Genomic DNA, 57,671 nt, shown 5'->3' on the forward strand with positions numbered 1-57,671 from the left:
GATATACTCTCGTTTTCAGTGGGGCAAAGATAACAACTTTATTCAAAGCAAAACAAACTTATTTAACATAAATTTCATCTTAAATTAATATTCAATCCTAAACAACTGGTTTAAAGGGAGAAAAATATTAAACATCTGTTTGAGGGAGAGCTGTGGGAGGAATTAAAGAATATGAGAATGGAAGGTGGGAACGTTTTATATATAATATGGATGTGATGGTGTTCAAATAAGTGATGAAGGATACTATTATATATAGAAGATTTTTGAATGGTTTTAAGTTTGGGCTAAAGCCTATGAGGTGTGATTTTTTGTAAATGGGCTAAAGACCGTTTCTAGTGAATATCTTGTGGATGGGCTTATGGGCGGTGCATATTTTATTTAACCACATAGCCATTGATTACGCAGATTAGGATAGCAAGAACATTCATATTATACATAGGTATTATAATAGGAATGGAAAAATATGGATGTGGAAGAATGAAAGACGTCAGTATAATGATTCATAATGAACCAAAATAGATCATCTTATATAGCTCTACTTATATATAGATAAGTGAAATTAGAAATAAATACTGAGAGCTCTACGGGAAGACAAAGATTAAAGGATGCATACATTGAAATTGACCTCAAATTATTAATTATTACTTGTCCGATTTATCTATTCAACTATAGCAATAGATGTAATAGTGACGAAAAGCATAAAGCATGTTTTTTCGATTGCTTACATTTGTATTACATTCTGAATCGACAAGAATGAAATGAACCACTATATGACAGACATAAAATATAAAGAAACGATTCACACAGATATAAATCAATACGAATATACTACGGTAAATCACGATGAAAATAAAGTAAGAATCTATACACTGAAGAATGGCCTAAAGGTTTTCCTTGCTCAAAACTTCGATGCTCCGAGAATTCAAACATTCATTCCTGTAAGAACCGGTAGTAATAATGATCCTTCTGACAATACCGGGCTTGCTCACTATCTGGAGCACATGATGTTCAAAGGAACGTCTAAATTAGGTACTCAAAACTGGGAAAAAGAGAAAAAACTTCTTGACCAGATCTCAGCATTATACGAAGAACATAAAGCAGAACAGGATTCTGAAAAGAAAAAAGAAATCTATAAAAAGATCGATGAAGTTTCTCAGGAAGCCAGTCAATATGCTATTTCCAATGAGTATGACAAAGCTATTTCTTCATTAGGAGCTAGTGGAACGAATGCCCACACCTGGTTTGATGAAACAGTTTACAAAAACAATATTCCTAATAATGAACTGGAAAAATGGCTAAAGATCGAGAAGGAAAGATTCTCTGAAATTGTTCTGCGCCTTTTCCATACAGAATTAGAATCTGTATATGAGGAATTCAACAGAGCACAGGATAATGACACAAGACTTGTAAACTATGAGCTGATGTCAGCCCTCTTCCCTACTCATCCCAATGGACAACAGACAACTCTTGGGAAACCGGAACATCTGAAAAACCCTTCCATGAAAGCTATTCATAAGTATTTTGATGAATATTATGTTCCTAATAATTACGCAATGGTATTGGTGGGTGATCTTGATTTTGAGGCAACGATTCAATTGGTTGATCAATATTTTGGAACTATTCCGTACAGAGAGCTTCCGAAAAAAACACCTATTATTGAACAACCGATAACCGAAATTGTTGAGAGAACAGTAAAAAGCCCCACTACTCCACGGGTGCAACTGGCGTGGAGAACAGACAGCTATGGTACACGTGAAGCCATGCTTGCAGATATTGTTGTAAATATCCTTAGCAACAGAGGGGAAGCCGGACTATTGGATCTTCACATTAATCAAACTCAAAAAATGCTATGGGCACAGGCTTTCTCTGTAGGCTTGAAGCGATATGGATATTTTTCAATTGTAGCAGTTCCAAAGGAAACTCAAACGTTGAAAGATGCTACAAAAATGGTTTTAGATGAAATAGAGCTTATCAAAAAGGGAGATTTCCCAGACTGGATGCTTCCCGCTATCATCAATGATTTCAAACTTCAAAGAATGAAAGGGCTTGAAACAGCAGAAGGGCTTGCCACCACTTTATATGATATTTATATAAAAGGTAGAAGCTGGGAACAGGAATTGAATGAAATGAACGAATACGCAAGTTTCACTAAAGAAGATGTGATCAGTTTTGCCAATACCTTCTTCAAAGACAATTATGTAGTTGTCAATAAAGAAAAAGGAGTAAATGATAAATTGGTAAGAGTTGAAAACCCGGGAATTACTCCTGTGAAGATCAACCGTGAGGCACAATCAGAGTTTTTACAGGAAATCTTATCTGAAAAAACAGAAGACATCAAACCTGAATTCATTGATTATAGGAAAGAAATCGCAACTGATCATATTAAAGGTAAAAAATTAAGCTTTGTAAAAAATAAATACAACGATATTGCTCAGGTACATTTCATTTTTCCTTTTGGAAGTGATCATGACAGAGATCTGGGAATTTCAACACAGTTTTTACAATATTTAGGAACCGAAGATTTTTCTCCTGAGGATCTAAAGAAGGAATTCTTTAAAATCGGAGTGAGTAATGATTTTAAAACAACAAATAATCAACTGCTGATTTCCCTTAGCGGACTGGAAGAGAATATTGAAAAAGGAATTTTACTTCTACAGCACTGGATGACTCATGTACAGCCCGATCAGGAAATTTATAATCAGTTTGTAGGGACTGTTTTAGAGAACCGCCAGGCGATAAAAAAGGATAAAAGCCGCATCATGACTGCTTTAGTAAATTATGCAAAGCTTGGAAATACTTCCCGTTTTACAGACGTTATTTCCAAAGAAGAGTTGGAAAGCAGTAAAGCAGAAACATTCACAGACCGAATGAAACAGCTTTTCAAATATCCTTATCAGGTTTTCTTTTACGGAAAGGATTTTGATGGATTTAAGCAACACATCGGTCAATACATTGAGAATGAAAGCCTTCAAGCTCCTGAACCTAAGAAATATCCTGAACCAGAGACCGGAGGAAACGTTTATTTTGTGAACTATGACATGGTACAGATGGAAATGAGCAAAGCCGGAAGAGGAAACCTTGTTAATCCATCAAACTTCGGAAAGATCAATGTTTTTAACGAATATTTCGGAAGAGGATTGTCATCTATCGTTTTCCAGGAAATTCGTGAGAGTAAAAGTTTAGCATATTCTGCTTATGTTTCCTACTCTGCTAATGCAGAAATAAATCATCCTGATTATGTGGTTACTTATATCGGAACACAACCTGACAAGCTGATGATTGCTGTTGATACCATGAATGAGCTGATGAATGAGCTTCCTGAAGTTCCTATTCAGTTTGAAAATGCAAAAAATGCGGCGTTAAAACAGATTGCATCAACCAGAGTTACCAGAAATAATATATTCTTTAATACCTTAAGATTAAAGAAACTGAATATTGAACATGATTTCAGAAAAGATATTTATGAGCAGATTCAGGGGTTGCAATTTGAAGATATCAAACAATTTTACCAAACAGACATTCAATCTGTGAATTTCAATACTGCCATTATCGGTAAAAAAGAAAATCTGGATATGGAAGCTGTAAGTAAAATGGGAACCTTTACAGAAGTAAGTCTGAAAGATATTTTCGGACATTAAAAGCAAAAGCCACTCAATTGAGTGGCTTTTTATTTATGTTTTGTTCTTATGTCATTAAGCAATCTCCGTCTCCATCCTGAAGTTCAGGATTAAAATCTTTGGGAAGTTCTTGTAATAATTCATGGCGAAAAAGATAATCACGCTTAAAGTCTTTTTCGTAAATATTTGGAAAGATATTAAATTCCTTGATTTTCTTATTCAGAGCTACATTGTAATTCGTCATCATTTTCACTTTGTTTTCAATGATAAAATAGCTCAGAAAATGAATCAATCGGGTCAGATTTTCGTCTGTCTTTGAAAAAATATAAGGAATTTTAAGATGTCCGTCCCTTAAAAGCAACAGTGAACAGGTTTCAAGATTACCTTTGAGATCATATATTTTAACCCAGATATATTTAAAAACCTCAGCATAGCTTGAAAAGAAGTAATGGTTATCTTTTTTCCTTCCCTTCATCACCCAAGGATTTTCTACGAAATAATTGATCTCGGAAATACTTCTTTTACCCGGAAATGTATTCACAAAGTCTAAAATTTCAGCGTCAGCATGCTTCAATGTTTCAAAACGGAAATCTGTTTTTTTAATTTTACTGTTTTTTAAACCAACCAAAGAATTTGTAATACCATCTGCAATCTGCAACAAAGGGCTTAATGTTTTTGTCCAGGGCATTTTTCCAATAATCATCTCTGTAGCATCTACTTTAAAATAGTATCGTTTTCCACTTTTCGGGAAAATATTCTCAACATTTCCCATATGGTTAAAGAAAACTTCGGCTTCTTTAGTGAACTCAGCCATTATCACTCGGTTTTCGTATGCCTCTAAGGCTTTCATCAAAAGTGCTTTTGCAATCTTTTTTCCTCTGAATTCTTCACTTACATATAGTGTACTTAGCCACGCAAAACTAATCTTCTTATCCTCAACTGAGAAATAATCAGGAAGACATCCCATATATCCGGCGAGTTTACCTTCGTAAAAAGCAAGAATAAGAAGGGTCTGCTCATCCGTTGTTTTTGGATTATTGATGTGAGACTTGGCACGATGCTCCGTGATAGGAAGAAAATCATACTGCAGATAATCACCAGAAGTTATAAAGTCTTTCAACTCTTTTTTGTTCAATGTTTTCAGCTGCATCATTTTCTTACAATAGTATTTTTATTCATCAGTTTTTTAATTCTGAAATAAGCTGTTTCTTTTTTCAGAATCTTTTCTGCACCCTCCCCCATTTCCATTGGAATTCTCTGAAAATTCTTCTTTTCACTGTCCAGCTTTACTCCTGCTGCTCCAAAACTACAATAGATATCTTCATTCTTAAAAAGTTCATCAAAGAAGTTCTTTTTTACCCCAAAATCGGTAAAAGGAAAAGCAAAACTCTCATATAAGAAACCGTTTACCTTTAAGTATTCAAATGTTTTATTCGTTGTAATCATTTGCTGCTCAAGGGATAAATCTCCGTATTTAGGGTGATCCCAACTGTGAGAAGATATTCCAAAGCCTTTTTCTGTAAGCTTTTTCAGCTCATCAGTACTCAGATAAGGTTTATGTTCTTTTAAATAAGATTGAAAATCTACTTCAAGTCTTTCTGCAAGATTATCGAGAACATCTTTTTTCTGATAATTAATTGTTAGAAGATGTCTTTGCAGCATTTCTAAAGTTGTATTTTTTTCAAGGGATAAAACATTATATACTTCAGTATCAACAACTTTTACTTTACTAATTTTATCAATAATAAGGCTCGATTTACATCTGAACATCAATTCTTTATTATCTATAAAAGCAGGATTGATAAAATTACATGCATAGATTCCTTTCCGTTCCAAAATGGGAGCTACAAGATCATAAAATTCTCTGAAACCATCGTCAAATGTAAGTAAAGCAATCTTTTTCCCAGTTTTTGAATCACTTGAAGTAAATTTTTTAAATTCATCCCAATCGACAAACCTGAACTGTTTTGAAATATAATCCAGATCTTGCTCAAACTGTCTTGTATTCTTATACTTGATAACATGTTTAATATGAGGCAAATCCTCATCGGAAACACAGTGATAAACAGGCAAACAGTAATCCAACGGAAATGATTTCCCGATATTATCAGATTCAAGAGCAGCAAACAGATTAATGATTTTATCCTTCATCCTAAAAATAAAAAGAATCTATTCGAAATAAATTCAAATAGATTCTTTAAAGGTATAACTTTTTAAAATTATTTAATGATCTTCATTTCATCAACAAGCCATTTTGCATCTGCAAATTTCTCAACGACGAAAAGTATATATTTGGTGTCCACCATGATGTTTCTGCTGAAACGTGGATCATAGTTGATGTCACTCATTGTTCCCTCCCACTGTCTGTCGAAGTTAAGACCTACTAAATTCCCGTTAGCATCAAGAGCAGGGCTTCCTGAGTTTCCTCCTGTTGTATGGTTGGTAGCAGTAAATCCTACAGGTACATCACCTGTTTTATCTTTATAAATACCGAAATCTTTCTTGTTGTAAAGCTCGATCAGTTTCTTTGGAACATCAAATTCATAATCTCCAGGAACATATTTTTCCATTACTCCGGCAAGGTGAGTCTGGTAACCGTAAGACACAGCATCTCTTGGAGCTGATCCTTTAATTTTACCATACGTTACACGAAGCGTTGAATTCGCATCTGGGAAGAATTTTCTGTCTTTATCGGTCTCCATCTGCTGTGCCATGAATTTCTTCTGCAAAGCATCAATTTTTGCCTGAAGAGCAGTATATTGAGGATCAGCTGTCTTTGTATACGTTTCTTTCATAGAAAGATACAATTGATAGATAGGATCTTTCTTTAAAGTTTTGATTAACTTGTCCTGACTAGAAAATGCTTTATCGATATCTGCCGTTAAAATTCCTCCGTTTACAGCTGTTCTTCCTGTAATGATAGAGTTTTTAGACATATCTTCCAATATAGGAATGTTTGCATTTTCGTCTTTATATTTACTGAAACCTGCCGGTAAAAACTGTGGAGCTGTTTTATTCACATATAATGCCAATAACTTCGCTGTTACTTTAGCATCAAGTTCTGCGCTGTAGTCCTTGTAGAAAGATGTTACTTTTGTTTTAAACTTTGCAAGCTCTTTTTCATCCATTCTTCCTGCTTCAACAGAAGTGATGAAATCATTATAATCTCCAGCAAGCTTCAATGTTTCAGCATTTCTTACTACTTCTGTATAATAAGCATTATTCAAAGCGTAAGGAGCCTGATCGTTATAAAGTTTGTTCAATTGATCTAAAGTGGTCTTAATCTCTGGATTTTTAGCAACTAAAGAACCTTCATACATTACTTTTTTCTCAACAGCATTAGATTTTTTCAAACCTTCTACTTCACCGATCCATTTTTTCCAGTAATTAGCTACTGAAGCATATTTTGAAGCATATTTAATACGTGTTTCATTGTCTACACGCATTTTTTCATCTAATGTTTTTAAAGCTACATCACGAACAGCAATTCTTGCAGGATCGATATCTTTCATGATCTTCTCTACTGCTACTGCCGGAAGGTATTCTGTAGTTCTTCCAGGGAATCCGAATACAAAAGTAAAATCGTTTTCGTTTTTATCTTTTATAGAAACTGGTAAATAGTGTTTTGGAACGTAAGGAACGTTGTCTTTAGAGAATTCCGCAGGCTTATTGTTTTTGTCTGCATAAATTCTGAACATAGAGAAGTCTCCTGTATGTCTAGGCCAAACCCAGTTATCTGTATCACTTCCGAATTTTCCAATGCTTTGAGGTGGTGCCCCTACAAGACGAATATCTTTATAAGTCTCGATAGTATAAGCATAGTACTTGTTTCCATAGTACATTGGCTTAATCATAATAGATTGATAAGATTCTATTTTTTGAGAATTCTTATAAACCTCAATATTATTGTTGATTTTTTTAGTATACTCAGGCTCAGTAAGTTTATCAGTACCTTCTAAAATCTGGTAAGTAACCTCTTTAATATCGACAATAAAGTCTACTTTCACTCCCGGATTAGGAAGTTCGCCATTCATGTTTTTAGCCCAGAATCCGTTTGAAAGAAGGTCGTTCTGAACCGTAGAATGTGCCTGAATTTGACCAAATCCACAGTGGTGATTGGTTAATAGCAATCCCTTAGGAGAAATGATTTCCGCAGTACATCCGCCGTTAAACTGCACCACAGCATCTTTTATGCTCGGTTTCTGAGGATTAAAAATATCTTTTGCAGAAATTTTCATTCCCAGGTCCTTCATTTCCTTTTCATTCAGTTCCGTAGGAATCCACATTCCTCCATATTGTTGTGCAAATGCCATTGCAGCCGGCAAAAGAAATACGGATAAAAGTATCTTTTTTGTCATAATCAAAATTTTGCCCGAATTTACGAAGAAAAATAAGAACAGTCCCCATAAAAGGGCTGTAAAAGTTGATATTAATGCTTTTTAAAGCAATATATTAATCTTAAATATGAGTTTAGCTTCGCAGATGAAAGGTCAATCATTATATTTATAAAAAATTGACAAATAAAACAGATTGATTATTCACCATTGAATTATACTGTAAAATCAACTTACGTCTATCTTTCAATGGCTCGATTTTTGTTCACAACAAGTCAGTTTAATAAAAACATTTTTAATTAATTTTTACGATGAAAAATAAAATATTCATTCTTGGAATAGGAGCAGCTTTGTTCCTTGCTTCATGTTCTAAAAAAGAAGCTACTGAAACTTCAGGTTCAACTACAGATTCTGCAACTGCTCTGCCGTCTACTCTTTCTGACAGTATTGTTAAGGCTACTCCATCAGCTGCCGGTGACACTTCTGAAAATGCATTAGATTGGAATGGTACCTACGAAGCGGTAGTTCCTTGTGCAGACTGCTCTGGTATCAAAACTTCATTGACGCTGAATGATGATAAAACGTTTAACATTACTGAAGAATATCTGGACAGAAACTCAAAGAACAATGATAAAGGTACTTTCAGTTGGGATTCTACAGGAAGTATTATTACTTTAAAAGGAAAAACAGCAAACTATAAATATAAAGTAGGTGAAAATATATTAATCCAATTGGATATGGACGGAAAAGAAATTGACGGTCCAAACAAGGATCTTTATGTTTTCAAGAAAAAATAAAAATAAAGGCTTCGGCCTTTATTTTTTTGCTTTATCCTAAAATTGATAGGATACAATTTTACGATCTTTCATCATATGTTGGATAACCGCTTCATGATTACTGCTTTTTCCTACAAGCCTCCATGTAACGGATAAATTCCCCTGAGTGTATTGCTGCTTGAGCATCATATATTTCAAGTGATGTTCTTTGAAAAACTTTTCACAATATTGCAAATCTTCTGGCTCTGACAAGGCTATTTTATATTCTCTTACTTTATTATAATTATCTATAAAAGATTGAAGATACGTCAAAGCACTCAGAATGATAAGCACCAGTGCTGTTCCCAACAGTGAAAAATATACATATCCTGAACCCACCGCCATTCCTATGGAAGCAGTAGCCCAAATAGTGGTAGCCGTTGTAATTCCTTCAATTTTATTTTCACCTTTAAATATGACTCCTGCTCCTAAAAAACCAATTCCTGTTATAATATTGGCTGCAAGACGATCAGGATTAGCTACTCCAATTTTAATGGAAAGAATAGTAAACAGACAAGCTCCAAAGCAGACGAGAATAAAGGTTCTCAATCCTGCAGATTTGTTACGGTACTCACGTTCAGCACCGATTAACAACCCTAATATTACAGAAATAAAGATGAGTAAAAGTTCGTTTTTGACCGTATAATGGTCCTGAAGAAATTCCATTTTTAAAATTTTAACCTTAGAATAAAATTACGATAAAAAAATTTACGAAACTATTTTTGATCTTCCGACTTTCATGGGTTATCAAACGTTGATTTCACGGAAAACTTTTGTAATATTACATTTTAAAAATTAAGACAACAAAAAATAGATTATGGACAAGGAAATTTCACACTTCTGGTTGGGATATTTTAATAATGAGGAAGAATTTTATGCTTTTGTGGAAGAGAATGAAGATTATTATCTGGAGGAGGAATCTGAAGATCAATATGTTTCAAAGTTCGCAGAATCTCAGAATATCAAGTGGTTTGATGATGATTTTATAGAATATGGATTTGAGGATGAGAGACTAGGGCTTTATGACAAATTCGCGGAATATTCTTATGCAGATCAATGGCTTCCTATTCTTGAGAACAAGCTTAATGAACTTAGTCTGGATACGCCTGTAAATTCAATCATTTTTGCCAGCAGATTTGTTATTCCTAATCCTGTTTCTGTGGATGGTGAGGAAAACAAACTGTATTATCTTGGTGAGATTGAGTTTGATGTATAATATAAGAAAATGGATATCTCAAAACGGATATCCATTTTTTTATCTATAAAACGATAAGAAAATAAACACTCACCATTTTAATAAAAATATTTTGAAAACTGCTGAACCAATTAAGGCACGTCGCTTTTTACCTTTTTTAAAAAGATTTTCCATCAGTGTTGTCATTATTTTCTTGATTACAATACTACAGATTTATTGGGCTATGGGAATATTGGCTGATCAGACGTCAAGCAGCTGTATGAGTTGTAGTTTTCTTGATGATACTGTTCTCATGTCTTTTCTTATGGGAATTTTTCTGTCTGCGGTATTTATTTTATTCAACTCTGTTCAAAAGTTTTTTATAAAATTTGTTGTTGAATTTTTATTATTGATCAACGTTTGGATATTCTGGAATTACTCGATTTTTGTAGATAGAGAATCATCCTGGAGCACTTATGATTTTAAGGCAGAAATGTATACTACATTATCACAATCTTTTTTTCCTGTTGTGATTCTGGGATGTATTTGTATTTTGCTTTTACATTTTAAAGAGATAAAAGGTAAATTCACCTCTTTTAGAAAATGATATTATAAAAATTCCGGATCTATAAAGACAAAACTTCCGCCCGGTGAGCAGAAGTTTATTATATATTTCAAGGATAAGTACAATTCTTTTATTAATGAGCTTCCAGCCAATTGTCTCCAACACCGATTTCCACTAATAATGGAACCTGTGTTTTCAAAGCATTTTCCATTTCTGTTTTGATCAGTTTTGAAGCGGCTTCAATTTCATTTGTCGGAGCTTCGAATACCAATTCATCATGTACCTGAAGTAACATTTTTGTTTTTAAATTCTGTTCTCCCAGCTCTCTGTCTATTTTGATCATTGCTATTTTTACAATATCAGCTGCACTTCCCTGTACAGGAGCGTTTACCGCATTTCTCTCAGCATGACCTCTCACCACAAAGTTATTGGAGTTAATATCTTTTAAATGACGTTTTCTACCTAAAATAGTTTCTACATACCCTGTCTGGCGTGCTTTATTTACCTGCTCAGCCATATATTCCTTCAATTTGGGATAGGTTTCAAAGTAAGCCTCGATCATTTGCTTGGCTTCTGTACGGGATAATCCGGTTTGTTCTGCTAAAGCAAAAGCTCCCTGCCCGTAAATAATTCCGAAGTTTACGGTTTTTGCCTGGCTTCTTTGGGTTTTGGAAACTTCCTCCAAAGGAATTTTAAACAGTTTTGCAGCTGTGGATGCGTGAATGTCTTCTCCGTCCTGGAACGCTTTAATCATATTATCTTCTCCTGAAATCTCAGCGATAAGACGAAGTTCAATCTGTGAGTAATCGGCTGAAATGATCTTTTTGCCTTCTCCTGAAACAAAAGCTCCACGAATTTGCTGCCCTCTCACTGTACGGATTGGAATATTCTGAAGGTTCGGATTTACACTTGCCAAACGACCTGTTGCCGCGGTGGTTTGAGAGAAATTTGTATGAACGCGATTATCTAATTTTTCAATCTGAGATGGCAATGCATCTACATAAGTTGATTTTAATTTCTGGTAGGTTCTGTATTCCAGAATATGTTTGATGATCTCATGTTTTGAACTTAGTTTTTGAAGAACATCTTCTGAAGTTGCATATTGTCCTGTTTTTGTCTTTTTAGCCTTTGGATCCAGCTGCATTTTTTCAAAAAGGATCTCACCTAATTGCTTTGGCGAGTTCATATTGAACTCTTCTTCTGAAAGTTCAAAGATTTTAACTTCAAGTTGCTTCAGGTCGTTTTCAAGATCAATACTTTCCTGAGCCAGCCATTTTTCGTCCAGAGAAATACCGGCAAGTTCCATTTTCGCCAATACTTCCATCAGAGGCATTTCTATATTGTAGAAAAGCTCTTCCAGGTTTTCTTTTTTCAATTGAGGGGCGAACAGCTCGTATAACTGGAATGTTACGTCTGCATCTTCTGCTGCGTAATCTGTCTGAGTTCTAAGATCTGCATCCCTGAAGTTTCCTTGTTTTTTACCTTTCTTTCCGATAATGGTTTCAATAGAAACCGGTTTATAGTTAAGATATACTTCTGAAAGATAATCCATCCCGTGTCTTCCGTCCGGATTTAACAGGTAATGAGCAATCATTGTATCGAACATTGCGCCTTTTACGGTAATGTCGTACTGTTTTAAAACTTTGTAATCGTACTTAAGATTGTGAGCAATTTTCAACAAATCTTCCTTTTCAAAAAACGGTCTGAAGATTTCCAACGTCTGTAAAACTTCATTTCTGTCTTCAGATAATGGAATATAGTAAGCAAGTCCTTTTTTATAAGAGAAGCTCATTCCTACCAATTCGGCTTCCAACTCATTTAATGAGGTTGTTTCTGTATCAAAACAAACTTCTTTTTGCTTCAATAGATTTTCCACCAACTTTTTCTGAGCTTTCGGATTATCGATAAACTGATAAAGATGGTCATTATGTTCAATGGAAGACTTTGTAGAAGTTGCCTGATCTAGTTCTTCAAAATTAGCAAAAAGATCAAGCTGCATTGCCTGTCCTTTTGCCTCATTAGCTGTCGGAGCTTGTTTTACTTCAACTTCACTTACTACTACAGTTTCTGTAGCTGCTGGTGCAAATGCTCTGTAAAGGTTTTCATACAATCTTCTGAATTCTATTTCTTCGAAAACTTCTCTTACTTTTTCGAAATCCGGAGTTTCAAGATCATATTGTTCCTGATGAAATTCTATAGGAGCATCACAGATAATGGTTGCCAGCTTTTTTGACATGATTCCACGTTCTGCAGAAGCTTCCACTTTTTCTTTAAGTTTCCCTTTCAGCTTATCGGTATTTGCCAATAAGTTTTCGATGCTTCCGAATTCTTTCAGGAACTTCATTGCCGTCTTTTCTCCTACTCCTTCTAGACCTGGTATATTATCTACGGCATCCCCCATCATGGCAAGATAGTCGATTACCTGTTTAGGGTCTTCGATTTCATATTTCGCCTTTACTTCTTCTACGCCTAGAATTTCTATATCGCCACCTTTTAATCCTGGCTTATAAATTTTAATTTTATCGGTTACCAGCTGTGCAAAGTCTTTATCCGGTGTAACCATGAATGTGCAATACCCTTCTTTTTCTGCTTTACAGGCAATGGTACCAATCACATCATCTGCTTCATAACCTTCTACTCCAAGATTTGGGATATGCATTGCTTCCAAAATCTTATGAATATATGGAACCGCAATTTTGATTGCTTCAGGAGTTTCGCTTCTATTGGCTTTATAATCTGCAAAATCATCAGTTCTTACACTTGCTCTTCCTACATCAAACACTACAGCCAAGTGAGTAGGTTTCTCTCTTCTGATCAATTCGATCAAAGAGTTTGTAAAACCAAAGATGGCAGAGGTATCCAGTCCTTTACTGGTTATCCTTGGATTCCTGATCAATGCGTAATATCCTCTGAAAATCATCGCATAAGCATCGATGAGAAACAGCCTTTTATCTTGTGTTGCGTCCATATTATCTATAATGAACAAATATAAGAAAATAGGAAGATAAATTGCTAGTTTTAGGGGATGGTTGTGAGAGTGGGATGCAGATTAGCAATCATGGTTTTCGTAGCTTACTTTTTCCATTTTTTCCTCATAGCCTTCCATTTCTTTTTTGCTGATGGATACTTTTTTCAATTGTACAGGAAGCTGTTTTTTATGGTCTGGGCTGATCCAGATCCCGTTCATGGTTTCTCCTTCTTTTTTCAGGATCATTAAACCTGTAAATCCTTCTTCTACCATTGCAAATTGTTGTTTTACTCCTTCTGTAACATTAAGTTCCAGCCAATTGCTTACTTTTTCATAACGATACATTGCATTATAAAAAGGATCTCCGCCACATCCATTTTCTACAGATTGCAGAAATAATGTTACCGGCATTTTCCCATCAACCGTGCCTTTGTATAAAGCAGAACTGTTTTGGGCTTTTAAAGAAATAAAGGATGTAATAAAAGTAAGAATGAGTATAGCCTGTTTAATCATCGTTATTTAATTTTTAATCATATTATTAATAAAAGCAAAACAGCATACTCCATGAGTATACTGTTCTGTTTCAATTTTTTTATTAAGTGTTTCAGCTTATTTACCGTCTGAAGGCCAAAGTCCTTCGTAAGCAGAAGTACCGTAATCAATTGTTTCAGCACTTACTACAAAGCTGATTAGCATACTGTTAGTATCCACTGCGTCGAAGTCTACTTCGTGTTGAATTACATATCCGTTGTTCCACTTTAAAGTAATCAATGTTCCTTCTTCGTGAGATTTGTTGAATACGATCTCTCCTACTGTCGGCTTATATTTTCCGTTTAGTAAGCTCTCAAGGATGTCAGATTTTTCAGTAGCTTCTACTGTTACCTTGATTAATGCGTTAGAAGGGTCTGATGCTACACGTCCAGATACATCTGTAGATCTTGCTACGCTGTAGTTCATCTTTAATAATTTCTGACCTTCTCCGTTGTTGAATTTTAAGATTCCTCTCGAATTTCTTTCTGCCATGATTTGTAAATTTTAATCGTTAATAATATTTTGTTATTCAATATTTATATGACAAAGATAGAACCCCTTATGATGAAAAAAAAGCTTTTGAATGGAAATCTGAAAAATTGTAGTAGTTCTACGATTTTGTGTCGTAATTCTACGACAATAGATTTAAACTGATTCATAATTCATTATTAATAAATATTTTAACCATATTTTAAAATAAGTAATAAAACATCAACTATTACACAATAAAGGGAAATATTACATTAAAAAATCAACTTTATCATAGTTTAAAAATCATCCGAACCTCATCTTTTTTTGTTCAATTTTAAGGGTTGGAAAACGTTTATTTAAATTAAATTTTGTACTAAAAATGAATCTACTGAGATCCTGTCTGTAACATCTCCTCATCAGTCTGGTTTTGCATAGGTTAAATTTAATGAGCAGAATACCAGTATATGCTTTGAAAATTATTTTTCTATTGGTATAAAGCGGGATAGGTACTATTCAATGAATATAGAATTAGTTTTCAGAAATCTTATTTATGATTTTCTACTTGTTCTAAAGAATCTAAAATATATAAATTCCTTTTGCCATTTGGGTTTCCCAATTTATCTGTTTCTTCAAGATAAGACCTAGCATCTTTGAAATTCTTTAATTCAATATTACAAACACCTAACATATTAGTTAACATTTTTCTTTCATCATTATTTTTAAACAAATTTTTATCGTAAGAAATTTTCAAATATTTTTCTGCATTCTTATAATCTTGCATTTCAAAATAACTATCTCCTAGAGCCATTGAAATTTTAGGATATTCATTGATATTTAAAGTCGATAAGGTGCCAATTGATTTTTGAAACTCTCCATTTTGATATTCTGTCCAGCCTTTGTCATACAGACTGTCATTAGGGCTTGTAAAAATTTTATTTTTTGCAATGGCTACAATTCCTAATAATCCTATAACTCCTAATATAATACTAATATAATTTTTCATTAGACAATAAAATTAATTAACAAACACAATACAAACATGATATATATATAATTTACCATTTTACTTTTAGTATCAAAGTCTTCCAACTTAAATTCTTTATTACCTGTAAGTTTTAAATAAAGAAAAACAAAAAGCAGAGGACAGAATAAAACACTAAAGGCAATAATCTTCGAATAATTAAATTTCCATATATCAATCCAAAGAAAAAAATGATTAGCCGGAGAGTCTATCTTTCTCAAAGTAAAATAAGGAATAGAAACTGGCTTACTGCCGTTCTTATCAGATGTATTATAATCTTTCTCTTTTACAAAAAAATTAATATCTGCAATTTTTTTATTTTTATCTATACCTGATAGATAAATATTAAGACCTTGTCCAAAGAATCCATATTCACGTTTAATTATAATATTATCTTTTTGATAAGCTCTTGTAATAATAGTAGCTTTATATCCTTTATATATTGAACTTATATTTTTAGCTTCAACCCAATTTATTTGTTTCATTTTCCCTAGATCAGAAAAAGATATTGTAATTGTATACAATAGATATAAAAACCATAATATTGAGAAAAAAGAAACTAATCTATACGTTAATTTTTCCATATTAAACTTAATCATTCCCAGCCACGACTGTTATACTTGCTCGTGCCTCCATTTCTTCTTTTTTTAATGCTTCCAAAACATCCTTAGCCTGACCTTCAAGCAAAAAATTACCTATTGCTTTTCCAGCATCTTGAACAAACCCTAAAAGAAGTCCACCACCATTTGCTCCATCTTTGTCGAACTTTGGCTTACCCCATTGATCTTTTCCATAATTAATTATACTTCCTGCACCAGTTTTAAATGCATCTTTAGGTCTTATTGGATCATACTGGGTATTTGTTGTTGTAGAACTTCTTTCATATTCTTGATATCTTCCACCATAATCCTGATTTACGATTCTAGTGCCTGAAGTATTGACAGGATTTCTTCCTTCATAAGCGCCTGCAACTCGACCATTTTCGGTCCGAGTGGTTGCGCCATGCTCTTCTATATCATCTAAACGTACAGAAGTACTTCTCTCTGTTATACTATAATTAGATGATCTATCTCCAACAGTTTTTATTGCCCCGATATCTGCGGCTGAACCCGAATCATTAATTACTTCTTGAATAGGTTTATCAGCTGAAGAATCAGCTTTTGAAAGTCCCACTTCTTTTAACTTTGTTACATCTGTTTCAAATCCATTCACATAATCTCCATAAGTTCTTTCTGTACCAGGAAGCGGAGTATTTTCGTAAGCAAATTCTTTAATGGCACTCACTCCTTCATTTGCTCCATATACAAGCAAACTAGAACCACCCACTCCTAAAGCATAGCTGCCCATTGCAGAAGTCCATAAACCATGAGATTTTATTAATGCTAATCCTGTTTTACCGACCAGACCAAATGCTTTCAGTGCCGGTCCCATAAGGTATGAAAAAGCAATTGTCCCAACTACCCCTATAGCTGTATCGCCAATAATGACATCAGTCATTTCATCAGCTGCTTTTTCTGAGTAAAGTATGATCACTTTTCCACCTAAAAGACAATCTATAGTTGAGTTTTCTAATAACGGATGTTTTCCTGAAGTAAGAACGTTTTTATCATATGGAGTCCAATTATACAATGCAGCACCACATATTGAAGGAATTAAAGAAATTAAACCTCCTGTAGCGGCACCACCGGCAGCGGCAGCCGCCATCAATGCTCCAGCACCAACAGCCAATGTTCCTCCACTAGCAATTGTTCCAACAATAAACACAGCTGCAAGAGCTGCTCCAGCAACAGCTCCAATTAACATCATTTTACCACAAATAAAATTGCCTCCCGGTCTATCATCAACCGTGGCCTTTAAATGTCCACCTGCAATGGTTACAGTACTTTGACTTGTAACCTTTATCTGTTGTTTTTTCATTCCATTAGAACATACCAACCATGCTCCGTCTGGCACATATAATTTGCTCATTCTTATTCAATTTTTAGATCAACATTATTTTGTGTTCCATCAAATGACTATAATTACTGCTAGCCTGCTCTTTAATTTTAGAATGGCATACAATCATTTTCCCTTTCTCAATATCAATATGATATTCTATAAGCCATGTCAACGAATATGAATAATTCTCTTTTAAGAAGTCTTTTAGTTTCGCATTATAAATATGTCTTAGGTGTTCATTATTATGGGGATCAGCCTCAGCATAAAATTTTATTTTTGCTATTCCATTTTCCTTTTCTATTCTACGTTTTACATTCAGAAAAACTTTTTCATTTCCAAAAATTTGTGAAGTGCATTCCTGCTTATCAATTTCAACAAATTGGTTCAACTCTGAATATTCATGATATAGATCTTTTAGGAACAATTGATGAAGAATATTATTTTTTATAAGCGGAAGTGTTTTACTAAAGTCTTCATCACCTCCTTTAATCATATTCTGTTCTTCAATAGTATTCCCCATCTCTGATTCTAATTCAGCCTTTAAAACATCCCATGTTTCCTTAATTTCACCTTGATTAACAATAGATTTTACAGCTCCATTAGAAAAAAGTTCTACCTCAAGATGTTCCAGAGGTCTATTAAACTTCAGCATATATTCAGCAAGCTGACGATAGATAGATTTAATATATTTTACTTGATGTGATTTTTGCTGAATATCAATATAAAAACTATCTTCTTTTTTATTCTTACTGCATTCCCATATGATTTCAGTTTCAGAGTCTATCATACTATTCCCGGAAACTTGTAAATCTATTATTTGCAAAATCGTATATTGACTTCTATCAAATAGCTTTTGCTTAAGAATAATTTTTTTAGGAGATATTAATTCTTCTTGTCTTTTTTTAAGTGCCTCCACAGAATCAGGAATAATAATATATTCTGACCAAAGAGATAAAGTATTATCATCTTTAATCCATTCATGTGGCCTAGAGTTTTTATTATGAAATTCTTTCAGTTCAGAAGTGCTCAGCCCAAGCTCTTGTGCAATAGAAGATAAAGTATCTGTTTTTTTTATATAAAATTTATGTATGTCCAATGTTTATTCTTAGTTTTCTATAATTGTACTTCCAGAAATTGTTGTACTTCCTTTAAATATTGCTTTTGAGGTCCCACTTCCTTTTATCTCAACCTCGTCGCTTGTAACCGTAATCTTTGTTTTTGTAATTTCAATTTTACTACTTCCTACTTTAAGAGTTATTGTATCTAATCCCGTTAAATTAATTACGCCTTTATTATCCATAGTAAATACACTATTTTTACCTCCTACAGCAACTTTATGAGTATTTCCAACATCTGCAATATGATCACAGCCAACTTCTATTTTCTTATTATTACCAATTTTATCGGTTTTATCATTACCAACGGTTTTAGTACTGTCATTATTGGCATTGTGGACTACATTTCCAGACCCATCAAAGAACATATGAGCTCCGCCCTGATCTTTAAGATTCATAGATCCAGCTCCATTGTCATACATTAATTCTGCGCCGCTTCTTCCACTGAAGCTCATGATATTATTACCTGTTCCACCTCCGCCTCCAACGCCACCATGGAACATTCCTCCCATTACAAACGGGCGGTCAGGATGCTGGTGTACAAAATTGATGATTACCTGGTCTCCCACTTCCGGAATAGACATGAAACCACGGTTTTTACTTACTTTATCACTGCTTCCTGCATCAGGAGACATTACACGGATAAATTCTGTAATATCTTGCCCGCTTTGCCAGTCAAACTGTACCTGAACTCTACCCTGATTTTGAGGGTCTGTGTTGGATATTACTTTGGCAAACTGTGCTTCTGCTCTTGGGGTTTCAAATTCTGGGCGTGGGATAAATCCTGTATCAGCTGCGATGGCTTCGAAATGTCCTTCGTAATATCCTCTGGCATCCACTTCGTGTACTACCTCCACGATCATTAATTTTGTAAAATAAGCAGTATCGCTCGTATCTGTCTTACGCATTTCAATATCTGCAATACATCCAGGATAAAGAAACGGAACAGTTGTGGTTCCTGAGGTAATAAACACTTCTGAAGCCTTACTTCCGGCAGTTCCTTTTTGAGAAGCATCAATATCCATGAAAGAGGAAGCTTTTATGGGAGCGACTCTTAGAGAGGGTGTAGTAAATGTTTTCTCTGATATTTCGTAGGCACGTCTTGCAATATCCGAAGTATGGTTAATCTTTGAGCTTCCACCTATCATTTTTTCATTTTTGCTGCTGTTGTAACCATAGAAAGATGGGTTTACGTGCTGGGCTTTCATTTTGATGGCAATATCGCTTACACTGCTTCCATAGGTAAGTTTCACTGGCTTTTCCTGAGGGGGAAGTTTTCCGAAATGCAACACTTCTCCGTCATAGTAAAACTGTTCACCATAAGCTTCTGCCATTCTAGCCAGATAATTGTAGTGAGTTTCTTCGTATTGTGAACTGTAGGAAACATTTCCGTGCTGAGCATCTACTCTGAAGTCAAATTTATTATGCTCAAGTCCTTCACTGATTACATGATAGGCAATACTATTCAAACTGATGGGCTGACTTCCTCCAAAACTTTGAATATGTGGTGCTGCATCCAACAATATAGTTGGGCTGCATCCTTTAAGAACAATATTTCCAAGACTTCCTTTTTCCTGGCTGAAACCTACTTCAGTGACTACTCCCACAAAGTTACGTTCTGCTCCCTGTATAATATCTTTATATTTGAAAACAACTGTAATCCTTTTTCCTAAGAAACTCTGTGCTTTCTGAAGATTATGATTTTCTACGCTACCTAGTGTATCATGAGCCAGTGTAAGACTAAATTCGTGATGCTTGGCTGCACTCTGTACCAATTTAAAATGTTTAAAATGCTTGATAATCTGCCCTTCAATAACTACATCAAGTTTCACCACACGGTTAATCCCGGCAATAATACTTTGAGGAATAGCTTCAGCATTATGTATTTTTGAGGTAGGCTGTCCAGCCCACACTTTATTTTCAACGATATAAGAATTGTTCGGAACAAAAGTCTGATTCATGAACATATTAGCTCCTTGTATAGTATTCATGCCTTGTTGACCAGTTTCCACAGTTTTCTTCATTTTACTGCCAGTTTTACTCAACTTTTCTTCTGCTTTCCTAGCAACATTTTCTTTTACATTTTTCAACTGCTCTTTGCTGCCTTTCATATCAGTTTTTAGGCTATCTACTTTAATTGTTTTGTCATCCTGAAACATAGTGCTTGTGTTTAAAATTAAATAAACTGCAGATCATGCAGCAATAGAATCAAAAAATATAAGGCTAGATTCGTACTCCCTTTGGAGTAAAAGCTAATTTCTAAAATCTGTCCTTATTAAAAAAAACAGAACAGCATACTCTTACGAGCTCGCTGTTCTGTACCAATTTTATTTTTACTAAGATGATGAATAGGCTTAATTACCTGGCCACAGTCCAGCGTACTGAGAAATACCATAATCAATGGTTTCAGCACTTACTACGAAGCTGATTAGCATACTGTTTGTATCTACTGCATCGAAGTCTACTTCGTGTTGGATTACATATCCGTTGTTCCACTTTAAAGTGATCAATGTTCCTTCTTCGTGAGATTTATTGAATACGATTTCACCTACTGTAGGCTTATATTTTCCGTTCAATAAACTTTCAAGGATATCTGATTTTTCTGTAGCTTCTACTGTAATCTTGATTAATGCGTTAGAGGGATCTGATGCTACACGTCCTGAAACGTCTGTAGATCTTGATACGCTATAGTTCAGCTTTAATAATTTTTGTCCTTCTCCGTTGTTGAATTTTAGAATTCCTCTCGAATTTCTTTCCGCCATGATTTGTAAATTTTAATCGTTAATAATATTTTGTGATTCAGTGATTGTGGGACAAATATATAGGCTCTTCTTTTCTAAAAAAAACTTTTAACTATAAATCTGAGAAATTGTAGTAGTTCTACGACTTTTTGTAGTAATTCTACGACATTAGAAATAATAATTCTACTTAAACAGCCTAAAACAAACACTTTAAAAAATTTGTAAAACGTTGAAAAAAAGACACTTTTCCCACACCTCCGAGAAATATTAAGATCTCTTTATGATAATTTAGCATGTGTTAACAAATCATGAAAAGACGTAAAAAAAAGCCGCCCATATAGACGACTTCACTTATTTTTTTAGGGAAAATTCAATTTATTGCTGAACTCCACTTCCTTCTTTTATCGATCTTGAAAGAATTTTAGTTTTTCTTAAAAGAAAATCGGGCATTAAATCGGTAGGAAGATAAAATGTACTTTCTCCTTTTTGCTGTAATTCCTGTACAATTCCCGGATTCCAGGCAAGGATTTTATCTACTTCTACATTCAGTTCATCGGCAATCACTTTAAGGCTGAATCCTGCATTAATTTCAGTTTCTGAAAGAGAAGCATTCATTACTTTTCTATTTCCATCTTCAAAGAAAACTTTATTAAGCCTTGAAGAATTATAGTTACTCAATACACTTTCAAGCTCTCCTGTTGCATAGCATGCGTTCAGATATTTCTTTACGTGATTAATTGTTTCTCCCGGAAGATATTTAGAAAACTCGTGATAGTGTGAAGATCCGGCTGTCTGCATTGCTTTTGCGATATTACCTTCTCCACAATTGTAGGCTGCCACAACGGTTACCCAGTTATTATACTTTTTATAAAGGTTAGCCAGTGAAATAACTGCTGTCTTTGTACTTTTATAAATATCGGTCCGGTTTTGTTCTGAAAGTCCATACTGATTTGCATGAGCAGTCATCAGCTGCCAGATACCCACTGCTCCGGCATTTGAAGTAATGTTTCTGTTAAAGTGAGATTCAATCAGAGCCAGGTTTCTCAAATGTTTCGGAAGTCCTTTCTGTAAGAGTAGCTGCTCAATAAATTCAACAAGATCTTTATTTGAATTAATGATCCCCTGATATTTTTTCACGCTATTTTCTGAAGTATCGGAAGCAGCAAGAAACTGACCGTTTACAAAAACAGTAGTTCCTAACAACATAACACCTGTAAATATATTCCTGATTATCGTTTTCATCTTAAATGTATTTATAAAGCAGAAAGACAAATTTGTCTTTCTGCTATTCTATTTCTCAATTAATCTACTTTCCAGCTTAATTTTTCTTCTTCTTTGTTCCAATCTACATGTACGGTCTGTCCGGATTTTACTTCTTCTCTTACGATCATTTTGGAAATTGGTCTCGCAAGCTGTGCACGTATAACACCAGAGATCTGTCTGGCTCCATACTTGCTGCTGAATCCACCCAATGCAAGACTTCTTACTGCATCATCAGTTATTTTTAAAGCAATTCCTAATCTTGTCAATGAAGTGTGAAGTGACTTTAACTGGATATTAAAGATTCTTTCTGCAATGGATTCCGTGATTGGTGCAAAAGGAATAATTTCTGTAATTCTTGCCAGAAATTCAGGTCTGAATCTTCCTGAGTTTGACATAATCTGCATTAATGAAGATGATTCCGGCACTTTTCCTTCTTCGAACTGCTTTACGATTTCTTCACTTCCAATATTGGATGTAAACAGGATCAAAGCATTACTGAAGTCTCCTTCTTTTCCAAGTTTATCATGTACTTTACCTTCGTCCATAATCTGAAGGAATACATCAAAAACGGAATGGTGAGCTTTTTCAATTTCGTCAAATAAAACAACAGTATAAGGTTGTTGTCTGATTTTATTCACCAACATCCCTCCTTCTTCGTACCCTACATATCCCGGAGGCGCACCATATAATAATGCAGCTGAATGCTCTTCTTTAAATTCTGACATATCGAAACGAACCATTGCTTTCTCATCATTGAAGAGCAATTCTGCCATTGATTTTGCAAGCTCTGTTTTTCCGGTTCCGGTAGGTCCTAAAAGGAAGAATGATCCGATTGGCTGTCCTGGTTTGTTCAATCCGCTTCGATTTTCAACAATAGCATCGGAAAGTATTTTCAATGCGTGGTCCTGACCTACAACTCTGTTCAATAGAAGAGATTCCATATTCAGGAGTTTTTCTTTTTCCTGAGCCTGAATTTTCCCAATCGGAATATTGGTTTTGGCAGCCATTACTGCAGCCAGCTCCAGACGGTCTACTTTTTCTCTTTTTTTCGCAGCATGCTGTAAAAGTTCAGCATAGGTATCTTCAATGATCTGTTGTATCTGATCTACCGGCATTGAATTATCAATTGCAGGCTGCTCACTTAGTGAACCCCATAAAATAGGGCTTATTTTATCTCTCAATAAATTGTACGTCCAAATCAGTTCATCTGCTTTGTCTTTGTTATCAAGATATTCTTCTTTTAAGATTTCATCATAGCTTGTTTTCCAGCTTTCCAGTTCTTTTTCGGAAAGTTCGTCAAGCATTTTGATTGCTGCCATTGTTCTATCTAACAAATCGATTGCTGCATCTGGCAATTTTTTACCTTTTGCATATCTTTTCGCTAAACGAACGCACTCTGGAAGAGCTGTTTTTTCCACTTCAATACCGTGGTGTTTTTTGTAACCTTCTAAAAGAACGTCAATCATTTTTACACAGGTCTTTTCATCCGGTTCATTTACAGTTAAAACCTCAAAACGACGATTGAAAGCCTGTTCCGGTTCAATGATTTTTCTGTATTCTTCCTGTGTAGTTGCACCAATTACTGTAATTTCGCCTCTTGCCAATTCCGGTTTTAAAAGGTTGGCAACGTTTCCAATACTTCCTTTTGGGTCTAAAAGAGTGTGAATTTCATCAATGAAAAGAATTGCTTTCTCGATTTTCTTACATTCATTGATTACTTTTTTCAGACGGTCTTCAATTTCTCCTTTGTAAGAGGTTCCCGCCAGTAAAGCTCCGGTATCCAGTTCTAAAAGGGTACCATTTTTAAGCATATCAGGAACGTTTCCTTTTGTAATTTCAATGGCAAACCCTTCTACTAAAGCTGTTTTTCCAACTCCAGGTTCTCCAATAATAATTACATTCGGTTTGCTTCTACGACAAAGGATTTCGACTAGCATTCTCAGTTCTTTGTCTCTACCGATAATATTTTCAAGGTTTCCGTTTCTTGCCTGTGCTGTTCTGTCTACACAATAGCTTTTAATGGAAGGAAGAGATGAATCTGAAAATTCTGATCCATTGGAAAATAAAGAGGCAAAGTCTCCGTTTTCTGATACGGTGAAGGGAGTGTCTTTTCTGTATAAATTAAAAATATCGTGTTCTCTTAATGGAAGAGATTTTAATTGTTGAAGTGAAAATACAACCTGAGGTTTTACAATGGCTGTAAGGATACAGATGGGAGTGATCTCATCCAATCCCAATTTTAAACGGATATCGTCTGCTTCTTCTATAAGAGTATCTACGGCTTCATCCTGTCCTACCTCATCGGGAAGATGACTTGTTTTTGGATATTCTTCAATACGAACATCTGCCCATTCGTAGAAATAACCGGGATCTTTATCTATACTTTTTAAAAACTCATTAAGTCCAATATCTTTGTGCATTAATGCCTGTAAAATATGTGGTCCACCATATGTTCCGTTATAGTTTTCCCTCGCTATCGACTGAGCAATATGAAATAGCTGTTTTACTGTTTCGTTGGTTACTAGTACTCCCATTTATAATTTTTCTTATATTAATATATTTGCGTTCTGTTTTTACTTTTTCTTTCAGATCAACTGATTGAAATGTACTTTCCTCCTTTGGTGTTCAAGGAGTCAAAAGTTGTTTTTTATTTTGCTAAAATTAAATATTTTATTCTAAACGTGATAAAGATAGTTAATTCTTCAATTAGAGAAGTAATAACGGTCTTTTTTTATTGATATATACCGTTGCTGAAATGGGTAAAATCTCCAAAATATTACAGTAAGAACTCTTTTATCTCAGATATTCAAAAAATACATTAAAATAAGACTTAGCCATTGAAGTCCGATATAGATATAAAATAACATTGCTGAAGGTTCTGCTAATTCATTCAGTTTCTCAATAAGTGTTGTTTTAATAACGTCATCAAAGTTGGTATTTTCATCTCCCAGATTCAATTCATCAAATTTCACTTTGTTTAAGGCATAGCTTAGAATACGTTTCAGTATTTTATTTTCTGAATTGTTTTTAAACTCATTGAGTAATCGGGTTTTTGCTAAAGCATAATCTGCACTATTCTTTACAACCACAGGCTGATTATTTTTAAATTTTTCTACAGCTTTATCGATAAAGGGAATTAATATCGTTTTTGAATGATCCTGTACCAATCTGCTGATAATCCTCGACATTCCATATTTGGTGGAAAATATTGCAATACAAAATGGTGCATCGATCATCAAAAGATAAAAAAGTCCGGCTGACAAAGGTTTTGCCATTACTGTAGCAATCAGAAATGCTAATGCTCCACTATGTCCTAATGAAGCTCCCAAGCTCTCTGCCAGGATATAAATTCCCAGCGTAAAAGTGATAACTGTTGAAAGAATTCCTATTGCATAAATCTTCAACAGGCTAAAAATAAATACTCCTGAAAGTTTCGAAAAATATTTTAGATGAGTCGTGATGGTGTTCATTGGTGTTCAGGTTATTGTTTTAAGCTTTTCAAGATAAGAAAATTATAGAAAAGTTATTTAAATACTATAAATACTTAATTCACTTCTTTAATATTTTTCTAAGTCTGAAAAACTTAAGTTCTGAATTTTTGGCAATATATCCATTTTAATTTTTCTGACTCTTTTATTTAGAATTTTATCTGAACCCAGTTCCTGATCAAACTCTACTTTAGTTTTTGTTAAAAGATCAATTTCCGTTTCAGAGGTGGTATTTTTTCCATCCCAGATTACCCTTGAGATTTTTATTAGTTCAAAATTATTCTGTTTATACCTGAATTCATATCTGCTTTTCCGGCTTTTAATATCAGTCAGCATTTTTAAATTACCGTCTTCAATAATAAAATCCGGAATGGTATTTCCGTTATGTTGCCCATTTTTATCTTTAGGATATTCACTTTCAATTAACTTTGTTGAAGAAACAACCAGCTTTTGTTTATGATCAGGCTGTGTGAGGAATATCTGTACTGTTAACGGTCTGGTTTCGTCTTTCAGATCCATTGTTAAGACAACTTTATCATCACGTTTATCTTTATTTAAGTCTCCTTCTTCTGTTTGTACCAGGAATGTATAGTTATCTTTCTGAACCGGTTTTTGTGAATATAAACCTGTTTCCATTAAAAGAAAAAATATAATAAAGTACGGGGATGTTTTTTTCATGGCTATTTTATTACAATTTTAATTGGAATATTTAAAGTGACCGTATCTGATGGTTTATAATTAGGAGATAAACTTAAGGATATTTTTACCTGTGGGAATCTGGTCAATACTGAGTTGTTTAGTCGTTGTACCACAAGAATAAAATATAATCACCAGACTTAATACAATAAATGAAATTTTCATAATCATGACCTTGATTCTTAATAAAATTAGATAATGATATATAATAATGTACCAAGCTAATTAAAGAACAGCACCGCAACTAAAACAGCATCAATTTCGGTGCTGTTTTTTCATTTTTGTTATATTCTGATATTCCTAAATTTTAAAGTTATTTTTTAGAATTTGATAATATGAATTCTTATTATTAATTTACTTAAAGCCACTTCGATTTTAATAAAACAAGTTCTACTATTTACATCAAAAATTATTTCACCATAAAAAGTTAAATAATAATAAAATTTGCTTTATTAACATAAATTAACTAAATATAAATAAACCATTTAATGTTATTCATTTTAATTATAATTAACAATATTCTTGCTGAATAATTTAAAATTGCAACTCGCTAAAAACCAATAAGAACCAGTTGATTTCCAACTGGTTCTTTACTTTAAAAAACGTCTGTTCTAGGTTTTGATTAGTGGTTAGATTTTTTAATAAAATTTTAATCACATGTGTAAAAAATCTAAAAAGTCTTCTTCTGCAAAAAGAAGCATTCACCCTAAAAAACAAAATATTTTAAAAAATGAAAATCACAAAAAATCAAATGGATTATTAATTATTGTTAAAAATGAGTTTGTAGCCTCGATTTTATCAACATTAATAATTAATCCACTCTATTCATTCATAACAAATCATTTTCATGATTCATTTGATTGGATAATTAATTTCTTGTTTAATTAAACAACTTTCGATTTACAACTAGCTGAAATTCATGCAGTAAAACTTTCTAAAAATAAGTTTTACTGCATTGTTCAGCCTCACCAAATTTTTATAATTTTAATAAAACAAAGATGTTAAGTTATTCAAAATCAGAATTTAACAATACAGATTTCAATTCTCTAATTAAAATGATAGAGGTTCTAGATACCGAACATAAATGCAGAGAATATCTTGAAGAGTTACGTTGGAATGGAGAACCAGTTTGCCCTCATTGTGGAAGTGTCAGAGAAAACCATTACAAATTAAAACAAGCAGGGAAATTTAAAGGTCTTTATAAATGCAAGGATTGCCGAGAACGTTTTACTGTTAGGGTTGGAACTATGTTTGAAGATTCAAATATTAAGTTCAAAAAATGGTTTTTAGCTATCTATATATTTGCTTCCCACAAAAAAGGAATTAGTAGTCATCAATTGGCTAAAGATATTGATGTGACACAGAAAACCGCTTGGTTTATGCTATCAAGAATAAGAAATGCCTTTAAAGCTGATAAATTGGGGAAATTTGATGGTATTACCCAAGTCGATGAAACATTCGTTGGAGGAAAAAATCAAAAGAAGTCAAAGAAAAATAGAACTGAAAATACTCAAGGTCGTAGTACTAAAACAAAAACCGTTGTATTTGGTCTTTTAAGTAATGGAATCGTAACCACAGAAATTGTTCCCAATACAAAAGGTAAAACCTTAATTAATGTTATCAAAAACATGGTTGAAGAAGGCTCAATCGTTGTTAGTGATGGTTGGGTTGGATATTCAAAACTTTATAAAAATTTCATTCATAAAAAGATTCCCCATAATGAGGGATTATATGTAAAAGATAACTTCCATACGAATAGTATTGAGGGATTCTGGAGTTTGTTAAAAAGAGGTATTTTAGGTATCTATCATTCTGTTAGCCCTAAACATTTACAGAAATATTGTGATGAGTTTGCTTTCAGATACAACACCAAAAATTACAAAGAGGGAGATAGGTTTAACCTTGCTTTGCTTACTGCTACTGAAAGGCTTACTTACGAAGAGCTGATTGGATAAATAAAATACAACTTATAAACTTTTAGGAATAATAAATTTAGGTATATCTAAAGTATGACTCAAAGACATTGAATTTAATATTATATCAAATTCTTCTTTTGTCAAATTTCCTTTAGGGCTTAATTTGCCATTTTTTGCCTTTTCTTCTAACTCAGATACCGTAATTACGTAGCTTTGATTGCAGTCAAAAAATGAAGATTCTGTCAGGCCATTAGTGTTATTGGGTAAAATATTTGCTATTGTGTCTAAATTTGCCTTCCCATTGTAGTGATTATATTTTGTCATAATTTTAGTTGTACTGAGTAGCATAAAATTATCATCATCATGTTTAGCAACAACTAAAAAATAGTGAGGTACAGAAGTTTCTATTCTTTCAGGTGCAGACATTTTATATATACAACCAACTTTTAGAGTTGTTGAGATCACATACTTTGGAGGGATTTCCATATTTACTCTTAATTATTTAAAAACTCTTGGAAAGAGGAATGTTCATTATATTGTATTTGAGAATGTTTGATTTCTTCTACCGTTAATACATCAATAAACTCTTCAAGATCAGGAAATTCGAAAAAGTCTTGCATATTAATAGGATACGATTTTGAATATGATCCATTTTCTAATTGTGTTTTAAACCTTAACCATTCAGGAAACTTGTGAGAATAATCACTAAATCTAATACTTCCCATTTTATTAAATTTTAGCCAAGTGTATTCCATTATTTCTAAGTCAGATTTTGAAAAAAAATCAGAGTTAAATTCTGTAAGAGCCAAAACATTAAAATTGTTAATTTTGAAAGAATCTGAGGAATGTTTAGATAAATCAAATATACGTGACGGAACGGGACCATAAGGTAATGCAAAATAATTAGCTTTGGATATTGTCCGACCATATTTATTTAAATGTAATCGATCACTCATCCAAATAAGTTTCATCAGTTCAAGCCTTTCAATCTGTCCACCATTTTTCTTAAGGAAAAAAGTAATTAAATTTTTTTGCTTTTCTTCAGTTAAATTCATTTTGACATTTTCGTTTGTACAAAGATACATAAATTTCTTTACGAAGATATTGAATAATATATTTTTTAATTTGTGTAACATGTTGTTTTGTTGTTTATTAACAAAAGTAATTATGTCAAGCGTCATAGTATGTCGTATTATAAATTATTTATAATACGACATAAAGATTTAACTATTAGAAGCTAAAACAAGAATTTTATTATTAAAAATTAAAATCCCAAAATTCCAATAGAAGTTCCCAGATAATTATCAAAATCATTAGAATTTTTCATGTAGCTCTTATCTAAAATTTCATAATTAACACTCCATAACCTATCATTTAATGCCACGAATTGTTTATTTAAAGCTATTGCTGATTTAGTTAAGGTTGTCCAGGCTGAAATATCAGCTTTTGACATTCGGTTTCTTTGTAACCTATATATTCTGATATAATTATCAAACTTGGGGTTATATGACAATGCTTGTTTTCTTAATCCTCGCATTTGCTCAAACCATGTATCTATTTTCTTTAGGTATTCCTTATCCTTTTTCAAGGTATTGTATAAAATAGCATCACATGGAACTTTATAATGTTTTGTGATAATGTACTTATGACCATTTTGCTCGTAAGTTTTATAACCCATCGAGGTTAATAACTTCTCAACGTTTCCAGTATCATTTATTACAAGGATATTTTGAAATGTATCATAAAGTACCAAATAGAATTTACCTGTATCAATATTCTGCATCAAAGTATTTGATTTACCTGATGGATACCCTAAGTAACTACGTAAATCATCCGACAATTCATTCTTTAAAAATCGGTTTTCAACATCATCTGCTGAAATAAGCATAGTGCTTGATATTTCTTTATAGTTACCTTTCAATTCTTCAAGGTCCTCCAAAGGTTTTTCCATATCAATCATATATGCATTTCTTTTTGCTACAATATTTGATTTTACAAGCCCATCAGTATATTTTTCTTCTTCTGAAAATGACTTTTCCTCTTCAAGCATTTTAGGGTATTCTGTAACAAAAGCAGGTGTATAAGAGTTTGATTTATTAGGAGATTTCATATAGTCGTTATATTCTTGTTCAAAATACTTCTTTGACTGAAGAAATATCTCATACTGAGAAGTAGGAACTTTACCTTTAACAAAAGGGTAAAATTCTACTTCTCTTGTTGTAATAGGGTAAACCATGCTTTGTTCAGCTTTTAGTTTACTGATAACCTCTGAATTGATAGCAAAAGTTGTTTGTGCTGATAGGTTTGCAAACATCAATATTGAACATGATGTTATTGCTTTGAATGTAGATAATTCAAATTTCATTGTGTGGTAATTTAAGGTTTAACATAAAAATATTCCTAAATAGGAATGAAAAATAAAGCGTGGACATTGTACCACGCAACCTTAGGATTACCACACCCTAAAAAACAATGATACAAAGCCACGCCAATACAGGCGTACCTTATATACATTATTTGTCTTTTCTATGGTGAAGTTAAAAACTTCGTTGTGGTAATTTTAGGTTGACAATAATGCAATTAAGCACGATTTATTTTTACATTCCTTTACAGAATGATTTTATTTTTAATAATACAAATATATAAAAAAGATTTGAGGCTGAAAAACACAAAACCCTCTATTTTAGAGGGTTTTATAATGTATGCAATTAGAAGATTATTTATGTAGTGAGAAGATTATATCACCATTTGTTTTTAGTAATAATGAATACAATGTTTCTATTTGAATTTTAGCTGAGTTTGAAAATTTTACCTTTCCGCTAGTAGGAGTTGAATTATAATCATTAGTTCCTGTAGTGAACATATGTAATTGCCTATTTATTGGTTGTAACTTTTCTGATATATTAAATCTTTCAAAGTTTTGCTTATCTATGGAATCAAAACGAATACTAAACATTTTAAATTTATTGGCAATATCTCTTCTATTATAATTTCCTTTTAATGAATCTTCAATAAAGTTTTTATAATCCGAAAAAATATCATCAAGCAGTTTTACATGGTAGGTCTTTAAATTTGTATTTTTAAGAAATTTATTTTGCAATCTATCAGCTATATATATTGGTACACCAATACTTGAAAGAAGAGCTAAGGTTGCTATAATATCACTAAAAGAAAATTCCATAGAAAAAATGAAATTTAAATGTGTATGATTTATTAAAAACTTTAAAAAATCTTGAATCATATTTCCTTACGTGGTAATCCTTTTTCTTTTTTCTCTTTCCATATATAAATTATATCGTCTAAAATTAATTTGATCCAATCAGGTTCTTGATTAGAAATAATTTGTAATCTCAATTTTATAATATCAAAGCTAAAATCGTAAACTAAATTTCCAAAAGCTTCATCTAAAAATGAAGAGGCATAACCAGCTGTGTCATCCAAATCTACAACAAGCTGTTTATTTTCATTAATAGCTCTCTCGAAATTAGGTTTTACGTAATTATAATAAAACTCTTCTCCAGAAGATGAATCGTGTTCAATATATCTGGCATCTGGGTATTCTGTAAAATCTTTAACTTTTACAATTATTTTATCCATTGATTAAAATTTTCTGCTTCTAACTCTAAATAATAAAAGGTTCCTGTAAAATCATCATCTAAAATTATATACTTATCAGTAGTTAAATCTAAATATACATTATTTGTAATACAAATAAGATTTTTAATCTGATTTTTTATATTTTTATCTTTTATAGTTGGCAACCCTCTATTTCTATTAATTTGACTTTTAAATCTAGAATTATAGACTTTGTCAAAAACTTTTTGTAATAATATTCCATTATTAAAAACATCTGGGGTTTTTAATAGTGCGAAATCTGAAATAAATTCTTTTACTCTAGTCGATCTCTTTAAATTTAATTGTTGTATAATTCCTAATCCATTATCAGTGAAAGTAACAAACACTTTTTTACTTTTTTCATCAAAATTTATACCTAAAACCCAATGTTTTTTATCATCATTATAGGCATGTTCAAAAGCATTAGCATTCATCTCCATAAGAATTGTATATAAAGGTTGATAATGATTTTCCTCCCCTAGTAACAATTTTCTAATCTGCTTTATATTTGTACCAATCAATTGCCCCCTACCTTTCATATTACAATCTGCAATAATTAAAGTATTTTTATTGTTTTTCTTATGTGATTGTAAGGTATTACTAATATCGGGTGAAACGTTCGACATATTTCCGAAAAATCCACTTTTAATAATAAAGTCTAAAACATCTTCATCTAAAGGCTGAGTTCCTGAAATTCTTACTTTATGATTTCTCAACTCTTTAACTGATGATAACATTAGTGATATTGCACCAATATCAATATGAGTTAAATTTGTTAAATCAATAATAACCCTATGAATTTTCTCTCTTTTCGCTAAAGATTTTAATTCAGCTATTGTTTTAATAACTTCAATAGGATTGTTTATTAGTCTGAAATCCTGACAAGGCTCAATAATCTTAGAATATTTCGCTCTTTCCCTAGTTTCATTATAGAATTCTTTGAAGTTCTTAAATGGGAAAAATTTCCGAATCCTTATATAATTCCGAATAACGTGTTGCCTTCTAGGCAATCTTCTATTTTTCCTGTATTTTTTATTCTTGAGTCTCAAGGTATAGTAAAGTTTGCAAAGATAACTTTTACTGAGAGATTCAACAATTTATTTGTTCTTCATTTTATATTTTTTATAACTATTGCAAATTTATTTATGGTCAACGACAAAACTTGACGCGTTTAAATATTTTTACATTTCTTCTGACGTTTATAATTAATTTCATGAACATACTTTCATATGCAATTTCTATAAACAAAAATATAGCAAAAACAACTGAATCTAATATAAATTATCTTTTTTAATCAGTCTTTTCATCATTTGGCTGACCTTTAAGAATATTTTCATTATTCTCATTAGTATTATTGACATCAATCTTGTCCTTAATATCTTTGGAATTTTCTCCATTCTCTTGAACTTTTATGAAAATTTGTTCATTAATAAAATCTTTTAAAGATTGCATTGTATAAAGTTTTTAATTAAAATATTTATTAAACAACCTGATGTATAAACTATTATGTTCAACAAAATAAAAACAGCACTAATATAATGCTGTTTCTGTTTCAAGATATATAGTTTAAATTAACTTTTTATAAATAAGAAATTAAAATTTATTATTTAGATATTATAAGCTGTTCCTCAGTAAAAGTACCTTCTTTCAATTCATTATTAGAGTCAAACCATGAGCACTTCCATGATCCGTCTTGTAATTTATATTTTACAGTCATAATAGGGCTTCCACTTTTAAGTGTTACTATATCTCCTCTTTTTAATATACCTTCCATGATAAATTTGTTTTAACAAATATAAAATTTTATTGAAAACCATAGGAGAAATAGAAGGATTTATTTTTGATAATGTTATAGGTAGTATTAACTAGTATATCATTATCTAATAAAAATTGTTAAGGCTAAAAAATGCAAAAACCCTCTATTTTAGGTATGTTATTGTAAGTAGAAACATCTTATATTTTTTGATTTAAAAAATATAATAATTAAGATTTTGGTAATTAAATGCGCTTTAAAAACATAAAATATTAAAAGTTACTAACATGTATCAACAACTATTGTAAAACTGGTTTTTAAATTTACTATCTTTGCTATAGTAGATACTAAAGTGGATGAATTCCACAGGCGGTGACGCTGAGATTGTAAACAGAACAACTCAGGTTCCAGCCTGAGTTGTTCGGTAATTTTGTTTAATTCAAAAAAATCGAGTAATGGAAGTTTTTGAAAAAAATGGTAAAACTTATAAAAAAATTTTTACCAGAAGTATCAAAAAGAATGGTAAAGTTATCTACCATCCAAAAGGAGGATTATTTGTTTTCTATGTTGAAGTAAAATAACCTACACTTTTATTCTCCCTGTTCCAGCAGGGAGTTTTTCTTTTAAATTGTTGTTGTCTTAGTACAACAATTATTGCACAAATGTACGACAATTGTCGGATAATTGTATAACAATGTTATAACTTTTGTATAACAATTACATACATTGTATATAACAAAAATATAATGTTATTTTTGTTCAGTAACCTCTAAATCTTGTTCTAATTGTAAATTATCATCCTGATTTTCATTAGTTTGTTCAGTGTTTTCTTGAACTGTTGTAATAGTAGATTCCTCTAAGTTTTCGGTGATAAATTCTTTTAATGATTTCATAATAATTGAATTTGTAATATGTATAAACGTACATGATATTGAAGCGTTATACTATCGAAGTTAGTTTAATTATTTGGTACATCATTATATATCATTATCTTTTATTATTATTCTTCATAAAACTTGTATAATCTACAATTTTTATAGAATCATTGATTCCTTGTAGTTTATCAATAGCTCCAGTATAGTTGTATTCTTTCAATAATAAATTTGTTTCTTCCTTTGTAATAGGAACTCCAATTATTACATCAAAAATTTGGGAATTTTTAGCAGATATTCTTTCTGATCCTCCCTCATAGAATCTTGTTCCCTGTGGAAAATGATATATTGATGACCTTAGAATCTTTGAATTATCTATAGTAGACAAAGTAATTATCTTCATACTGGAACTCTCATCATTTTTAACTCTCAATCTTATAGGAATATTTAATGAGAATAAATCTATTGATTCTAATGATCTACTAATAGTTATATTTTTTGTTGTTTTTTCCTGTAGAACAGCTATTTTTTCTTGAGAGGTACAGTTTAGAAAAAATGTAAGATATACTAATAAGACAATTTTTATGCTTTTCATTACTTTATTAATATGCTATTCAATAGATTTCACCAATTTATTTTTAATTCTTCAATAAAAGTTTTATTATTTTGATCTCGGAACATCATACGTACAAAATCAGGAGTTTTATCCATTCTTTGCTTGTACTCACCATTATCTTTAATAAAATTTTTATAAGGAATAATTTTTATGGAATCATTGTAGTTTTTCAATTCAGTTGTTTTTGAAACATGATATTTTCCAACAATTCTTTCAGCCTCTTCTTTTGAAATGGAATAACTAATAATAATTTTGTAAAAATTTTCATGCTCAATGTTTTCTTTAACCTCAGTATAAATCTTCTTTTTTTGAGTTAAACTATACATTGCATTTTTTTGCCCTGTTGCATCCAAATCAGAGAAAACAGTCATTTTTTCTAATCTAAGAGGTCCTACTGACATATTATTTTTTATACCAATTTTAATTGGAAAATTAAGAGAGAGACTATCATTCTGTGGATTTAGCAATGACTTACTTAATGACACCTCATAACTATTTTCACATTGCTCAACTTTTATATCTTTTTGTGAATTGCAACTTATTACAAGTATTAACAACAAAATAAAAATTATACTTTTTCTAATCATTATGCTAAAAAATGTTATAAATAAGCAAATCTTCATATTTATAGAGAAGTCTAATTTTAACACTTAAAATGGTCATTTATTTACCATTTAATTTTATATTTTGTAGATGAATATTTTTTTTCAGAATGTTTTCTAATATTTATTATTAAAAAATCATCCTGTTTTCTTAAAGTATTCATTACATCAGTATTTTCTTTACGAAATTTCGAATATGAGTTAAGTTTAATACTATCTGTTTTTCCAATTTTATCTGACTTAATATTGGTATCAGCATATTTTGCAAGTAAATTATCTCCTACTTTTTTTGATACTAAATTATTTTTAATGTATAATCTAAGTATAATTTTTTTAGGATTTTCAATGTCTTTTAAATTAATCCCTTCATACAGTGTCTGAATTTTGTTATTCTTAAAGTATTTTATTGTATAATCATTTATATATTGTTGATAATGATTATTTTTCAATAAATCAAAAGTAACTTTATCTGTATCTTCAGGAAAGTTAATTTCAAATTCAAGAGGTACATTAAGACATATACTGTCATTATTTTCTTTCTTAAAATATTCAGAAATAGTAACATAAGAATTATTATTGATTTCGGATATTCCAATTTCTTGCTTTACTTTACAAGAAAATAAAATCAATAAAAAGATTGATAAAAATATGTTTCTCATTATTTTATAAATATTGTCTCTATTATATAAATATCATCGCCAATTTTTTCGTCATATTGACTTTTATATAGCAACATATAATTTAAAGATGACTTATATGATTGATTAGATTTCATATACGTTTGATCGTCAATTCTATTTTGGTCTTCAATTTTTTTCTGAAGATTATCTAAACGTCTTATTTTTCCAAGCAAAATATTCTCTAATATACTTTGACTAATATCTAAAGTTTTATATACTCCTCCTTGATCTCCTCCAGAAAAAGAGACATTATTCGCATTTAAAGTTACAAATTCTTTCGCTCCTTTAACACCTAAGTCCTTTGCTTTCTCCAACACTGCTTCCACAGCTTCACCCCCACATTTCTTTCATTCTTTCCTTTGTCTCTGTAACCATAATATCAATTACAAAGTCTAGTCCCGGAACCGGGCTAGGAATTGATGGCAGTTCTCCGTTACCGGAAATGTATTTGGCAAGATCCAGAAAGGTAAGACAATCTAAGGCGTTCTTCCTATAAGTAAACTATGGCTTATTTAGCATAATCTATTTTCAATACATCATAAGAAGTCTTTTTCCCATTTGAAAATCCGACCACTTTAATACTATCTGTATGTTGATTAAAAGTTTTCACCAAAGGCAAATAATGTTCTTTAGATTTAAGTACAATGGAATCTTTATCTCCAAAATTTATTTTTTCGTTTCTGAAAGCTTCTTGAGAAGCTACTTTGGAAATTTTAGTATGATTTTGACGAATAAGGAAAACAATAGCCTGATTAGGTTGAATTTCATCTTGAAAGTTCAATAATGTACCTTTCTTATAAATAATATAATCTCCCATATCTATTAAGGCACGATTAACATCACTTAAAACAATATGTAGTCTGTTAATGACTTTACCCGTATTATTTTTGAATTCGAATTTTAAAGGTATATCAACAACAATACTATCATTCTTCTCTATTAAATTTATACTATTTGATGACTTAAGATGAGTAAAATTATTCACTTGAGTTTTACAAGAAAATAAAAAGCTTAATAAAATTATTGCAAACAAACAGGTTTTCATACTGTTAGAAGATCTATAGTTTTAATTTAATCATTTTTATCTTTATATTCTTTTTATCATCATCATTAACAAACATAAATCCTATTGAGTCTTTTGGTTTTGAATACCTACTAAAAAAATCAGGATTCAGCTTTGAAAATTCTGAAATATTTCCAACATTAATCGAATCTTTAATTCCATTCAAAGTATTAATATCTTTTTCACTATTCTTTTTTTTGAGAATGTTATCAGCTTCTTTTCTTGAAATAATTAATCCTATTATAAACTTAAAATTTCTGATTTGATGCGGATTAACAACTTCCTTATCAATCTTAAACTCTTCTTTATTCTCATTAAAAACTAAATGCCTCCAGCTTTCTGAATTATTCTGAATAAAAGTCTTATAATTAAGTATAACCACCTTTTCAGAAGAAAGATTCTCAAACAATAAACCAACCGGAACATTTAATGCTATGGAATCCTCTGGTTTTCCTACAACAGTTTTACTAAGCGTTAGCTGTTTATCATCATAAAACTTAGATTTTATAATGACATCGTGCTTTTGACTCTTACAATTTATAAGGAAGAGGAAAAGTACATACCAATAATTCTTCATAATTATTTAATAAAAATTGTATTAATCACATTAATAAACTCACTATATCTCTCATCAGAGACTTTTTCATACAAAACCAAATATTTTGATTCTTTCATATACTTATCATAATCTTTTCTATTATTTCTCTCTTTATTTCTCAAAGAACCTAAGCTACGAATATTTCCTTGAAGTAAGCTTTCAAGAGAAGATTGAGATATTGTTTCTATTTCAAATCTTTTTATATCCCCTTCAACAGTATTTCCTGTAGTGAATGACATTTTATTACCATTTACATACATGAATTCTTCAACTCCTTTTACTCCCAAATCCTTCGCTTTTGATAATGTTACCTGCACTGCTTCTTCTGCCATATTTTTTATCTGTTCCTTTGTCTCTGTAACCATAATATCAATTACAAAGTCTAGTCCCGGAACCGGGCTAGGAATTGATGGCAGTTCTCCGTTACCGGAAATGTATTTGGCAAGATCCAGAAAGGCAAGACAATCTAAGGCATTTTTTCCAACTTTGGCTACTTTACTGTAAACATTCGTTTCTTTAAAAAAGTCTAACTGGCTGATCCCTTTTGAAGTCACTCGTTCACCATTACTCACATACCCGAAGTTGGAAGCTCTTGTTACCGTATATTCTTCACCCAGGTTATCAAACTGGATTGTGGTATACAGTCTCCTGTTTGTTCTCACCTGTCCATTGTTCATGCCCAGTTTCCCTTTCTTCAATTGGTGAACAGCAATGGTTTTCTGTAGCTTGTCAAGCCCTTTACCGGTCATTTCTTCAGCTTTGTCTTTGATCTTTCCTTCTATTTCGTCCTTGATCTTATCTTTTACCCTGTCAAATGCTGTAGAGTCTTCTTCTTTTTTAATATTTTCTGCACTTGCCAGCTTATCAATACTTTCAACGCCACCACTGAAAATAATGATATCTCCATCTGCAGACCGAAACTCAGGAAGACCATACTTCTCGTCTCCTACTGCTGACTGTATAAATAAAGTTCTGTCTGAATATCCTACCTGGAGATATTTACTGTTATCTCTTGCTAAATAGGCAAACTCGTGACCATAATATCTCGCAATAAAATAAAGCTCAATATAGGCACCGGCATCTTCTTCAATATACTGTTCAAAATATTCTGTAAGATCAATACTGAATATGGCATATCCGTCTTTATCTATATTAGCTGTTACAGCATTAGATCCAGATTCTTTTCCTTCAAGAGGAACAAAATCATCAAACATACGGCTATCGAAAATAGTTCCCAAGCCAATTTTCAGACTTATCCCGTCACTTTCCCAAAGTTCAAAGCTTAAAGGTGTATTTTCAGGAATATTTCTTGTTTTCACCCTGAAAAAAACGGTATTTCCAATTCTTGCGTGGGGAGTTTTACTTGTATCAATGGGATTTCCATCTTGATCCAACCATTCTCCATCAATAATATAATCACCTTCTATAGCAGCAGGTTTTTTCGGATCACCATAGGTAACCCCGTTATTCACCCCTGTTTCTGTTATAGCTGCTCCTGCATTGGTGATAATATTGGCATTGGAATACATACTATGCCCTTCCTGAGAAATCTTGGTATAAGTTCCTCTTACAATTCTCGTTCTGCTCATCGCTTAGTGGGCTTTAGATTTTTCACCGCTGTTGTTTTGTACCTCAGCCTGTGCGTGTTTATGAACAAATTTTCCGGATTGAATATTCATATCATTTTCACTCACCTCATTCCGTTCTTTTTTGGTTTCACTATGTACATCTCCTTCTATGATCTCGGTTAGCTTTCCGGTGATAAATGTACTTGCATTTCCTATAACTGAAGTAAGTTTCATAGCCCCCACACTTTCTGTATTATTCAATCCGATATTATCAGATTTATTCATTCCCACCGTCGTCGTCATATTCTCACCTACATTAATATTCATATTTTTCCCTGCTGTAAACGTAATATCATTTGGAGCAGTCACCGAAATATTTCCGTTTCCGTCCATAAAATAGGTATTTCCACTTGGATCAATGATTGTCACACTTTTTTCATCATCATTCATCAGTACTTTGATCCCACTTTTTGTCTGGATAGATCTCATATGGTTATCCACTCCACCTCCAAGACCGATTCCTCCATGGAACATTCCTCCCATTACAAAAGGACGGTCAGGATGACTGTGTACAAAATTAACCATTACCTGATCTCCAACTTCAGGGATTGCTACATAACCTCGGTTTTGAGTGATCTGATCAGTTCCTCCAGCATCTGGGCTCATTACTCGTACAAAATGAGTGGTATCATTCATCTGCCAATCGAATCTTACCTGGACTCTTCCCTGTCCTTCAGGATCGGCATTGGCAATGACCGTGGCTATCTGAGGCTGAGCGATAGGTTCTGTAAATTCAGGTTTGGGTAAATAACCAGTATCAGCTGCTATAGACTCAAAACTACCTGTATAATGTCCGATTGTGTCAATTTCATGTACCGCTTCGGTTACCATCACTTTGGTAAAGTAAGATGTTTCATTGCTGTCTGGTTTTCTCATATGAATATCCACTACACAGCCAGGATGTAAAAAAGGAACGGTTGTAGAGCCGGAAACAGAAAAGACTCCTACGGCTTCACTTCCCGAGGTACTTCTCTGAGAATATTCTACATCTAAATGAGTCGATGCTTTGATAGGTGCCACCTGAAGTGCCGGAGTTTTGTATATTTTATCGTTATGGCTGTAAGCGGTTTTAGCCAGATCTCCTAAATGTTTTACAGGAGTTTCTCCTGAGGTCAATTTTTCATTTCTACTGCTGTTATAACCATAATATTGAGGTTTGGTATGAACAGCTTTGAGTTCTACCTTTACATCATTAGCATTACTGCCGTAAATAAGTTTGATGGGTTTGTTTTGAAGGGGAAGTTTCCCGAAATGTAAGACTTCACCATCATAGTAGAATTGCTCACCATAAGCTTCTGCCATTCTTGCAAGGTAGTTATAATGAGTTTCATTATACTGACTGCTGTAGATGATCTGTGAGTAGTCATTCGTATCTACTCTTATATCGAAACGGCTTTTATCGATCCCCTGTTTGATTACTTCTTCAGCAATAATTCCCATATTAACAGGCTGATTACCTCCAAAGCTTTGAATATGCGGGGCTCCGTCTAATAAGATCGTCGGACTATAGCCGGAAAGTACAATATTTCCAAGGCTCATTTTCTCCTGACTGAATCCTACTTTGGTTATCAATCCTACAAAGTTTCTCTCAGGGCTGTTATCTATGTCTTTATAGGAAATGACTACGGTAAGTCGTTTTCCTAAAAATTTATTGGCTTCTTCAAGGGTATGACTTTGCCGGTCATTAAGCGCGTCATGGGCAAGAATAAGGCTGAACTCATGATGATGACTTGCCTTTTGTTTAAGTATAAAATGTTTATAGTGCTTGATAATTTTACCTTCAACAACCAACGAGAGTTTTACCAAACGGTTGATACCTGTATGGTGATTTTCGGATATCCCGTCTGCATTCTGTGATGGGCGGAAAGAACCTCCTTTTAGTTTGGATTCGGTTTTCATTTGCTTTGTGTTTGGATGAGTATTAAAGATAGTAATATTTCACGAAATAACCATAATATCAATAAGATATGAAATAAAAAAACATTTAAAATAAGTTTATTTCAGGCAAAAAAAGACCGCCTTCAATAGTGACAGTCTTTTTTTCGTATGAATGTTGATAATGTGTATTATTAGTTATTCGGCCAAAGTCCAGCATACTCAGAGTCTCCATAGCTGATAGTCTCAGCACTTACTACGAAGCTGATTAACATACTGTTGCTATCAATAGCATCAAACTCTACCTGATGTTGGATTACATAACCATTGTTCCACTTTAAAGTAATCAAAGTTCCTTCTTCGTGAGATTTATTGAATGTAATTTCTCCTACTGTTGGCTTATATTTTCCGTTTAGTAAGCTTTCAAGAATATCAGATTTTTCAGTAGCTTCTACTGTAACCTTGATTAATGCATTGGAAGGATCTGATGCTACACGTCCTGAAACGTCCGTAGATCTTGCTACGCTGTAGTTCATCTTTAATAATTTCTGACCTTCTCCGTTGTTGAATTTTAAGATTCCTCTCGAATTTCTTTCTGCCATAATGTGTAAATTTTAATCGTTAATAATATTTTGTGATTCAGTGATTGTGTAGCAAATATAGAATGTCTTTTTTTCTAAAAAAAACTTTTGAACACAAATCTGAAAAATTGTAGTAGTTCTACGACTTTTTGTAGTAATTCTACGACACTGGATTTACAAAACAAATATAACACACTACAAATAAACACATTACACTCAATTCATATTGTTAATAAAAAGACAATTTTTACACTCAATAGAGAAATAGTTTGCTTTTTTCACATGAAATTTTGAAATTTTCAGCGTGTGATTAATTATTTTTGGCTAAGGTTAAATATCGGATAAAGAAGTTTTGTTATCATCCTATTTTTTATTTCATCAACAATAAAAAAAGCAGAAGTATTCTACTCCTGCTTTTAATATTATAAAAACTAACAATTAATGTTTAGTATATTCTGGCGCCTCAGTTGGAAGCATTGTTGGCGTAAAGTATTCGTTAAGCCAATAAAATGTTTGTCCGTTTTGCTGAATTTTTACCGCAGGATCATTTCTATGAGCAAGCATTCTGTCTGCCAAGTCCTTATAATGACGGAAATAGGTTCTTACAGTTGCATTAGGAACACCTTTTGACTTTTTCCAGCCTTTAAGCTTATATTTCGTCATGATTTCTTCATCTGTAAGATCAACTCCGGTACTCATTCCTACTGCATAAGACATAGGTAATTCATAAAGATCTCCTTTATCAAGGAATTTAATTGTCGGATTGTATTTCTTCAACAATTTTACATATTCCTTAACGGCTTTTGCCTGATTAAAATCTGCTCTTTCAGCTCCTGAGTTTTTATATACTTCTGTATAGAAAGCCTTAAGGTTATCATATTCAGCTTCAGAAATCAGAATTCCTTTTTCTATTCCCGGTGTATAATCTTTCAGTTCTTTTGGAATATTTCCTTTCACAAGGAACGGATTTCCATAGTTTATAAGCTGTGCTGCAATTCCCGCAGAAACCGGATTAGTAAGCCCTGGATACAGATACTTATATTTCACATCTACATCTGTTCTTCCCGCTCCTACTGAAGAATGGAAATAATCGTTAAGTGATTTATCTACAGTTTGGTTATCTAATGTAACTTGTGCAATAAGACTATCTACAGATTTTTTCAGGAATCCTGGAGTGGTAACATCCCCTTTTTTAGGGAAAATAACAAATCCCTGAGACATACTCTGCTTAGGATACGCTAATGAGAAAAATCCTGCGTCTCCTTCCACTAAACTAAAGTTATTTTTTGTAAGAACGTCATACTGATTGATGATCTTTTGCTTTTTAAGTTCAGCAATATTTTTTGCAGTATTTGTCACTACATTTTCTGCCATTAATACAAAGTCATTATAGGTATCTGAAGACCTTGCGCTTGTCTGGAACATGATTAATCTTGCCTGAGCTTGTGTAAGTGAACTGATCACACTGTACATATTTCCACTTTGGCTGGCGGAAGTTCCTACAGTTACAACGATATTGGTCTCATCAGGAACGTTTGAAAGAAGATTTCCAGCAGCCGAAAGCGCTTCACCTACAGGTTGGTATCCGTTATTGCTGGCACAGTTCATCTCATTCGTTTTCTGGTCAATAAACGTAGTGATTTTACTGTATTCTGTGCTCAGGTTAGACACAGAAACGTTATTTCCACAAGGGTTGTTTTTGTAAAGTACTACTCCATATTTCACTGTATTGAAATAAGAAGGTTTTTCAAATCTTAGCTGCAAATCCTGTAATAATGATTTTACAATCGGTGCATAAGGAGCATTTCCTGCACTTACATCAAGAGCAAAAACAATATTGATATTTTTATCACGCTCTGTAATTTCTCTATAACGGTCAAAGTAGATTGGCTCTCCTAAAACATTGTATACAAAGTTTTTACTATAATCCAAGATATTGGTAAAGTACTTTGTTTTTGAATCCGGGGTTGGCGCTTCATTTAAAGGTAAAGTTACCGGGAAAATATTTTCCAATGGTCTTCTTTTGTTAACTTCGGTAAGAAGAATCGCTGTTTTGTTGGTAGCATCTGATGCTGATCCTCCAGGATATCCTTCATGGATTCCCAATTCTGATTCCGTGATTCCTGTTGTATTTTTAAGTTTTATAGCGGAACGTTCTCCCCAGGTAGAAATCACATTGGAGCTTACCCATCCGTAAAGGCTTTTCCCAATACTATCGATATCAACAGAAGGTTTTTTACCAACTAAAAATCTCTTATTGTTTTCTGCCTGTTTGTAAACATACACCATCTGTCCGTTAGGAATCTTCACCTTAGCCTCTTCGATAAGACTTGGGGAATTAAATACCATGATGGAATCATTTTTATAGTATCTCTCAGCGCTTCTGATTACTTCACTGTTATTAGGTACTACTGCTACTCTTACCGGATATCCTGTTCTTTCGCTTTTTAAAGAATTATTCCATAAAAGCAGGTCAGATTCAGGAATCCATCCGTATGTTTTGATAGATTTTGACGAAACTTTTTTCATTAAGGCATCAGGAACGTATTCTGCTACCTTTACCATTCCGTCTCTATGTTTTAAAACCATTAAAGGTTCAAGAAACTTAACTTCTTTGTATGATTTTTCATCATCTTTATCTAAATAAGCTGTATTTCTGGATCTGTCTGATATAACGATCCATGGAACGGACTTTTTAGGATATCCGTTGACAACGGTGGAATTATCTACCTGACCATATTGTGATGGCTCTGGTGTTTTTTTTGACGGAAGCTTTACCTGGCAACTCGCCAATAATACTGATAATCCTATATAATATGCTGCTAGAGGAAATTTATTTTTCATCCTATTTTATCTTTTTATGATTGGGTGCATCCGAAAACCGGATGGTATTATTTGCTTTGGTTTATATCTACTTTAGTTACACAGTTTTGTGTATCGTCTAAATTCACCTTTACTGTCTGAATGACAGTATTTTTATCAAACTGAAGACCTGCACAGTACATGTAGAAATTATTTACTTTACTGTCATTTACTTTTACCACTGTATTTTCATTGTTACACAAATAGGTTTTCAACAGGTAATTGTAGTGCATATTGAAACTGTTTCCGTTAGCAATCTGCTGCAGGTGGTATTTAAAGTCGTTATCAACTTTCGCGTAAGAGTCTTCTACAGATACAGCTTCCTGTTCTAAAGAATTATAAGCCGGAAGAATTTTAATACGGTGATAAATAGGTTCCAGAGTTTCTTCAGTGTATAAAGTCACCAGATAATCACCCGGTTTTTTATAGGAATAAATAGCAAATTTGTCTTTGGAGTCTGTGTTTCCTGTTTCTCCAAATTTCCAGGCAAATTGAGAAGCCTCAGAAATGGCACGGAAATTTACATTCTCATTCTGCATTGCCTGTACCGGAGCTTCAATTGTTGTTTTAGTTTTCACGCTGTCTTTAGCCTGCTTGATGCTTCTGGCAGAAACCATTACAGGGAAAGACTTGGTGTACTTGTTATCTACGATCAAAATTACCTGGTAATATCCCGGTTTATTATAGAAGTGGATACCGCTGTTTTTATCCGAAGTTGTCCCATCTCCAAAATTCCATTTCTTGGTTTTTGCAAACTGGGTTTTATCTTCAAATAAAAGTGTATCTCCTACTGACAAAGCAGATGGGTAAACTACCCCTACAATATCATCAGCAGAATGGATTACTTTTTTCTGCAGCCATAATGCAACAAGGGCTGCGATGAGCAATGTTGCAATAATACCGATAATAATGTTCTTTTTGTTCTTTTGAAAATAATTCATAGTTAATAATTGTGATGTGTTTTATTTAAAGTTCCTAATTCCATGTACTTTATTACTGAGTTCTTGCCTGTAGGGCACTTTCTCTCTGGTAAAGTTTATCCTGCTTATCTTTATATCCTATTCTACATTCCTCGATTTGCTTTTCAAATCTTTTAATATCCTCTGAAGTAGTAGAAATTACCTTTTTATCTTCATAATACATTTTATAGAATCTTGCAATCTGGGGAAAGGCATCTTTTCGAACATCAGTAATACTACCGTGCTCTTTAAAATAACCATTAAGGTCATTAACGCCTACAAAGATATTATTTTCCACAAAAGGCTGTGGAGTCTCGTCTGCAAGTTTGGTAATCATGGTATAAGTACTATCCATAATAGGCAGAATAACTTTTTGGTGTTGTTCAAATTCTGCTTTTTGCTCTAAATTCTGGATTCCTCTGATGTCTTCGTCAGAAAACGGGGATTCAAATCCTTTTAAAAAGATAACCCCCAGAAATATCATGGCAGTCACCAGCATCAGTATTAAATAAAAAAACTGATAATGCCTTTCTTTCTTAGATAGTGTAATGTGTCCTTGCATATCTTTCTTTTTTATTTTTTTCTACCTACTGTAAAGTTTCTGGTCGGATCTCTTCGAAGTTCATTATTTACTCCTCTTACTTTTCCCATACATACTTCAAGATCTCTTTTGGCAGTTTCTTTTTTATATTCCACACCAATGATTTTTGTCTTTAGAGTGATCATAGGTTCTATTTGCTTCATCAGTCTGGCATAATGCTTAAAACTTCCGGTACTGTCTTTGCCCATAATAATTTTAGCATCTCTCACATGATCCATAATACTTGTTCTAAGAAACAGATCATTCTCCACCTTTTTCATATCAAGTTGGGACATTCTGTTATAAATATCATCCACATGATCTTTTAACATGTCACTTCTACGCATCAGTTCCATGTAGTTTTCAGCTTCTCTACTGATCCCTGCTCTTTGTATATCATAACTCTTAAAGAAGAGAAATAGGCATGTAAAAGTAACTACCGACAAAACGGCAAAAGATAGAATAAACTTCCAGATGCCTATTCTTACGTCAGATTTGTTTAATTTTTTTTCCCTGTTCGAAGACATAAATTTGCGATTTGTTTGGCCTGTGAAAATATAAAAAAAAAAATTTATGCGCAATACGTATTTTCCCCGCCCTCCATTCGTAGAATCCCTGATTAAATTAATATTAATTTTCACTTTAATAAGTTTTTCATAAATTAGGGCTCTGAATTTCAAATATCATTCGCCAAATCGATATTAAGAATGAGTAAAATATTATCTAATACCGTGCGTTTCTCTATAGCTGACAGTGATTTTTATTTTAAAAAAATAATGATCAAAACACTTATGGAAAACCCGTTCTATATGCTTCTGAACGATTGCAACAACGGTCACGAACTGGTAAACAGGATCTACAGAAGACAAGAAGATGTATTTATTATAGAACTGTTTATGCCGGTATTGAGTGGAATAGAAGCCATCAAATACATAAGAAAAAATAATGCAGAAACTCCTATTGTAACGTATTCCGGGACATATCAGGAGGATATGGCAGAAATTCTTTCAAAGATTCCTAATACCTATTACTGTCAGAAGAAAAGTAATATTATAAAGGATATCATTAAAGGAAGCATTGCTTCTGAGGAATTTGATTACCAGCAATATTCTAAAGAATGGGAACAGCAGCCCCTCGCAGTACAGGAATATATGGACAGGCAGAAAAAGGGTCAGGAAGAGCTTTCACCAGCGGAAATACAGCTTATGAGATTCTGCTACGAAGGCTTTAGTAATAAAGAGATTGCAGAAAAGCTAAACCTTAGTACAAGAACAATTGATACCTACATCAACCGACTTACGGAAAAGCTGGGACTGAAAACAAAACTTCATCTTATCCGTTTCTGCGTAGAGAATGGGTATTATAATTCCAGTATGTAGAAAAATTTTAATCCTGAATTTTGAATCATTATAAAAAATGACAAAATCAAAGGATATAATGAAAGGTAATAAGTCCTGCTGAGGGGCTTAGAACTCCTATTTTAAGGCAATTATCTGCATAGGTTTACCGTTATATTATTTTATTGTTAAATAACTATAAAGCTACATTAATATAGGGTACACATTAAAAACTCAAGGATTTGAACAAAAATATTTTGCCACTAATTTGCTAGTATTCAATTTTTTTAACTAAATTTGCACACCTAAAATTTAAAATTAAAATAAGGAAATGACAAAGGCAGAATTGGTAAACACCATCTCAAATAAGTTGGGAACAGAAAAGAATGAAACACAGAAAGTTGTAGAAGCTTTTATGCAGGAGATCAGAACTTCTATGTATAATGGGGATAACGTTTATCTGAGAGGTTTTGGATCTTTTATCATTAAAACAAGAGCTGCTAAAACAGGAAGAAATATTTCTAAGAACACTGCAATTGAGATTCCTGCTCACAACATTCCTGCTTTCAAACCTTCAAAATCTTTTGTAGAGAAAGTAAAAACAAAAGTTGCAGTAAAATAAGAACATTAACTGAATATTAACTAGTTACTAAAAAATTAAAATTATGCCAAGCGGAAAGAAAAGAAAAAGACACAAGGTTGCGACTCACAAAAGAAAGAAAAGAAGAAGAGCGAACAGACATAAGAAAAAATAATCTCCTCTTCTCGAGATTTACAATATAATAATATAGTTGGTGATTTTAATTTTTTAAAGTTCGCCGACTATATTTTTATTTGCAACTATAAGATTCCGCGGAAAACGGAAAGTTTCAAATATTATTTTAATAAAAATATAAAGGTTTACATTCAAAATCCTTATATTTAATAGATGAATTAATCGAGAACAATACCAATTTCCTAAAATCTTAACAATTTTATCTTATAACAAAATGAAGAAAGAACTAATAGTTTCGCATGAAGATGATCTTACAAAGATTGCACTGCTGGAAGACGGAAGACTATGTGAACTTCATGAGCAAGAGGACAAAAGCGATTTTATAGTTGGAGATCTGTTTATAGGAAAAGTAAAAAAACTGGCACCAAACCTGAATGCAGCATTCGTAAATATTGGATATGACAAGGATGCATTCCTGCATTATCAGGATTTAGGACCACAGTATCTTACTTACAAAAAGTTTTTAAAAGATACTATTTCTAAAAAACAAAGCGCTTCAAGCTTAAAAAATTTCGAGATACAACCCGAAATAGATAAAAACGGAACGGTAGATAAAGTAATTGCAAAAGATGATCTTGTTCTACTACAAATCACTAAGGAACCTATTTCCACAAAAGGTCCCAGAATTTCTACCCAAGTTTCACTTACAGGGCGTTTTTTGGTTCTAATTCCATTCGACAATAAGGTTTCCATTTCCAAAAAGATCAAAAGTTTTGAGGAAAAGGAAAGATTAAGAACACTGATAGACAGTATAAAACCGGAAGGTTTTGGAGTGATCATCAGAACTGTAGCCGAAGGAAAAAAAGTTGCAGACCTTCATAATGATATGAATCAGCTGATTCAGAAATGGGAAAGCACTTTTAAAAATATCCAGAAAAACAAAGTTCCGTCCAAAGTTTTAAGCGAAGAAGACAAAGCTTCAGCTATTTTAAGAGACAATTTTAATCAGGATTTCGTGAATATTATCTGTGATGACGAACAGATGGTAAGTGAAATGAAAAATTATATTGAAGTAATTGCACCTGAAAAGAAAAATATTGTCCAGTTTTATGATTCTCATATTCCACTCCTGGAATATTATAATGTTGAAAAACAGCTTAAACAGAGCTTTGGAAAACACGTAAACATTCCAAGTTCTAAAGGCGCTTATCTTGTTATTGAACACACAGAAGCACTTCACGTTGTGGATGTCAACTCCGGAAACAATATCACTACCGGAACTGCTGTTAATAAAGAACATGCACTGAAAGTGAATAAAATGGCAGCCACAGAGATTGCCAGACAGCTTCGTCTCCGCGATATGGGAGGCATCATTGTGATTGACTTCATCGACATGCCCAACTCTGATCACAGAAGAGATCTCTATGAGCATCTGAAAGAGGAAATGAAGCGTGATAAAGCACGTCATAAAATACTTCCTCCAAGTAAATTCGGTCTGATTCAGATTACCAGACAAAGAAACCGTCCGGAAAAACAGATCGAAACCAAAGAAGAAAACCCGAACAAAGATGGAGAAATCGTTGCTCCAATTGTTATCGTGGAAAGAATGGGTGAAACTTTAAGAAACATCCTGCAGAAAGAAAAAGGAAAAATCTATCTGCACGTACATCCATTCGTAGAAGCCTATTTAACAAAAGGCATCAAAAGCATCCAAATGAAATGGTTTATCAAATACAAAAAATGGGTAACCATTGTTCCAAGGGATTCTTTTAAATATTTAGAATACAGAATCTATAATTCTAAAAAAGAAGAATTGATAGAATTTTCTAATTAAGACAAAATTCAAACCTCCGGTAAATGCCGGAGGTTTTTTATTACATTTGCAAAAACTACATGAAACTCAAAAACATAATGAAAAAAATCTTATTTCTGACTATTCTGGCAATCCAGAATATTGCTGCTCAAATTATCTCTTACGATAACAGCTTTGCCTCGAATGGAAAATTTACCATTACCAATGCCAGCAATCAACATTATATCAATCTGACTGACACTACAGATGGCAGCCTTTACTTTACTTATGCTAAAGAAAGCAATATCGGAACAACTTTTCTATCAAAATTAAATACCAATGGAACCATTGACTCGAGTTTTGGTAATAGCGGTGAAGTGAGTATCCCTTATTTTTCCCCCGGATTCCCTTCTATTCTTAAAAAGCAGACTGATGGCAAGCTTTTAGTATTGGGCTTCTATGAGGATGGTACAGCAATAACAAGAGTTTTACCTAATGGACAGATAGATCTTTCCTTCGGAATCAATGGTACCAGTAAAATTCCTTATATAGGAATGGGATTCAATGCAGACAGTTTTGGAATACACCTACAAAACAATAAATTAATTGTTTATGGGACAGCATTCGACAGTAATTACCATCTTTTAAATCACTCACTTATTTATAGATTGAATGAAAATGGAACGATAGATCAAAGTTTTGGAAACAATGGTTCTATCAACACAAAGGGTAATTTTATTTTTGTTGATAATCAGTCTAATATCATCAGTTTTATCAGTAATGTAATCAATACCAATGTATACCCTTATGGTGCCTTGGAAAAGTATAATAGTAGCGGACAAGTGTTTTCTGATTTTGGGAATAATGGTGTTTTAGCATTTAATTCCAGTTTAGGAATGGTGAATACTGCTTTTATGGACAGTAATAATTATATCGTCTGCGCGAATATTAACAATGAAATTTTCAGAATACATCCAACCGGAGTATACGATACTTCATTTATATTTGATAACAATGCACCTCCTTTCAACGATGGTAACTTATCTCTTTACATCAATGAAAAAAACGGGAACTATTATACCTCATGGATCACAGGATCTACAGGTGAAAATATTTTAATTTCAAAGTTAACATCAACCGGATCTATAGACCCATCATTTAATTATTCTGAAAATACAACAGCACCTTTAATTATCAATCAGATGATAATCAATGACAACAATATTTTTGCGACAAGAGGAAATCAAATTTTAAAATTTTCATTGAATAACCCTACTCTGGCAACAATAAACCCTTTAACAGCAAACAATACGTCTATTTCATTTGAAAACCCTGTCAGACAGAATCTGATCTACCAGTCGAAAGAAAAAATAAGTAAAATTGAGCTCTATTCTTCCGCTGGAAAAATTGTAAAGGTTTTAAAAGACTCCTTTAGCCCTGTTTCAGAGTTACCCAAAGGTATTTACACTGCAAAAATCACTTTTGAAAACGGTAGTATTACCACAAAAAAACTCATTAAAAATTAATATACTCCTCTAGCATTTGCTGGAGGTTTTTTATTACTTTTAGCACCCAAAATAAAGCATATATCTATACTCATCTTTCTTAATATGAATCAATAGATCTGTAATCTTTTAAATTATAAATATGAAAAACCATCACTACAAAACTACCATTCAATGGACTGGAAATAAAGGAACCGGAACCAGCGGATACAGAGACTATGAAAGAAGTCACACAATTTCTGTAGAAAATAAAACTACTATTGACGGCTCATCTGATCCGGCATTTCGTGGTGATAAAACAAAACACAATCCTGAAGAGATGTTTTTATCTTCTCTTTCATCATGTCATATGCTTTGGTATCTGCACTTTTGTTCTGAAGCAGGTATTATTGTAACGGATTATCAAGATGAAGCAACCGGAATTATGGCAGAAGCACCTAATGGAAGCGGTCATTTTACCGAAGTCACTTTACACCCTACAATTTATGTAATGGACGATTCGATGATTGAAAAAGCAAAGGAGCTTCATCATAAAGCTAGTGAATTTTGTTTTATTGCCAACTCTGTGAATTTTCCTGTGAAACATATCCCTATTGTGTTAGTTAAATAATTTGTTCAAACATTAAAGCATTTGAAAAAGCCAGTAAAATTCACGTTTTAACCAAGATAAGTCTAAGTTTTTCAAACAAAACTCAACAAAAAGAGAATTATTTAGCAAATAATCAATAAAAACAACATTTTATTATATAAATATTTACATAAATTTGAAATTATTTGTCAAATTTATGCAAAATGTGAAGTTTTTTTTATATTTTTATATAAACAAAACTAACCATGATGAAACCAAGATTAACTATTTTTGATGAACCGATGCTATATACAGAAGGCTTATCAAAACTATTGACACAGAGCAAGATTTTTAATAATATTGATATCTGTAATTCCCTCGAAACCCTATCTAAGCACCTAAAAGAAGGGCCTCCGGAAATTCTTGTGATGAGCTCCAATATGCTAATGCTTACAGAGTTATACAAGTCCGTAGAAAATATTACATCTGAGCATCAGAATATAAAAATCATTATTATAGGAAGCTGCTACGATATTATTGATATCCGCAAACTCTTCAACAAAGGCATCAAAAGTTATCTTGACAAAAATTGCAGGTATGATGAGTTTATAAAATCCATCAATGCCCTACTTCTGAACGAGATCTACATTTGTGATCACGCGAAGGAAAGAATGATCAACTTTATCAGCAATGAACAGGAAAAACGAAAACTTCACCTAAGAGATCCCCTCACCCGTCGTGAAATGGAAATCCTGAAACTTATTTGTGACGGCTACAGCAGTAAAGACATTTCTGAAAAACTATTTATCAGCATCAATACGGTAGAAACACACAGAAAAAAAATTCTTTTGAAACTGAATGTCAAAAACACTGTAGGCGTTGTAAAATATGCTCTTGAAAATCACATCATTGACTGATTAAAACCAACCAAATAATTAACCAAAAAATTCCAGATCATATGATCTGGAATTTTTCTTGCCTATTCCCAAATTCCTATTAATAAAAAGCCAGGCAAACAAACTGATTATTAATTTTTGTTGATATAAATAATGAAGGAGCAATTGTGAATTTTTGCTTCGCAATTGAATCAGGAATCCAAAACGTTAAACATTAAACTTTGAACCTTAAATTCAGTTGTAAAGTGAATAGTCAACTACCGCATTGAATAAAAGTTGACAAGTGCAATGAATTGACTATTCACAATTGACCACTCAATTCCATATTATTCGTAATCCGGCATTTCTCCATTACTGAAAAGTGCGGAACGTGTAAGATCTGTCATGCTGCTGTTCAAGCTTATAACCATAATATTTCGTTGGGAAATATTATCATTGGAGGTATTCATGAAGATAATCTGAGCATTATTTGGGGAGAATCTTGGATCAAGATCATTGGTTCCCATTGCTTTCTCGCTTTCAGAAGAAATATCTGTCAACGCATCATTGGTCAGATTATAGATGAAAATATGGGAATCCAACTGACGGTAATTTCCGCTTCCATCCTCATATCCTGCGACATCCCGGGTAAAGAGAAGAAGTTGCCCGTCCACAGAAAAGTTCAATCCTCCACTTGCTCCGGCAGTTCCGGACAATACTGTTTTAATGACATTCCCTGTGGTGTCGATGATGTATATTTTTGTATTATAACCGTTATAATCATTGGTTTTAAGGGCAATTTTGCTACCATCATAGCTCCAATCACATTCAGAAATCATACTTCCGTCAGGAGTTGTATACACCAGAGTGAGCCCACTACCATCTTTATTGATCCTATAGAGTTTATTAAAGTTTGAATAAAGAATTTCCTTACCATTGGTACTCCAGGCAAAATCCATTTCGAAGTTATTAAATCCTGCTACGGGAACTGTAGTGACCTTAAAAGGATTGGAACCGTCTGGATTGGCTGTGTATATATGAGTACTTCCGCCTTCGGTACGAAGAAATGCGATGAGCCCTGCATTATTATTCTTCCTTGGTCGCCAGCTATTGTAGGAAGCGTCTGTAAACTGAAAATTGTTTCCCTGTTCATCACTGGAGATGATCACGAAATTACCATTTTGTTTTCGGGTATAATGATACCTGTTAGCTGGAACCGTATTGGTTGTAAACTTACTGATAGAGCTTAAAACTGGCTGGTGAATGTCGTCCGAAACAGACACCTGCCAGAAGTAGCTTACACCAAACTTTAGATTTGAAAGTGTATAATGATTCGCTGTCAAATCATTAACCTGAATCACATTAGTGTCAAGATTATTTTTAATTGTTAAACTATATTTTAAAACATCTGCTGTATCCGGATCTGTTGCACTCCAGGTTAGTTCAACACTTAAAGGTTGATTTACCGCATTATCTATCGGACTTAGAAGCTGTGGCGTTGTAGGCGGAGAATTTAAAGAGGTATCGTCATCCATTTCAAATACCATGGTCACCACCTGGTTTTGATTCTGCATATTTACAGACTGAAAGCTTGTAATATATCCTGAAAGTTCTGCTTTTACGGAATAATTTCCTATCGGCATAGCTGTGATTTCAAATGAGCCATCGGTACCACTGAAAACAGTTTGCGTTGTGGGGTTTGTGAAAATTTTCACGTTCGCAAGAGGAGTATTACTGCCTCTTTTCACTACTTTTCCTTTTAACGTTCCTGTCTGAGCCTGTTCTACAAGGTCTTCACTACATGAAAACAGACAAAATGTTAGAATGAATATGCTTAGTATTTTAATTAAAGTTTTCATAATTCGTGTTTTTATTTGTTTCCAAGGTAAAAATTGATTCCTAATGCAAAGCGTAATGCCTGATCTTTTCTTTTTCCGTTAATAAGCCCTTCCCAATTGTCTTTAAACCCAAGATCATATTGAGCCGATGCTCTCAGTGAAAAATTATTATCAATCATGTACTCAAGACCACCTCCAAACTGTCCTTTATATTGAGGTTTATATTTGGAATACATAGCTCCTGCCCCTCCATAAATGTATGGGCTGAATCTGTATTTCGGGAAAAGGAGGTATTCAAGGTTTACTTCAGGACCGTAGTAGTTTCTTTTTACAATATCTTTATTTTCGAGGGTAAAATAATTCCCGTTAACCTCAACATTAAAATTGGGGGTTAAAAAGTATTTCATTCCTATTTTACCACCTATATTCATTTTAGGGTTTACATAATCATCTCTTACTTTTTGAGCTTCAACATTGGCAAACACAGCAACTTTCTGTCTGTAATTACCCGGATATCTGTTTCCGATTACTCTTCCGTTGTTATCTTCTTTTTCTCTTTTATATTCATTGATCAAAGCCTGATAACTGGTTGTACTATCTATTGCTTTGCCCCATATTTTATCCTGAATTCCTTCAATAACGAGAGATTTCACAGCTTTTTCAATGGCTTCGGTTACCGCTAGCTGAATCGGTTCGTTCTGAGTAAATCCTACCTCAGCTTCCATCAGTCTTTCGGTGTCGATATATCGGAAAAAACTTCCGTTTACACTTGTGGAAAGAATATTTTTAGAAGTATAAACGGTTTTAAGAATTTCTCCATTGAGCGTAGAAACGGCACGAAGATAAATGGTAATTCTATCCTGGCGATATTGAGTGGATGCCCCGATTCCAAAGTACCGTGCACCAAGACCGCCTGTCAGGATATTGCTGTCATAGGAAATAACTCCTCCTTCCAGAAGAATTCCGGCATATAGAAGCGGAGGAAGTGACTGGCTGTTTTTATCAGCGTCTTTAATATATTCCTGACGTGTAGATCGGATGATCTGTCTTTCGTTGAGCAGATTGGCAATATTTTCTCTTTCAATAGGAATAAACCAACGGCTGTCTTCGAGTGCCTTAATGAGAATGGTAGTAGTACCTTGTGGCACTGCAGTACTCCAGTTGTTACCGTTTTCAGATGGTTTATACTGCCCTGTCTGGTCTCTGAATTTATACACTCCAATGACAATTTTTTCTTTTGGCAGCGGAAGTGTTTTCAGTTCTTCAGTGGAAGATGTTACCTCTCCCATCGTTGGCTTTTCAGGATCTGAAGGTAAGCCAAAAATCGAACTACAAGCCTGTAGAATGCATAGCAGAAAACTACAGAAAAAAATTCTGGTGTAGATGTAAGCTCTCATGATAAGTTTGGTTTTAAGTTTTTATTTATTTTGGAATTACGATCTCGGACTGATCGCCTGTACTGGTATCCAAAATATTGATCAAAAGTCCCTGATTAGTTGTGGTAATCTGTAAATAAAGCGACCCGAAGAGATAATTTCCGGGTTGTATATTTCCATCTCCGAACTGCTCTTCAAAGAGTTTTCTTGAAAGTTCACTCAAGATCTGTCTGTTCAGACTTTGGGTAAAACTATCAAGAGAATTGGCACGATCAAGCAGATCTTTGTAGTCATTTTTTTCATCAAACTGGTTTTGGGCATTTGCAGAGCTTAAAAGCCACTGATAATTAAACGTATCTCCCCCGAATGCAGGGTTTATCGGCTTATAAACGAGTTGCTGAGATTTCCCAGAGAAAATACCCGCAATAAAGATTAAAATAATAATAAAAGTTTTCATGGCGGACGTTTTTAGTAAATAAATTCATTTTTAATAAGGTTTTTTTTTGCGTTAAATTCTTTGATATATTTTAAGCTGAATACTAATTGTTCTTTTAAATAATCTTCCCCGGGATTGGTCATGAAACTGTAAATTACTTTATCATCAATCTGAATATTGATCTGACCGCTCGTTCCCCGGAGAGGAAGTTCTGAAATAGTAACAGCACTACTGCTTTTATCAGGAAGTTGACTGTATTGGAGATAAAACATATCATAGAAGTCTTTACCAA

The 57,671-nt window shown here is 33.0% G+C and carries 54 protein-coding genes (1 of these 54 running past the window's edge); 11 read left to right on the plus strand and 43 right to left on the minus strand.

Translation table 11 applies throughout. The features are described 5' to 3' along the window. Positions 1-770 precede the first annotated feature (770 nt). Positions 771-3,638, plus strand: coding sequence for a M16 family metallopeptidase (locus tag BW983_RS19570; RefSeq protein WP_076553643.1), 2,868 nt, complete (start codon positions 771-773; stop codon positions 3,636-3,638). A gap of 46 nt (positions 3,639-3,684) precedes the next feature. Here the strand turns inward: BW983_RS19570 and BW983_RS19575 are convergent, their stop codons facing one another. The 3 genes from BW983_RS19575 to BW983_RS19585 all read right to left on the minus strand — a co-directional run bounded on the left by BW983_RS19575 (position 3,685) and on the right by BW983_RS19585 (position 7,975). Further along, positions 3,685-4,770: a GNAT family N-acetyltransferase gene (locus BW983_RS19575; RefSeq protein WP_076553502.1), complete on the minus strand. Its 1,086-nt coding sequence runs from the start codon at positions 4,768-4,770 to the stop codon at positions 3,685-3,687. Next, a complete protein-coding gene (locus tag BW983_RS19580; protein ID WP_076553503.1) occupies positions 4,767-5,768 on the minus strand; it encodes a polysaccharide deacetylase family protein in 1,002 nt (333 codons plus the stop codon). The genes BW983_RS19575 and BW983_RS19580 overlap by 4 nt, the downstream gene beginning before the upstream one ends. A 68-nt stretch (positions 5,769-5,836) precedes the next feature. Further along, positions 5,837-7,975 carry a S46 family peptidase gene (locus BW983_RS19585; RefSeq protein WP_084184595.1) on the minus strand — a complete coding sequence of 713 codons (2,139 nt, stop codon included), beginning with the start codon at positions 7,973-7,975 and terminating at the stop codon, positions 5,837-5,839. Between the two features lie 287 nt (positions 7,976-8,262). On the opposite strand from BW983_RS19585, the gene BW983_RS19590 reads away from it, so the two are divergent. Then, positions 8,263-8,748 carry a copper resistance protein NlpE gene (locus tag BW983_RS19590; RefSeq protein ID WP_076553504.1) on the plus strand — a complete coding sequence of 162 codons (486 nt, stop codon included), beginning with the start codon at positions 8,263-8,265 and terminating at the stop codon, positions 8,746-8,748. A gap of 36 nt (positions 8,749-8,784) precedes the next feature. On the opposite strand, the gene BW983_RS19595 is transcribed toward BW983_RS19590, so the two are convergent. After that, positions 8,785-9,432, minus strand: a complete 648-nt coding sequence (locus BW983_RS19595) for an MgtC/SapB family protein (RefSeq protein WP_076553505.1) — start codon at positions 9,430-9,432, stop codon at positions 8,785-8,787. A 151-nt stretch (positions 9,433-9,583) separates the two neighbouring features. Here BW983_RS19595 and BW983_RS19600 point away from each other — a divergent pair, with 151 nt between their 5' ends. After that, a complete protein-coding gene (locus BW983_RS19600) occupies positions 9,584-9,982 on the plus strand; it encodes an immunity 22 family protein (protein ID WP_076553506.1) in 399 nt (132 codons plus the stop codon). 656 nt (positions 9,983-10,638) lie between these two features. Here the strand turns inward: BW983_RS19600 and polA are convergent. The 13 genes from polA to BW983_RS19670 all read right to left on the minus strand — a co-directional run bounded on the left by polA (position 10,639) and on the right by BW983_RS19670 (position 26,719). Further along, complete coding sequence (gene polA, locus BW983_RS19610; protein ID WP_076553508.1) at positions 10,639-13,473, minus strand: DNA polymerase I; 2,835 nt, start codon at positions 13,471-13,473, stop codon at positions 10,639-10,641. A gap of 81 nt (positions 13,474-13,554) precedes the next feature. Next, complete coding sequence (locus BW983_RS19615) at positions 13,555-13,986, minus strand: hypothetical protein (RefSeq protein ID WP_076553509.1); 432 nt, start codon at positions 13,984-13,986, stop codon at positions 13,555-13,557. Positions 13,987-14,082: 96 nt separating this feature from the next. Continuing rightward, entirely contained in the window at positions 14,083-14,496 is a 414-nt protein-coding gene (gene tssD / locus BW983_RS19620) for a type VI secretion system tube protein TssD (RefSeq protein ID WP_076553510.1), read from the minus strand. A 523-nt stretch (positions 14,497-15,019) separates the two neighbouring features. Next, entirely contained in the window at positions 15,020-15,478 is a 459-nt protein-coding gene (locus BW983_RS19625) for a tetratricopeptide repeat protein (protein ID WP_076553511.1), read from the minus strand. After that, the gene (locus BW983_RS19630; protein WP_139329321.1) at positions 15,478-16,080 is read right to left on the minus strand and encodes a hypothetical protein; all 603 of its coding nucleotides are present in this window, start codon (positions 16,078-16,080) and stop codon (positions 15,478-15,480) included. Before BW983_RS19630 ends, BW983_RS19625 begins: the two co-directional genes overlap by 1 nt. 7 nt (positions 16,081-16,087) lie before the next feature. Further along, the gene (locus BW983_RS19635) at positions 16,088-17,449 is read right to left on the minus strand and encodes a PAAR-like protein (RefSeq protein WP_167370014.1); all 1,362 of its coding nucleotides are present in this window, start codon (positions 17,447-17,449) and stop codon (positions 16,088-16,090) included. 28 nt (positions 17,450-17,477) lie between these two features. Then, positions 17,478-18,530 carry a LysM peptidoglycan-binding domain-containing protein gene (locus BW983_RS19640; RefSeq protein WP_076553514.1) on the minus strand — a complete coding sequence of 351 codons (1,053 nt, stop codon included), beginning with the start codon at positions 18,528-18,530 and terminating at the stop codon, positions 17,478-17,480. Positions 18,531-18,539: 9 nt separating this feature from the next. After that, positions 18,540-20,708 (minus strand): type VI secretion system Vgr family protein, encoded by a 2,169-nt coding sequence (locus tag BW983_RS19645; protein ID WP_076553515.1) that lies wholly within the window; start codon positions 20,706-20,708, stop codon positions 18,540-18,542. 195 nt (positions 20,709-20,903) lie between these two features. Continuing rightward, positions 20,904-21,311: a type VI secretion system tube protein TssD gene (gene tssD, locus BW983_RS19650; protein ID WP_065393472.1), complete on the minus strand. Its 408-nt coding sequence runs from the start codon at positions 21,309-21,311 to the stop codon at positions 20,904-20,906. A gap of 354 nt (positions 21,312-21,665) precedes the next feature. Then, the gene (locus BW983_RS19655) at positions 21,666-22,532 is read right to left on the minus strand and encodes a lytic transglycosylase domain-containing protein (protein ID WP_084184599.1); all 867 of its coding nucleotides are present in this window, start codon (positions 22,530-22,532) and stop codon (positions 21,666-21,668) included. A gap of 59 nt (positions 22,533-22,591) precedes the next feature. Then, on the minus strand, positions 22,592-25,087 hold the full coding sequence (locus tag BW983_RS19660) for an ATP-dependent Clp protease ATP-binding subunit (RefSeq protein ID WP_076553516.1): 2,496 nt from the start codon (positions 25,085-25,087) through the stop codon (positions 22,592-22,594). A 264-nt stretch (positions 25,088-25,351) separates the two neighbouring features. Next, positions 25,352-26,023, minus strand: a complete 672-nt coding sequence (locus BW983_RS19665; protein WP_076553517.1) for a hypothetical protein — start codon at positions 26,021-26,023, stop codon at positions 25,352-25,354. 87 nt (positions 26,024-26,110) lie between these two features. Continuing rightward, positions 26,111-26,719, minus strand: a complete 609-nt coding sequence (locus BW983_RS19670; RefSeq protein WP_076553518.1) for a hypothetical protein — start codon at positions 26,717-26,719, stop codon at positions 26,111-26,113. A 1,016-nt stretch (positions 26,720-27,735) separates the two neighbouring features. On the opposite strand from BW983_RS19670, the gene BW983_RS19680 reads away from it, so the two are divergent. Then, on the plus strand, positions 27,736-28,692 hold the full coding sequence (locus BW983_RS19680) for an IS1595 family transposase (RefSeq protein ID WP_076553520.1): 957 nt from the start codon (positions 27,736-27,738) through the stop codon (positions 28,690-28,692). A 12-nt stretch (positions 28,693-28,704) separates the two neighbouring features. Here BW983_RS19680 and BW983_RS19685 read toward each other — a convergent pair whose 3' ends face one another. From BW983_RS19685 to BW983_RS19715, 8 genes are all read right to left on the minus strand, one after another. Then, the gene (locus BW983_RS19685; RefSeq protein WP_076553521.1) at positions 28,705-29,139 is read right to left on the minus strand and encodes a hypothetical protein; all 435 of its coding nucleotides are present in this window, start codon (positions 29,137-29,139) and stop codon (positions 28,705-28,707) included. An 8-nt stretch (positions 29,140-29,147) separates the two neighbouring features. Continuing rightward, the gene (locus BW983_RS19690; protein ID WP_167370015.1) at positions 29,148-29,708 is read right to left on the minus strand and encodes a Panacea domain-containing protein; all 561 of its coding nucleotides are present in this window, start codon (positions 29,706-29,708) and stop codon (positions 29,148-29,150) included. Between the two features lie 209 nt (positions 29,709-29,917). After that, on the minus strand, positions 29,918-31,018 hold the full coding sequence (locus BW983_RS19695; protein ID WP_076553523.1) for a hypothetical protein: 1,101 nt from the start codon (positions 31,016-31,018) through the stop codon (positions 29,918-29,920). Between the two features lie 351 nt (positions 31,019-31,369). Next, entirely contained in the window at positions 31,370-31,834 is a 465-nt protein-coding gene (locus BW983_RS19700; protein ID WP_139329322.1) for a hypothetical protein, read from the minus strand. A 56-nt stretch (positions 31,835-31,890) separates the two neighbouring features. After that, positions 31,891-32,250 (minus strand): STAS-like domain-containing protein, encoded by a 360-nt coding sequence (locus BW983_RS19705; protein ID WP_076553525.1) that lies wholly within the window; start codon positions 32,248-32,250, stop codon positions 31,891-31,893. Then, the gene (locus BW983_RS19710; RefSeq protein ID WP_076553526.1) at positions 32,238-33,317 is read right to left on the minus strand and encodes an STAS domain-containing protein; all 1,080 of its coding nucleotides are present in this window, start codon (positions 33,315-33,317) and stop codon (positions 32,238-32,240) included. Before BW983_RS19710 ends, BW983_RS19705 begins: the two co-directional genes overlap by 13 nt. Positions 33,318-33,558: 241 nt before the next feature. Continuing rightward, a complete protein-coding gene (locus BW983_RS24190) occupies positions 33,559-33,720 on the minus strand; it encodes a hypothetical protein (RefSeq protein ID WP_167370016.1) in 162 nt (53 codons plus the stop codon). Positions 33,721-33,871: 151 nt separating this feature from the next. Next, the gene (locus BW983_RS19715) at positions 33,872-34,042 is read right to left on the minus strand and encodes a DUF2158 domain-containing protein (protein WP_084184603.1); all 171 of its coding nucleotides are present in this window, start codon (positions 34,040-34,042) and stop codon (positions 33,872-33,874) included. Positions 34,043-34,476: 434 nt separating this feature from the next. Between BW983_RS19715 and BW983_RS24515 the strand changes: the two genes are divergently transcribed. Next, positions 34,477-34,602 carry a hypothetical protein gene (locus BW983_RS24515; RefSeq protein ID WP_262484597.1) on the plus strand — a complete coding sequence of 42 codons (126 nt, stop codon included), beginning with the start codon at positions 34,477-34,479 and terminating at the stop codon, positions 34,600-34,602. Between the two features lie 168 nt (positions 34,603-34,770). Here BW983_RS24515 and BW983_RS24195 read toward each other — a convergent pair whose 3' ends face one another. The 14 genes from BW983_RS24195 to tssO form a co-directional block, all read right to left on the minus strand. Beyond that, entirely contained in the window at positions 34,771-34,914 is a 144-nt protein-coding gene (locus BW983_RS24195; RefSeq protein ID WP_167370017.1) for a hypothetical protein, read from the minus strand. Between the two features lie 94 nt (positions 34,915-35,008). Further along, positions 35,009-35,488: a hypothetical protein gene (locus BW983_RS19720; protein WP_076553527.1), complete on the minus strand. Its 480-nt coding sequence runs from the start codon at positions 35,486-35,488 to the stop codon at positions 35,009-35,011. A gap of 29 nt (positions 35,489-35,517) precedes the next feature. Continuing rightward, positions 35,518-36,096: a hypothetical protein gene (locus BW983_RS19725; protein ID WP_139329323.1), complete on the minus strand. Its 579-nt coding sequence runs from the start codon at positions 36,094-36,096 to the stop codon at positions 35,518-35,520. A gap of 80 nt (positions 36,097-36,176) precedes the next feature. After that, positions 36,177-36,770, minus strand: coding sequence for a hypothetical protein (locus BW983_RS19730; protein ID WP_076553529.1), 594 nt, complete (start codon positions 36,768-36,770; stop codon positions 36,177-36,179). Then, complete coding sequence (locus BW983_RS19735; RefSeq protein WP_139329324.1) at positions 36,770-37,117, minus strand: hypothetical protein; 348 nt, start codon at positions 37,115-37,117, stop codon at positions 36,770-36,772. The genes BW983_RS19730 and BW983_RS19735 overlap by 1 nt, the downstream gene beginning before the upstream one ends. A 182-nt stretch (positions 37,118-37,299) precedes the next feature. Beyond that, positions 37,300-37,836 carry a hypothetical protein gene (locus BW983_RS23900; RefSeq protein WP_139329325.1) on the minus strand — a complete coding sequence of 179 codons (537 nt, stop codon included), beginning with the start codon at positions 37,834-37,836 and terminating at the stop codon, positions 37,300-37,302. A 13-nt stretch (positions 37,837-37,849) separates the two neighbouring features. Then, positions 37,850-38,431, minus strand: coding sequence for a hypothetical protein (locus BW983_RS19745; RefSeq protein WP_076553532.1), 582 nt, complete (start codon positions 38,429-38,431; stop codon positions 37,850-37,852). A 2-nt stretch (positions 38,432-38,433) separates the two neighbouring features. Next, a complete protein-coding gene (locus BW983_RS19750) occupies positions 38,434-40,041 on the minus strand; it encodes a hypothetical protein (RefSeq protein ID WP_076553533.1) in 1,608 nt (535 codons plus the stop codon). A 3-nt stretch (positions 40,042-40,044) separates the two neighbouring features. After that, positions 40,045-41,979 (minus strand): type VI secretion system Vgr family protein, encoded by a 1,935-nt coding sequence (locus BW983_RS19755; protein ID WP_076553534.1) that lies wholly within the window; start codon positions 41,977-41,979, stop codon positions 40,045-40,047. A 170-nt stretch (positions 41,980-42,149) separates the two neighbouring features. Next, positions 42,150-42,557, minus strand: coding sequence for a type VI secretion system tube protein TssD (gene tssD / locus BW983_RS19760; protein WP_076553535.1), 408 nt, complete (start codon positions 42,555-42,557; stop codon positions 42,150-42,152). A 417-nt stretch (positions 42,558-42,974) separates the two neighbouring features. Further along, a complete protein-coding gene (gene tssR, locus BW983_RS19765; RefSeq protein ID WP_076553536.1) occupies positions 42,975-45,380 on the minus strand; it encodes a type VI secretion system protein TssR domain-containing protein in 2,406 nt (801 codons plus the stop codon). 47 nt (positions 45,381-45,427) lie between these two features. Next, positions 45,428-46,339: a PKD domain-containing protein gene (locus BW983_RS19770; protein WP_076553537.1), complete on the minus strand. Its 912-nt coding sequence runs from the start codon at positions 46,337-46,339 to the stop codon at positions 45,428-45,430. Between the two features lie 52 nt (positions 46,340-46,391). Continuing rightward, positions 46,392-46,919, minus strand: a complete 528-nt coding sequence (locus BW983_RS19775) for a type VI secretion system transmembrane protein TssO (protein WP_076553538.1) — start codon at positions 46,917-46,919, stop codon at positions 46,392-46,394. Between the two features lie 11 nt (positions 46,920-46,930). Next, complete coding sequence (gene tssO / locus BW983_RS19780; RefSeq protein WP_076553539.1) at positions 46,931-47,464, minus strand: type VI secretion system TssO; 534 nt, start codon at positions 47,462-47,464, stop codon at positions 46,931-46,933. 180 nt (positions 47,465-47,644) lie between these two features. Between tssO and BW983_RS19785 the strand changes: the two genes are divergently transcribed. The 6 genes from BW983_RS19785 to BW983_RS19810 all read left to right on the plus strand — a co-directional run bounded on the left by BW983_RS19785 (position 47,645) and on the right by BW983_RS19810 (position 53,771). Continuing rightward, on the plus strand, positions 47,645-48,316 hold the full coding sequence (locus tag BW983_RS19785; RefSeq protein WP_076553540.1) for a response regulator transcription factor: 672 nt from the start codon (positions 47,645-47,647) through the stop codon (positions 48,314-48,316). 289 nt (positions 48,317-48,605) lie between these two features. Continuing rightward, positions 48,606-48,896, plus strand: a complete 291-nt coding sequence (locus BW983_RS19790; RefSeq protein ID WP_002984212.1) for an HU family DNA-binding protein — start codon at positions 48,606-48,608, stop codon at positions 48,894-48,896. A gap of 367 nt (positions 48,897-49,263) precedes the next feature. Next, positions 49,264-50,823, plus strand: coding sequence for an Rne/Rng family ribonuclease (locus tag BW983_RS19795; protein ID WP_076553541.1), 1,560 nt, complete (start codon positions 49,264-49,266; stop codon positions 50,821-50,823). Positions 50,824-50,900: 77 nt separating this feature from the next. Further along, positions 50,901-52,307 (plus strand): T9SS type A sorting domain-containing protein, encoded by a 1,407-nt coding sequence (locus tag BW983_RS19800; protein ID WP_076553542.1) that lies wholly within the window; start codon positions 50,901-50,903, stop codon positions 52,305-52,307. Between the two features lie 121 nt (positions 52,308-52,428). Then, positions 52,429-52,896, plus strand: coding sequence for an OsmC family protein (locus BW983_RS19805; protein ID WP_076553543.1), 468 nt, complete (start codon positions 52,429-52,431; stop codon positions 52,894-52,896). Between the two features lie 227 nt (positions 52,897-53,123). Continuing rightward, the gene (locus BW983_RS19810; RefSeq protein WP_076553646.1) at positions 53,124-53,771 is read left to right on the plus strand and encodes a response regulator transcription factor; all 648 of its coding nucleotides are present in this window, start codon (positions 53,124-53,126) and stop codon (positions 53,769-53,771) included. Between the two features lie 305 nt (positions 53,772-54,076). Here BW983_RS19810 and BW983_RS19815 read toward each other — a convergent pair whose 3' ends face one another. The 4 genes in view from BW983_RS19815 to csgH are tightly spaced (at most 25 nt apart) and all read right to left on the minus strand, a layout consistent with a single transcriptional unit that may run on beyond the window. Next, positions 54,077-55,588 carry a carboxypeptidase-like regulatory domain-containing protein gene (locus BW983_RS19815; protein WP_076553544.1) on the minus strand — a complete coding sequence of 504 codons (1,512 nt, stop codon included), beginning with the start codon at positions 55,586-55,588 and terminating at the stop codon, positions 54,077-54,079. An 11-nt stretch (positions 55,589-55,599) separates the two neighbouring features. Beyond that, positions 55,600-56,964, minus strand: a complete 1,365-nt coding sequence (locus BW983_RS19820) for a CsgG/HfaB family protein (protein WP_076553545.1) — start codon at positions 56,962-56,964, stop codon at positions 55,600-55,602. A 25-nt stretch (positions 56,965-56,989) separates the two neighbouring features. Continuing rightward, a complete protein-coding gene (locus tag BW983_RS19825; RefSeq protein ID WP_076553546.1) occupies positions 56,990-57,400 on the minus strand; it encodes a curli production assembly/transport component CsgF in 411 nt (136 codons plus the stop codon). 11 nt (positions 57,401-57,411) lie between these two features. Beyond that, a protein-coding gene (csgH, locus tag BW983_RS19830) for a curli-like amyloid fiber formation chaperone CsgH (protein ID WP_076553547.1) crosses the window boundary here: on the minus strand, positions 57,412-57,671 show its 3' end. 472 nt of this gene lie beyond the right edge of the window; only the last 260 of its 732 coding nucleotides appear in the window; its start codon lies beyond the right edge, outside the window — the gene reads right to left on this strand; it ends in the stop codon at positions 57,412-57,414.

The organism is Chryseobacterium ureilyticum, from assembly GCF_900156735.1.
Classification (GTDB): Bacteria; Bacteroidota; Bacteroidia; order Flavobacteriales; family Weeksellaceae; genus Chryseobacterium; species Chryseobacterium ureilyticum.

What these genes read in the sequence shown, in the direction of transcription:
- BW983_RS19810 (WP_076553646.1), top strand. Translation starts at nt 53,124, where the DNA reads ATGAAACCAAGATTAACTATTTTTGATGAACCGATGCTATATACAGAA.
- tssD (WP_076553510.1), bottom strand. Translation starts at nt 14,496, where the DNA reads ATGGCAGAAAGAAATTCGAGAGGAATCTTAAAATTCAACAACGGAGAA.
- BW983_RS19795 (WP_076553541.1), top strand. Translation starts at nt 49,264, where the DNA reads ATGAAGAAAGAACTAATAGTTTCGCATGAAGATGATCTTACAAAGATT.
- BW983_RS23900 (WP_139329325.1), bottom strand. Translation starts at nt 37,836, where the DNA reads ATGAAAACCTGTTTGTTTGCAATAATTTTATTAAGCTTTTTATTTTCT.
- BW983_RS19705 (WP_076553525.1), bottom strand. Translation starts at nt 32,250, where the DNA reads ATGGATAAAATAATTGTAAAAGTTAAAGATTTTACAGAATACCCAGAT.
- BW983_RS19715 (WP_084184603.1), bottom strand. Translation starts at nt 34,042, where the DNA reads ATGGAAGGTATATTAAAAAGAGGAGATATAGTAACACTTAAAAGTGGA.
- BW983_RS19820 (WP_076553545.1), bottom strand. Translation starts at nt 56,964, where the DNA reads ATGAGAGCTTACATCTACACCAGAATTTTTTTCTGTAGTTTTCTGCTA.
- BW983_RS19725 (WP_139329323.1), bottom strand. Translation starts at nt 36,096, where the DNA reads ATGATTAGAAAAAGTATAATTTTTATTTTGTTGTTAATACTTGTAATA.
- BW983_RS19750 (WP_076553533.1), bottom strand. Translation starts at nt 40,041, where the DNA reads ATGAGCAGAACGAGAATTGTAAGAGGAACTTATACCAAGATTTCTCAG.
- tssD (WP_065393472.1), bottom strand. Translation starts at nt 21,311, where the DNA reads ATGGCGGAAAGAAATTCGAGAGGAATTCTAAAATTCAACAACGGAGAA.
- BW983_RS19745 (WP_076553532.1), bottom strand. Translation starts at nt 38,431, where the DNA reads ATGAAGAATTATTGGTATGTACTTTTCCTCTTCCTTATAAATTGTAAG.
- BW983_RS19800 (WP_076553542.1), top strand. Translation starts at nt 50,901, where the DNA reads ATGAAAAAAATCTTATTTCTGACTATTCTGGCAATCCAGAATATTGCT.
- BW983_RS19645 (WP_076553515.1), bottom strand. Translation starts at nt 20,708, where the DNA reads ATGTTTCAGGATGACAAAACAATTAAAGTAGATAGCCTAAAAACTGAT.
- BW983_RS19815 (WP_076553544.1), bottom strand. Translation starts at nt 55,588, where the DNA reads ATGAAAACTTTAATTAAAATACTAAGCATATTCATTCTAACATTTTGT.
- BW983_RS19575 (WP_076553502.1), bottom strand. Translation starts at nt 4,770, where the DNA reads ATGATGCAGCTGAAAACATTGAACAAAAAAGAGTTGAAAGACTTTATA.
- BW983_RS19625 (WP_076553511.1), bottom strand. Translation starts at nt 15,478, where the DNA reads ATGAAAAATTATATTAGTATTATATTAGGAGTTATAGGATTATTAGGA.
- BW983_RS19580 (WP_076553503.1), bottom strand. Translation starts at nt 5,768, where the DNA reads ATGAAGGATAAAATCATTAATCTGTTTGCTGCTCTTGAATCTGATAAT.
- tssD (WP_076553535.1), bottom strand. Translation starts at nt 42,557, where the DNA reads ATGGCAGAAAGAAATTCGAGAGGAATCTTAAAATTCAACAACGGAGAA.
- BW983_RS19585 (WP_084184595.1), bottom strand. Translation starts at nt 7,975, where the DNA reads ATGACAAAAAAGATACTTTTATCCGTATTTCTTTTGCCGGCTGCAATG.
- BW983_RS19630 (WP_139329321.1), bottom strand. Translation starts at nt 16,080, where the DNA reads ATGGAAAAATTAACGTATAGATTAGTTTCTTTTTTCTCAATATTATGG.
- tssO (WP_076553539.1), bottom strand. Translation starts at nt 47,464, where the DNA reads ATGTCTTCGAACAGGGAAAAAAAATTAAACAAATCTGACGTAAGAATA.
- BW983_RS19570 (WP_076553643.1), top strand. Translation starts at nt 771, where the DNA reads ATGACAGACATAAAATATAAAGAAACGATTCACACAGATATAAATCAA.
- BW983_RS19785 (WP_076553540.1), top strand. Translation starts at nt 47,645, where the DNA reads ATGAGTAAAATATTATCTAATACCGTGCGTTTCTCTATAGCTGACAGT.
- BW983_RS19660 (WP_076553516.1), bottom strand. Translation starts at nt 25,087, where the DNA reads ATGGGAGTACTAGTAACCAACGAAACAGTAAAACAGCTATTTCATATT.
- BW983_RS19790 (WP_002984212.1), top strand. Translation starts at nt 48,606, where the DNA reads ATGACAAAGGCAGAATTGGTAAACACCATCTCAAATAAGTTGGGAACA.
- BW983_RS19655 (WP_084184599.1), bottom strand. Translation starts at nt 22,532, where the DNA reads ATGAAAACGATAATCAGGAATATATTTACAGGTGTTATGTTGTTAGGA.
- BW983_RS19805 (WP_076553543.1), top strand. Translation starts at nt 52,429, where the DNA reads ATGAAAAACCATCACTACAAAACTACCATTCAATGGACTGGAAATAAA.
- BW983_RS19730 (WP_076553529.1), bottom strand. Translation starts at nt 36,770, where the DNA reads ATGAGAAACATATTTTTATCAATCTTTTTATTGATTTTATTTTCTTGT.
- BW983_RS24190 (WP_167370016.1), bottom strand. Translation starts at nt 33,720, where the DNA reads ATGCAATCTTTAAAAGATTTTATTAATGAACAAATTTTCATAAAAGTT.
- BW983_RS19770 (WP_076553537.1), bottom strand. Translation starts at nt 46,339, where the DNA reads ATGAATTATTTTCAAAAGAACAAAAAGAACATTATTATCGGTATTATT.
- BW983_RS19755 (WP_076553534.1), bottom strand. Translation starts at nt 41,979, where the DNA reads ATGAAAACCGAATCCAAACTAAAAGGAGGTTCTTTCCGCCCATCACAG.
- BW983_RS19680 (WP_076553520.1), top strand. Translation starts at nt 27,736, where the DNA reads ATGTTAAGTTATTCAAAATCAGAATTTAACAATACAGATTTCAATTCT.
- BW983_RS19720 (WP_076553527.1), bottom strand. Translation starts at nt 35,488, where the DNA reads ATGAAAAGCATAAAAATTGTCTTATTAGTATATCTTACATTTTTTCTA.
- BW983_RS19595 (WP_076553505.1), bottom strand. Translation starts at nt 9,432, where the DNA reads ATGGAATTTCTTCAGGACCATTATACGGTCAAAAACGAACTTTTACTC.
- BW983_RS19775 (WP_076553538.1), bottom strand. Translation starts at nt 46,919, where the DNA reads ATGCAAGGACACATTACACTATCTAAGAAAGAAAGGCATTATCAGTTT.
- BW983_RS24515 (WP_262484597.1), top strand. Translation starts at nt 34,477, where the DNA reads ATGGAAGTTTTTGAAAAAAATGGTAAAACTTATAAAAAAATTTTTACC.
- BW983_RS19670 (WP_076553518.1), bottom strand. Translation starts at nt 26,719, where the DNA reads ATGAAAAAAACATCCCCGTACTTTATTATATTTTTTCTTTTAATGGAA.
- BW983_RS19700 (WP_139329322.1), bottom strand. Translation starts at nt 31,834, where the DNA reads ATGGAATTTTCTTTTAGTGATATTATAGCAACCTTAGCTCTTCTTTCA.
- BW983_RS19695 (WP_076553523.1), bottom strand. Translation starts at nt 31,018, where the DNA reads ATGAAATTTGAATTATCTACATTCAAAGCAATAACATCATGTTCAATA.
- tssR (WP_076553536.1), bottom strand. Translation starts at nt 45,380, where the DNA reads ATGAAAAATAAATTTCCTCTAGCAGCATATTATATAGGATTATCAGTA.
- polA (WP_076553508.1), bottom strand. Translation starts at nt 13,473, where the DNA reads ATGGACGCAACACAAGATAAAAGGCTGTTTCTCATCGATGCTTATGCG.
- BW983_RS19600 (WP_076553506.1), top strand. Translation starts at nt 9,584, where the DNA reads ATGGACAAGGAAATTTCACACTTCTGGTTGGGATATTTTAATAATGAG.
- BW983_RS19685 (WP_076553521.1), bottom strand. Translation starts at nt 29,139, where the DNA reads ATGGAAATCCCTCCAAAGTATGTGATCTCAACAACTCTAAAAGTTGGT.
- BW983_RS19690 (WP_167370015.1), bottom strand. Translation starts at nt 29,708, where the DNA reads ATGAATTTAACTGAAGAAAAGCAAAAAAATTTAATTACTTTTTTCCTT.
- BW983_RS19615 (WP_076553509.1), bottom strand. Translation starts at nt 13,986, where the DNA reads ATGATTAAACAGGCTATACTCATTCTTACTTTTATTACATCCTTTATT.
- BW983_RS19590 (WP_076553504.1), top strand. Translation starts at nt 8,263, where the DNA reads ATGAAAAATAAAATATTCATTCTTGGAATAGGAGCAGCTTTGTTCCTT.
- BW983_RS24195 (WP_167370017.1), bottom strand. Translation starts at nt 34,914, where the DNA reads ATGAAATCATTAAAAGAATTTATCACCGAAAACTTAGAGGAATCTACT.
- BW983_RS19825 (WP_076553546.1), bottom strand. Translation starts at nt 57,400, where the DNA reads ATGAAAACTTTTATTATTATTTTAATCTTTATTGCGGGTATTTTCTCT.
- BW983_RS19665 (WP_076553517.1), bottom strand. Translation starts at nt 26,023, where the DNA reads ATGAACACCATCACGACTCATCTAAAATATTTTTCGAAACTTTCAGGA.